At 69.0% G+C, this 57671-nt stretch carries 49 protein-coding genes and 3 tRNA genes (2 of these 52 running past the window's edge); 14 read left to right on the forward strand and 38 right to left on the reverse strand.

Annotated elements, in window-relative coordinates:
- The 4 genes from DOE79_RS09915 to DOE79_RS09930 form a co-directional block, all read right to left on the reverse strand.
- Positions 1-2059, reverse strand: partial view of a beta-xylosidase/alpha-l-arabinosidase gene (locus tag DOE79_RS09915; protein ID WP_120340265.1) — the 5' portion only. Its footprint begins 263 nt before the window's first position; 2059 of the gene's 2322 nt are visible here — the first part of the coding sequence; it begins with the start codon at positions 2057-2059; the stop codon falls past the left edge of the window.
- A gap of 68 nt (positions 2060-2127) precedes the next feature.
- A complete protein-coding gene (locus DOE79_RS09920) occupies positions 2128-3012 on the reverse strand; it encodes a carbohydrate ABC transporter permease (protein WP_120338359.1) in 885 nt (294 codons plus the stop codon).
- Positions 3009-4022, reverse strand: a complete 1014-nt coding sequence (locus tag DOE79_RS09925) for a carbohydrate ABC transporter permease (RefSeq protein WP_120338360.1) — start codon at positions 4020-4022, stop codon at positions 3009-3011. The genes DOE79_RS09920 and DOE79_RS09925 overlap by 4 nt, the downstream gene beginning before the upstream one ends.
- 7 nt (positions 4023-4029) lie before the next feature.
- Complete coding sequence (locus DOE79_RS09930) at positions 4030-5340, reverse strand: extracellular solute-binding protein (protein ID WP_120338361.1); 1311 nt, start codon at positions 5338-5340, stop codon at positions 4030-4032.
- A 211-nt stretch (positions 5341-5551) separates the two neighbouring features.
- Here DOE79_RS09930 and DOE79_RS09935 point away from each other — a divergent pair, with 211 nt between their 5' ends.
- On the forward strand, positions 5552-6553 hold the full coding sequence (locus DOE79_RS09935) for a LacI family DNA-binding transcriptional regulator (protein ID WP_120338362.1): 1002 nt from the start codon (positions 5552-5554) through the stop codon (positions 6551-6553).
- A gap of 13 nt (positions 6554-6566) precedes the next feature.
- Here the strand turns inward: DOE79_RS09935 and DOE79_RS20530 are convergent, their stop codons facing one another.
- The 9 genes from DOE79_RS20530 to DOE79_RS09975 form a co-directional block, all read right to left on the reverse strand.
- Positions 6567-6740 carry a hypothetical protein gene (locus DOE79_RS20530; RefSeq protein ID WP_162942699.1) on the reverse strand — a complete coding sequence of 58 codons (174 nt, stop codon included), beginning with the start codon at positions 6738-6740 and terminating at the stop codon, positions 6567-6569.
- Between the two features lie 303 nt (positions 6741-7043).
- Positions 7044-7439 carry a hypothetical protein gene (locus DOE79_RS09940; RefSeq protein ID WP_162942700.1) on the reverse strand — a complete coding sequence of 132 codons (396 nt, stop codon included), beginning with the start codon at positions 7437-7439 and terminating at the stop codon, positions 7044-7046.
- Between the two features lie 285 nt (positions 7440-7724).
- Complete coding sequence (locus DOE79_RS09945; RefSeq protein WP_220094323.1) at positions 7725-8144, reverse strand: DUF4232 domain-containing protein; 420 nt, start codon at positions 8142-8144, stop codon at positions 7725-7727.
- Positions 8145-8759: 615 nt separating this feature from the next.
- Positions 8760-8833: transfer RNA gene (locus tag DOE79_RS09950), tRNA-Met, on the reverse strand.
- A 31-nt stretch (positions 8834-8864) separates the two neighbouring features.
- Positions 8865-8936 (reverse strand) — tRNA-Thr (locus DOE79_RS09955).
- Positions 8937-8989: 53 nt separating this feature from the next.
- Positions 8990-10936, reverse strand: coding sequence for a glycoside hydrolase family 13 protein (locus DOE79_RS09960; RefSeq protein WP_120338365.1), 1947 nt, complete (start codon positions 10934-10936; stop codon positions 8990-8992).
- A 7-nt stretch (positions 10937-10943) separates the two neighbouring features.
- Complete coding sequence (locus DOE79_RS09965) at positions 10944-11861, reverse strand: sugar ABC transporter permease (RefSeq protein WP_120338366.1); 918 nt, start codon at positions 11859-11861, stop codon at positions 10944-10946.
- 1 nt (position 11862) lies between these two features.
- Positions 11863-13488, reverse strand: a complete 1626-nt coding sequence (locus DOE79_RS09970) for an ABC transporter permease subunit (protein WP_120338367.1) — start codon at positions 13486-13488, stop codon at positions 11863-11865.
- A 131-nt stretch (positions 13489-13619) separates the two neighbouring features.
- Positions 13620-14852 carry a sugar ABC transporter substrate-binding protein gene (locus tag DOE79_RS09975; protein WP_120338368.1) on the reverse strand — a complete coding sequence of 411 codons (1233 nt, stop codon included), beginning with the start codon at positions 14850-14852 and terminating at the stop codon, positions 13620-13622.
- A gap of 172 nt (positions 14853-15024) precedes the next feature.
- On the opposite strand from DOE79_RS09975, the gene DOE79_RS09980 reads away from it, so the two are divergent.
- Both DOE79_RS09980 and DOE79_RS09985 read left to right on the forward strand, forming a co-directional pair.
- Positions 15025-16692 carry a glycoside hydrolase family 13 protein gene (locus tag DOE79_RS09980; protein ID WP_245977260.1) on the forward strand — a complete coding sequence of 556 codons (1668 nt, stop codon included), beginning with the start codon at positions 15025-15027 and terminating at the stop codon, positions 16690-16692.
- Between the two features lie 200 nt (positions 16693-16892).
- Entirely contained in the window at positions 16893-17651 is a 759-nt protein-coding gene (locus tag DOE79_RS09985; protein ID WP_342767960.1) for a GTP pyrophosphokinase, read from the forward strand.
- A gap of 105 nt (positions 17652-17756) precedes the next feature.
- Here the strand turns inward: DOE79_RS09985 and DOE79_RS21040 are convergent, their stop codons facing one another.
- The 3 genes from DOE79_RS21040 to DOE79_RS10000 all read right to left on the reverse strand — a co-directional run bounded on the left by DOE79_RS21040 (position 17757) and on the right by DOE79_RS10000 (position 20350).
- A complete protein-coding gene (locus tag DOE79_RS21040; RefSeq protein ID WP_220094327.1) occupies positions 17757-19001 on the reverse strand; it encodes a M23 family metallopeptidase in 1245 nt (414 codons plus the stop codon).
- A 312-nt stretch (positions 19002-19313) separates the two neighbouring features.
- Entirely contained in the window at positions 19314-20147 is an 834-nt protein-coding gene (locus DOE79_RS09995) for an inositol monophosphatase family protein (RefSeq protein WP_120338372.1), read from the reverse strand.
- Positions 20148-20268: 121 nt separating this feature from the next.
- Positions 20269-20350 (reverse strand) — tRNA-Tyr (locus DOE79_RS10000).
- A gap of 155 nt (positions 20351-20505) precedes the next feature.
- Between DOE79_RS10000 and DOE79_RS10005 the strand changes: the two genes are divergently transcribed.
- Together DOE79_RS10005 and DOE79_RS10010 are read left to right on the forward strand one after the other, a co-directional pair.
- Positions 20506-21522 (forward strand): LacI family DNA-binding transcriptional regulator, encoded by a 1017-nt coding sequence (locus tag DOE79_RS10005; protein ID WP_120338373.1) that lies wholly within the window; start codon positions 20506-20508, stop codon positions 21520-21522.
- Between the two features lie 55 nt (positions 21523-21577).
- The gene (locus tag DOE79_RS10010; protein ID WP_066598753.1) at positions 21578-22066 is read left to right on the forward strand and encodes a YajQ family cyclic di-GMP-binding protein; all 489 of its coding nucleotides are present in this window, start codon (positions 21578-21580) and stop codon (positions 22064-22066) included.
- A 76-nt stretch (positions 22067-22142) separates the two neighbouring features.
- Here the strand turns inward: DOE79_RS10010 and DOE79_RS10015 are convergent, their stop codons facing one another.
- The 4 genes from DOE79_RS10015 to DOE79_RS10030 form a co-directional block, all read right to left on the reverse strand.
- Positions 22143-23138 (reverse strand): alpha/beta hydrolase, encoded by a 996-nt coding sequence (locus tag DOE79_RS10015; RefSeq protein WP_120338374.1) that lies wholly within the window; start codon positions 23136-23138, stop codon positions 22143-22145.
- A 96-nt stretch (positions 23139-23234) separates the two neighbouring features.
- Positions 23235-24632 (reverse strand): FAD-dependent oxidoreductase, encoded by a 1398-nt coding sequence (locus tag DOE79_RS10020; protein ID WP_120338375.1) that lies wholly within the window; start codon positions 24630-24632, stop codon positions 23235-23237.
- Positions 24633-24642: 10 nt separating this feature from the next.
- Positions 24643-25713 (reverse strand): polyprenyl synthetase family protein, encoded by a 1071-nt coding sequence (locus DOE79_RS10025; protein WP_120338376.1) that lies wholly within the window; start codon positions 25711-25713, stop codon positions 24643-24645.
- A 31-nt stretch (positions 25714-25744) separates the two neighbouring features.
- On the reverse strand, positions 25745-26470 hold the full coding sequence (locus tag DOE79_RS10030) for a class I SAM-dependent methyltransferase (protein ID WP_236900791.1): 726 nt from the start codon (positions 26468-26470) through the stop codon (positions 25745-25747).
- Between the two features lie 128 nt (positions 26471-26598).
- Here DOE79_RS10030 and DOE79_RS10035 point away from each other — a divergent pair, with 128 nt between their 5' ends.
- Positions 26599-27777: an isochorismate synthase gene (locus DOE79_RS10035; protein ID WP_245976880.1), complete on the forward strand. Its 1179-nt coding sequence runs from the start codon at positions 26599-26601 to the stop codon at positions 27775-27777.
- Positions 27778-27870: 93 nt separating this feature from the next.
- Here the strand turns inward: DOE79_RS10035 and DOE79_RS10040 are convergent, their stop codons facing one another.
- The 7 genes from DOE79_RS10040 to DOE79_RS10070 form a co-directional block, all read right to left on the reverse strand.
- Positions 27871-28857 carry a DDE-type integrase/transposase/recombinase gene (locus DOE79_RS10040; RefSeq protein ID WP_120337736.1) on the reverse strand — a complete coding sequence of 329 codons (987 nt, stop codon included), beginning with the start codon at positions 28855-28857 and terminating at the stop codon, positions 27871-27873.
- Positions 28858-28892: 35 nt separating this feature from the next.
- On the reverse strand, positions 28893-29342 hold the full coding sequence (locus DOE79_RS10045) for a hypothetical protein (RefSeq protein ID WP_120337737.1): 450 nt from the start codon (positions 29340-29342) through the stop codon (positions 28893-28895).
- A gap of 152 nt (positions 29343-29494) precedes the next feature.
- On the reverse strand, positions 29495-29809 hold the full coding sequence (locus DOE79_RS10050; protein ID WP_120338377.1) for a hypothetical protein: 315 nt from the start codon (positions 29807-29809) through the stop codon (positions 29495-29497).
- 150 nt (positions 29810-29959) lie between these two features.
- On the reverse strand, positions 29960-31768 hold the full coding sequence (atzF, locus tag DOE79_RS10055) for an allophanate hydrolase (RefSeq protein WP_120338378.1): 1809 nt from the start codon (positions 31766-31768) through the stop codon (positions 29960-29962).
- A complete protein-coding gene (gene uca, locus DOE79_RS10060) occupies positions 31765-35406 on the reverse strand; it encodes an urea carboxylase (RefSeq protein WP_245976881.1) in 3642 nt (1213 codons plus the stop codon). Before uca ends, atzF begins: the two co-directional genes overlap by 4 nt.
- Positions 35403-36059, reverse strand: coding sequence for an urea amidolyase associated protein UAAP2 (locus DOE79_RS10065; protein ID WP_120338379.1), 657 nt, complete (start codon positions 36057-36059; stop codon positions 35403-35405). The genes uca and DOE79_RS10065 overlap by 4 nt, the downstream gene beginning before the upstream one ends.
- Positions 36056-36940, reverse strand: a complete 885-nt coding sequence (locus DOE79_RS10070) for an urea amidolyase associated protein UAAP1 (RefSeq protein WP_120340268.1) — start codon at positions 36938-36940, stop codon at positions 36056-36058. Before DOE79_RS10070 ends, DOE79_RS10065 begins: the two co-directional genes overlap by 4 nt.
- 362 nt (positions 36941-37302) lie before the next feature.
- Between DOE79_RS10070 and DOE79_RS10075 the strand changes: the two genes are divergently transcribed.
- Positions 37303-38805, forward strand: a complete 1503-nt coding sequence (locus tag DOE79_RS10075) for a high affinity choline transporter 1 (protein ID WP_120338380.1) — start codon at positions 37303-37305, stop codon at positions 38803-38805.
- A gap of 80 nt (positions 38806-38885) precedes the next feature.
- Here DOE79_RS10075 and menD read toward each other — a convergent pair whose 3' ends face one another.
- Together menD and DOE79_RS10085 are read right to left on the reverse strand one after the other, a co-directional pair.
- Positions 38886-40760 carry a 2-succinyl-5-enolpyruvyl-6-hydroxy-3-cyclohexene-1-carboxylic-acid synthase gene (menD, locus tag DOE79_RS10080; RefSeq protein ID WP_120340269.1) on the reverse strand — a complete coding sequence of 625 codons (1875 nt, stop codon included), beginning with the start codon at positions 40758-40760 and terminating at the stop codon, positions 38886-38888.
- Positions 40753-41190: a PLD nuclease N-terminal domain-containing protein gene (locus DOE79_RS10085; protein ID WP_120338381.1), complete on the reverse strand. Its 438-nt coding sequence runs from the start codon at positions 41188-41190 to the stop codon at positions 40753-40755. Before DOE79_RS10085 ends, menD begins: the two co-directional genes overlap by 8 nt.
- A 70-nt stretch (positions 41191-41260) precedes the next feature.
- On the opposite strand from DOE79_RS10085, the gene DOE79_RS10090 reads away from it, so the two are divergent.
- Complete coding sequence (locus DOE79_RS10090) at positions 41261-41623, forward strand: DUF4229 domain-containing protein (RefSeq protein ID WP_245976883.1); 363 nt, start codon at positions 41261-41263, stop codon at positions 41621-41623.
- Here DOE79_RS10090 and DOE79_RS10095 read toward each other — a convergent pair.
- Entirely contained in the window at positions 41620-42540 is a 921-nt protein-coding gene (locus tag DOE79_RS10095) for a LysR substrate-binding domain-containing protein (RefSeq protein WP_120338382.1), read from the reverse strand. The genes DOE79_RS10090 and DOE79_RS10095 overlap by 4 nt on opposite strands.
- An 89-nt stretch (positions 42541-42629) precedes the next feature.
- Between DOE79_RS10095 and DOE79_RS10100 the strand changes: the two genes are divergently transcribed.
- A complete protein-coding gene (locus DOE79_RS10100; RefSeq protein ID WP_120338383.1) occupies positions 42630-46148 on the forward strand; it encodes a proline dehydrogenase family protein in 3519 nt (1172 codons plus the stop codon).
- Between the two features lie 161 nt (positions 46149-46309).
- On the opposite strand, the gene DOE79_RS10105 is transcribed toward DOE79_RS10100, so the two are convergent.
- Genes DOE79_RS10105 through DOE79_RS10115 form a run of 3 tightly spaced genes read right to left on the reverse strand, consistent with a single transcriptional unit; the run spans position 46310 to position 49492 of the window.
- A complete protein-coding gene (locus DOE79_RS10105) occupies positions 46310-47335 on the reverse strand; it encodes a 1,4-dihydroxy-2-naphthoate polyprenyltransferase (RefSeq protein ID WP_120338384.1) in 1026 nt (341 codons plus the stop codon).
- A 33-nt stretch (positions 47336-47368) separates the two neighbouring features.
- Positions 47369-48562, reverse strand: coding sequence for an AMP-binding protein (locus tag DOE79_RS10110; protein ID WP_425455721.1), 1194 nt, complete (start codon positions 48560-48562; stop codon positions 47369-47371).
- Between the two features lie 18 nt (positions 48563-48580).
- Entirely contained in the window at positions 48581-49492 is a 912-nt protein-coding gene (locus DOE79_RS10115; protein WP_120338385.1) for a 1,4-dihydroxy-2-naphthoyl-CoA synthase, read from the reverse strand.
- A 153-nt stretch (positions 49493-49645) separates the two neighbouring features.
- Between DOE79_RS10115 and DOE79_RS10120 the strand changes: the two genes are divergently transcribed.
- The 5 genes from DOE79_RS10120 to DOE79_RS10140 are packed head-to-tail and all read left to right on the forward strand — an operon-like array spanning position 49646 to position 52781.
- Positions 49646-50014: a hypothetical protein gene (locus DOE79_RS10120; protein ID WP_162942702.1), complete on the forward strand. Its 369-nt coding sequence runs from the start codon at positions 49646-49648 to the stop codon at positions 50012-50014.
- Positions 50011-51114 (forward strand): sigma-70 family RNA polymerase sigma factor, encoded by a 1104-nt coding sequence (locus DOE79_RS10125; RefSeq protein WP_120338387.1) that lies wholly within the window; start codon positions 50011-50013, stop codon positions 51112-51114. The genes DOE79_RS10120 and DOE79_RS10125 overlap by 4 nt, the downstream gene beginning before the upstream one ends.
- Positions 51115-51165: 51 nt before the next feature.
- Entirely contained in the window at positions 51166-51498 is a 333-nt protein-coding gene (locus DOE79_RS10130; RefSeq protein WP_120338388.1) for a DUF7882 family protein, read from the forward strand.
- Entirely contained in the window at positions 51495-51758 is a 264-nt protein-coding gene (locus DOE79_RS10135; RefSeq protein ID WP_120338389.1) for a hypothetical protein, read from the forward strand. The genes DOE79_RS10130 and DOE79_RS10135 overlap by 4 nt, the downstream gene beginning before the upstream one ends.
- Positions 51759-51800: 42 nt before the next feature.
- On the forward strand, positions 51801-52781 hold the full coding sequence (locus tag DOE79_RS10140) for an o-succinylbenzoate synthase (protein ID WP_120338390.1): 981 nt from the start codon (positions 51801-51803) through the stop codon (positions 52779-52781).
- Between the two features lie 219 nt (positions 52782-53000).
- On the opposite strand, the gene ccsB is transcribed toward DOE79_RS10140, so the two are convergent.
- The 5 genes in view from ccsB to DOE79_RS10165 are tightly spaced (at most 51 nt apart) and all read right to left on the reverse strand, a layout consistent with a single transcriptional unit that may run on beyond the window.
- Positions 53001-53951 carry a c-type cytochrome biogenesis protein CcsB gene (gene ccsB / locus DOE79_RS10145; RefSeq protein WP_120340272.1) on the reverse strand — a complete coding sequence of 317 codons (951 nt, stop codon included), beginning with the start codon at positions 53949-53951 and terminating at the stop codon, positions 53001-53003.
- 51 nt (positions 53952-54002) lie between these two features.
- Positions 54003-55676, reverse strand: coding sequence for a cytochrome c biogenesis protein ResB (gene resB / locus DOE79_RS10150; protein WP_120338391.1), 1674 nt, complete (start codon positions 55674-55676; stop codon positions 54003-54005).
- On the reverse strand, positions 55660-56421 hold the full coding sequence (locus DOE79_RS10155) for a cytochrome c biogenesis CcdA family protein (RefSeq protein ID WP_120338392.1): 762 nt from the start codon (positions 56419-56421) through the stop codon (positions 55660-55662). Before DOE79_RS10155 ends, resB begins: the two co-directional genes overlap by 17 nt.
- Before the next feature lie 2 nt (positions 56422-56423).
- Positions 56424-57032, reverse strand: a complete 609-nt coding sequence (locus tag DOE79_RS10160; protein WP_120338393.1) for a TlpA family protein disulfide reductase — start codon at positions 57030-57032, stop codon at positions 56424-56426.
- A protein-coding gene (locus DOE79_RS10165; RefSeq protein WP_120338394.1) for a histidine phosphatase family protein crosses the window boundary here: on the reverse strand, positions 57029-57671 show its 3' portion. The gene runs 2 nt beyond the window's last position; 643 of the gene's 645 nt are visible here — the last part of the coding sequence; only part of the start codon is in view: it crosses the right edge, with 1 base visible at position 57671; it ends in the stop codon at positions 57029-57031. Before DOE79_RS10165 ends, DOE79_RS10160 begins: the two co-directional genes overlap by 4 nt.

Raw genomic sequence — 57671 nt, forward strand, 5'->3', positions numbered from 1 at the left:
GGGTCACCCGCTGGTAGCCCAGCAGCTGGGCGACCGGCCGGGTCACGCTGGCGTGCACGTCCCTGGCGTAGAACTGCACCAGGTCGGTGCCCGCATTCACCCCGGTGTTGCGGATGCGCACGCTCGCCGAGAAGGTTCCGCCGGCGTCGACGGTGGCGTCGGCCTCGAGCGCCGTGCGTTCGAAGGTCGTGTAGGTCAGCCCGTGCCCGAAGGGCAACACCGGGGTGCTGTCCACGCTGGTCACATCGCTCGGCCCGCCGAGGATCGGGTGCAGGTACGAGTACGGCTGCGCGCCCGCCGCCCGCGGCAACGACACGGGCAGGTGCCCGGTCGGCGCGACGGTGCCGGCCAGCACCGCCGCGATGGCGCCGCCGCCGGCCTCGCCGGGGAAGAACGCCTGCAGAACCGCAGCGGGCGCATCCGGCCCGTCGATGGCCCACGCCACGGCGTAGGGGCGGCCGGTCATCAACACCATGACCACGGGGGTGCCGGTGGCCGTGACGGCCTCCACCAGCCGGCGCTGCAGACCGGGGAGCTCCAGGCTCTCCACGTCGTTGCCCTCGCCCACGGTGCCGCGGCCGAACAGCCCGGCCCGGTCGCCGACGACGACCACGGCCACGTCGGACTGCCGGGCCGCCTCCACTGCGGCGGCGAGGAGCGTGTCGTCGTCTCCCTCAACGGCACAGCCGGCGGCGTAGTGGACCTCGGCGCCGGGGAATTCGGCCCGCAGCGACTCGAGCACGGTGGGCATCGACAGCTCAGCGGGCACGTCGGGGTGGTGGGCAAGAACGTGGTTCACGAACGAATAGCAGCCCATCAGCGCCTCGGTGGAGTCCGCGTTCGGCCCCAGCACGGCGATGCTGCGGGGCCCCTGGCCGGCGGTTCCGCCCAGCGGCAGCACGCCCTGGTTGGTCAGCAGCACCAGGGACTCCTCGGCCAGCACCCGCGCCACGCGGCGGTGCTCGGGTGAGTCGAGGTCGATCTCGGTGGGCGCCATGGTGAAGGTCTCGTCCAGCAGGCCCAGGTCCTCCTTCTGCGTGAGCACGCGGAGCACCGCACGATCGATCAGCGTCTCGTCGGTCAGACCGGCCCGCACCCGGTCCATCAGCGGCGCGAGGAAGGCGTCACCGGTGGGCAGTTCCACGTCGATCCCGGCGGCCAGCGCCAGCTCGGCGGCCTCACCGCGGTCGGCGGCGACGGCGTGCATCAGCTGCAGGAATGCCACCGAGAAGTAGTCGGACACGACCACACCGTCGAAGCCCCAGTGGTCCCGGAGGATCTCGGTGAGGTACTCCGGGGTGGCGCCCACGGGCGCTCCGTCGATCTCGGCGTAGGAGTTCATCACACTCCGCACCCCGCCGTCCAGTACCGCCATCTCGAACGGCGGCAGGAACACGTCGTTGATCTCGCGCCGGCCGGCGTGCACCGGGGCGTGGTTGCGACCGGCCTGCGACGCCGAATATCCCACGAAGTGCTTGAGGGTCGCGTGCACACCCTCGGCCTGCAGCCCCCGCACATACGCGGTTCCGATGGTGCCGACGACGTAGGGGTCCTCGGCGATGCACTCGTCCACCCGGCCCCAGCGCGGGTCGCGGATGACGTCCAGCACGGGCGCGAGGCCCTGATGGATGCCGAGCTGCCGCATCGAGCCGCCGATCAGCCGGCCCATCTCCTCGACGAGCTCGGCGTCGAACGCGGCCCCCCAGGCCAGCGGGGTGGGGAAGGTCGCGGCCTTCCACGCGGCGAGCCCGGTCAGGCACTCCTCGTGCACGATGGCGGGGATACCCAGCCGGGTCTGTTCCTTGAGCCGGCGCTGCTCGGCCCACAGCCACTCGGCACGCTCCACCGGGTCGACCGGGCGGGTGCCGTAGACGCGGGTGAGGTGGCCGAGCCCGTGGGTCGTCGCCTCGTCGTACCGGGTCGAGGTGGCCATCTCCCCCGCGAGCGGGGCGACGACTTCACCGCCCTGGTCGACCCAGTATCCAACGAGCTGCGCGAGCTTCTCCTCCAGGGTCATCTGCGCGTGCAGGGCGCGCACGCGTTCGGACACCGGCGGCATTTCGGGGTTGGTCACAACGTTCTCTTTCTACTTCGACAAAAACACTGACGCCACACGCGGGCGGCAGATCAGCCCTTGACCGCGCCGGTGAGCCCGCCGACGATGCGACGCTCGAACAGGGCGAAGAACACCAGGGCGGGAATCATGGACAGGGAGGTGAACGCGAGAACCTTCGCGGTGTCCACGGAGTACTGCGAGGCGAACGATTGCACGCCCAACGGCAGGGTGAACACGGCATCGTTGTTCAGGATGAACAGCGGCAGCAGGTAACTGTTCCAGCTGGCGATGAAGGCCAGGATGCCCACGGTGATGACGCCGGGCATGGCCAGCGGCACGATCATCCGCCAGAAGAAGCCCAGCCGGCTGCAGCCGTCGATGAAGGCAGCCTCCTGGATCTCGTCGGGGATGGCCCGCAGGAACGGCACCAGGATGATGATCGTCGTGGGCAAGGCGAACGCGATCTGCGGCAGGATGACGCCGCCGAGCGAGTTCATCAGGCCCAGGTTCTTCACCACCAGGTACAGCGGGGTGATGGCCACGGTCATCGGGAACATCAGTCCGGCGGCGAACATGGCGTAGAGGATGCCGCGGCCGCGGAACGAGTACCGGGCCAGCACATAGCTGGCCATCAGGCCCAGCAGCACGACGCCGAAGGTGGTGGCGAGCCCGGCGATGAGCGAATTGCCCACCAGTCGCCAGAAGGTACCGCCGGTGAGTACATCGAGGTAGTTGCCGATGTTCCACACGCTCGGCCAGCCGGAGGGGTCCGTGGTGATCTGCGCGTTGGTGCGGAACCCGCCGATGATGATGAACAGCACCGGGGCGAGCATCAGGCCGATCACCAGCACGGCGACGACGTAGGCGACGGGGGTTCCCCAGCGCCTGGCAGCCTTGATCTCGGCCGGCGGGTTGGCCGGCGGCAAGGCCACGGCGGGCGTAGTGAGCACGGTCATTTGCCCGTCCCCTTTCCAGTGATGGCGCCTTCGGTGTCGCGCCGCAGCACGTAGCGCTGGTAGATCAGCGCCACGATCAGGGAGATCAGGAAGAGCACGACGGCCACGGCGTTTCCGTAGCCGTAGTTGCCGGCGTTCCGCCCGTTGGTGACGAGGTACGTCGCCATGGTGGAGGTGCCCGCGGTGGAGGCGATGTACTGGCCCCAGATGATGTAGACGAGGTCGAACAATTGCAGCGCCCCGATGATGGACAGGAACGCCCAGATGCGCAGCGTGGGCGCCAGCAGCGGAAGCGTGATGTGGCGTTGGATCTGCCAGAATGACGCTCCGTCGATGGCCGCTGCCTCCGGCAGTTCCTCGGGGATGCCCTGGAGCCCGGCGAGAAAGAGGATGACGGCGAAGCCAACGTACTTCCAGGTGATGATCACCATGAGGGTCCAGATGGCGATGTCGGGGTTCGACAGCCAGTCCTGGGTGAACGCGCCCAGGCCGACCTTCTCCAGCAGGCCGTTCACGGCGCCGTTGGACTGCAGCATCAGGCTCCAGCCGGTGCCGACGACGACCTCGGAGATGACGTACGGAACGAAGATGAGCACCCGGATGAGCGACTGGCCGCGCAGTTTCCGGTTCAGCAGCAGGGCGAGGAGGATTGCCACCGGCCCCTGCAGAACCAGGGAGAGCACGACGATGACGCCGTTGTGCGTCAGGGCCTCCTGAAAGGTGGGGTCCTGGAGGATGGTGACGTAGTTGCGGAACCCGACGAACTGCGTCGGCGGGCCGTAGCCCTGCCAGCTGAAGAAGCCGTAGTACGCCGCCATGATGACGGGGAAGATCACGAAGCCGAGGAAGACGATCAGCGCGGGCCCGACGAGGACCGCGATCTCTACTCGGGCGCCCCAGTTGACGCGGCGGGGGCGCCGCACGGGCGGGAACCCGGGCGTGGTGCCCGAGTTCCCGCCGCTCGCGAGATCCACCTCTAATCGCGTCGAAGTATTCTCGCGAACTGACATGAGCTGCCTAGGCCTTCTTGGCCGCGTCGTTGACTGCCTGGATCAAGAGTTCCGGGCTGCCCTTGCCGGCGAGGAGGTCGACGACGCCCACGTTGAGGGCGTTTCCGACGTTCTGGCCGTAAACGGTGTCAAGCCACTGCGACACGTACGGTGCAGCGTTGTACGCCTCGATGATCTGCTTGAGGTAGGGCTCGGTGACGGCTTCCTGGGCGACCGTGTTCACGGGCGGGGCGTTGAAGGCCGCGTAGTACTCCTTCTGCACATCGGAGCTGCCGATGTAGTTGAGGAAGTCGAGGCATTCCGGCGGCGCAGAGACCGAGCAGGAGTAGCCGTCCACGCCACCGAGGATGGAGCCGGGCTTGCCTTCGCCGCCGGAGACCTCGGGGAACGGGAACCAGGACAGGTCGGCCAGCGGCTTCTCGTCAGGGGTGAGGGAGGCGATGACGCCCGGGTTCCAGGCACCCATCAGTTCCATGCCAGCCTGGTGGTTGGCCACGAGACCCGCGGAGCTGCCGGCGCCCTGCTGGGCGGCGGTGGTGAGGAAGCCATCGTTGAAGGGCTTGGTGTCGGCGAAGCTCTGGAGGTCCTCGCCGGCCTTGATCCAGCATCCGTCGCTGAAGTCCTTGGTGTCAGCGGCCTGGGCCAGGACGGCCGGGCTGCATTCGCGCAGAGCGAAGAAGTAGAACCAGTGCGCAGCGGGCCACGCGTCCTTGGCGCCGAGCGCGATCGGTGCGACGCCGGTGGCCTTGAGCTTTGCCGCGTCGGCTTCGAGCTCGTCGATCGTGGTGGGGGTCTCGGTGATCCCGGCCGCGTCGAAGAGGTCCTGGCTGTAGAAGATGCCGCCGGGCAGAACCGCGACGGGCATGGCGTAGATCTTGTCCTCGAGGCTGTTCGCGATGAACGACCCCTCGGGGATCTCGTCTTTCACCTGGTCGGAGATGCCGCCGGTGATGTCCATCAGCTGGCCAGCCGCGACCATGGCCGCCATCTTGCCGCCACCGCGCTGCAGGAAGATGTCGGGTGCGTCGCCGGAGTTGAGCGCCGTCTGCAGCTTGCCGTCCAGGTCTTCGTTCTGGATGGCCTGGATCTTGATGGTCACATTGGGGTTGGCCGTCTCGAAGTCCGCAACGGTCTTCTTCCAGAATTCCTGGCCGGGGCCGGTGGTGGAGTTCTGCCAGAGGCTCATGGTGACGTCGCCGCCGGATGACGACCCGTCGCCCGTGGAGTCGCCGCTACAGGCCGTCAGGCCCAGGGCACCGAGGCCCAGGACCAGGGTTCCCGCGAAGATTCTCTTCGCTGTGGTGTGGTTCACCTTCATTGGTTCAACCTTTTCTCTTCATTGAGGGACGCCATCGGTCATCGATGGTCTTGGTGTGGAGCCGCGCCCTGTCGGGCAGTGCTGTATTTTCGGCCTTCGGCACGCCCACTGCGATGGCCCGTCCGACATCCGAATTGCCTCAGTGTCACAGTCAGAAAAAATAGTGTCAAACGTTTTCGAAAACAGTTTCCAAACGTCCTATGCTGATCCCATGTCTCCCCGTGCCACGATCCATGACGTCGCCGCCGCCGCAGGCGTGTCCGTCGCCACGGTCTCCAAGGCGGTCAACGGCCGGTACGGCATCTCGGCCGCGACCACAGCGCGGGTGCTCGACGTGGTGCAGCAGCTCGGCTACGAGTCAAGCCTGGTCGCCAGCAGCATGCGCTCCCGCCGCACCAGCGTCATCGGCATCCTGGTGGCGGATTTTGAGCCCTTCAGCGCCGAGATCCTCAAGGGCGTCGGTGTCGCCCTGCAGGATTCCGGCTATGACCTACTCGCCTACAGCGGGTCGCGGCAGCGGGAGACCAACGGCTGGGAGCGGCGGTCGCTGAGCCGGCTCAGCGGCACGTTGATCGACGGCGCCATCATGGTCACCCCCACGGTGGATACCACCTCCACCGAGATTCCCGTCGTGGCCATCGACCCGCACACCGGCCGGGCCGACCTCCCCACGGTCGAGTCGGACAGCTTCGGCGGCGCCCTGCAGGCCACCCGCTACCTCATCGAACTCGGCCACCGGCGGATCGGTTTCCTCGGCGGCCGTCCGGACCTGCGCAGCGCCACCCTCCGAGAGGCCGGTTATCGCCAGGCGCTGGCGGATGCGGGCATCCCGTTCAACCCGGCGCTGGTGCGAGTCGGCCTGTACAAACGCGACACGGCCAAGGCGCCGGCAGCGTCGCTGCTGTCGATGACCGACCGCCCCACTGCGGTGTTCGCCGCGAACGACCTGTCCGCGATCGCGATCATCCAGGTCGCCGCGGAGCTCGGGATCGAGGTGCCGGGCGACCTCTCGGTGATCGGCTTCGACGACATCCCCGAAGCATCGCAGATGAACCCCGCGCTGACCACCATCCGGCAGCCCATGAAGCGGCTCGGCGCCACCGCCGCCGGGATGCTCGTCTCCCTGCTGAACGGCGACTCCCTGCCGCAAAACCACATCCGGCTCCCCACCGGGCTCGTGCGCCGGGCGACGACGGCGCCCCCGCGCGTGTAGTTGCCGTGCGTGATTACGAGCTCAGGTGCTCAGACAGTTCGTCGAGCGTCTCGCGTGCAAGCGCCTGGACCACTGCGTCGTGGTTGGCCCAGGGTGCCGTCTGCTCGGTCAGTACTTTGACGAGCGCGCGCAGCCGTCCCCGGCTCTGCTGACCCAGGCCGAACAGCGCGTCGCTGGCATCGTCCATGCACGCCAGGAGCACGACTGCGTCCTCAGCGTGGTGGCCCCGCGCTCGGGTGTCCGCCAGAGCCGGCGCCCTGCAGGAGCGCGGCGGCCTGGAAGAAAGTGATCGCCTCAGTTTCAAGGTGGAGCGCAGAGTTCACATCTACGGTCGTGCGCGGGGCTGGAAGCTCCGCCAACTCCGCGTGGAGCTTCACCATGAGGCCACCGACCCAGAGTCCAGGAGCTGTGCGGCAGCAGCCGCGCGAGCTCGAAGGCTCCCATGTAGGACCATATGTGTCAATGATGCGGGCAGGCGCCTCGGGAAGGCTCAGGCAGACTGCACGAGCGCGAAAACGATACCAGCGGCGACGATGAGGGCTCCGGCGATGGGCCAGCTCAGTCGAGGTCGTCGCGCACCAATGATCATGGACAGGGCGGCCAGAAGACCCAGCACCATCGCCCAGATCGGAGCGAGGACGTAGGGGCGCCACGCTTCCGTGCACGCATCCGCGACATCGGGTCGGGGCTCGAGCCCGTAGTTCGGCACCCAGCAGGTGAGGACCAGACGTCCGCCCTGATACAGGGCGAGCGTTCCGAGAACGACGAGGGAGACGGCGACGGCGGTGATGCCTACCCACATCGAGATGAGCATGGACGTCTTTCGGCGAATGTCGGATTCGGCTGCGCTGCTAAGCAGTTCGCGGGACTCAGAGAACTCAAGCACGGGTGAATCCACAACATCCATGTCACGCCTCCATCTTCAGGAGCATATGCCAGGCTGTCGTGTGCGCTGTGCCGGTCCGCAGGGAACCGCACGTCGCCCGGGAACACGCTTCCGAGGCTGAGTCCGCAGAGCTTCTCGTCGGGCACGCTGTCGACGATGGCCAAGGGGGCCTGGCAGAACATCTTGTACGTCTCGAAGTCGTACTGCCCCGCTCCGAGCACGACGATGACGACAACGTCGCCTGAAGTAGACAACGTCGCCTGAAGTATTTGTCGCGGTGATGGCTCAGTAACCCTTGCTCGGGCTGCGCCGTTCTGAGTCGAAGGGTCCGATCTGGATGCCGCTCATGTATTCGGGGTCGATGCAGACCGTCGCCGGAAGAGCCACGGCGTGCGCCTTGATGGAGCCGGTGATCGTGACATTCAAACCGTCAACAGGTGTCGGATCGGACGCACAGTCACCGTTGGACTGTGAGGCGTCGACCACATGGATCCAGGCGTACGCTTGCCCACCGGGCGCTACAGAAACCGTGGTGCCCGCCCGCGAGTAGACGTCAGAGTGCTCTTGCGTACCGATCGCTGCCCCATCGGGAGCGGCCCAGGTCACGTCCGGAAACCCGACCGTGTCGCAGGCATCGTTACCGGTGTTCGTGAAGCTGAGGTAGTAGATGCCCGGGGTGCCGCTAGGGTCTGCTCCCAACTCCACGGTCAAGTCGTCGGGGCATGCCGCCGCCGGCGCGGCAGCCGGCGCCACAGTAGCTGGCGCAGGAGCGCCCGTAGCGGTGGGGAGGGCAGTCGCTGTGGGGGAAGCCGGCACGGGAGAAGAGCTAGAAGCGTCACCGCCTCCAGCCGACGTGCAACCGGCGAGGACCAGGGCCACTCCAACGGCGGCGGACAGTGACATGAACCCGTGCATCTTCCCCATGCGATGAATCTAACGGTCAGTCGGCCAGAACATGTACAACGTGCCCGCCCCAGAACGGGAAGGACAATCTTGTCATTTGACGTCCCCTTGTCACGAAAGACCTGATGGGGATCGGCGTGACGATGTGTGTGGGGATCGCGATTCACCATACAGATTCAAGGTCGGGGTGCAACCAGAATCAGAAGTGGTGAAAGCCACTCTCATCTGGCGCACCGGACGTGAACCGGTTGTCGCTCGCAAGACCCGCACAGTTGGGCAGGCGCCCACCGACGCCGGGCCGTCGTTCGCACACATCGCTTTCGTCCAGACCGGAGTCGAGAGCGGAGTTTATTGGCACTGAGTAAAAAGAAAAGGCCCCATGATCGGCGAAATTCCTGATCAAAGGGCCTTTGTGTGTAGCGGGAGCGGGAATTGAACCCGCGACACCACGATTATGAGCCGTGTGCTCTAACCAACTGAGCTACCCCGCCTTAGGCCTTCAGAGCTTAGCTCCCAAGCCTGAGCCCCCTGTGGGAATCGGACCCACTACCTCTTCCTTACCAAGGAAGTGCTCTACCAATGAGCTAAGGGGGCAAAACTTCATAGTTCTGAAGCTGAACCGTGCTTTTGGCAACCGGTAAACATTATCACCTCGCGAGACCTCTCTGCGACACGGGGTGCTCATCCGCCGCGATTGTGACGCCGGGCAGCACCCAGGCGGTGAACGATGCGCCGGTGGCGGCCAGGTGCAGACCCTCGGGGTCGGCAGTGAAGACGGCCGGTCCCAGCTTTGCCAGCAGGGTGCCGACGGCGCCTCCCAGCGGCACCGCCCAGACGGGCAGGGTCACGTCCGCCGCAGCCCGGGTGGCGAGCAGCAGTACACTCTCCCCCGCGCTCTCGCGCACGTACACGAGCGCGTCGTCGCCCACGTGCAGCCAGCGGAGCCCGCCGGTGCTGAGCACCTCGTGCGCCCGGCGCAGGCCGATCAGCGCCGCGTAGAGATCGATGGTGCCGGCCACCTCCGGGTCGGTCACGCTGGACCAGGGCATCGGGGTGCGGGAATGCTCGCCGTCGATGCCGGCCAGGCCGAACTCGTCGCCGGCGAACACCACCGGGATGCCCGGCAGGGTCACCGAGAGCCCCACCGCCACCGGCACCGCTTCGGCGTCGGCATGGGTGCGGAAGCGGGCGGTGTCGTGGGTGTCGAGGGCGTTCATGGTGGCCAGCCGGGTGCGCCAGGGGAAACCGGCGGCGAAGCGAGTGTGCGCCCGGTGGAACTGGACGCCGGTATGCGCCGGGATGCTGCCCAGCGGCACCCCGAAGAACGACGGCACCGAGTCGGGCCGGCAGAGCCACGACCAGAGCGGCTTGGTGAAGTTGGCGTAGGTCATCGCGCCGTGCCAGGCATCGCCCTGGAAGTCGGCCGCGGCGTCGTTGGTGAATTCGCCGAGCAGGATGGTGTCGGGGTTCACCTCGATCATGGTCTGCCGGATGGCTTGGCGGACCTCGGCGTTGAGGTCCTCGTCGCCGAGGCGGCCGGTCATGTTCGCCACGTCGATGCGCCAACCGTCCAGGTTGAACGGCGGCTCCAGCCATTTGGCAACCACCGAGTCCGCGCCCTCGATGAACCGGCGGCGGAGCTCAGGGGAGGTCCAGTTGAACTTGGGCAGCTCTGGCACGCCGAGCCAGGACATGTAGTCGCGCTGCTCGGCGTCGAGCCAGTAGTAGAAGGCACTCTCGGGCGCCGCCGGGGTGCCGTGGGCCGCCCGGAACCATTCGTGGCCCTCGCCGGAGTGGTTGGCCGTCAGGTCGCCGATCACCCGGAACCCTCGCGCATGGGCGGCCTCGACGAGCCGGATGAGCGCCGCATCGCCGCCGAGCAGCGGATCGACCTCGGTGAAGGCGGCGGCGTCGTAGCGGTGGTTGGAGCGGCCGGGGAAGACCGGGGTGAGGTAGAGCAGGGTCACGCCGAGCCGGTCAAGGTGATCGAGGTGTTCGGTGATGCCGTCGAGGTCGCCGCCGTAGAACTGGTGCGACCGGCCGGGCGGCAGCTGGTCGACGGCGTCGCCCCACTGGGCCGGCATGGCCCAGTCGGGTGCCTCGCGGGTGTCGGCGGCGGCCGAGCGGCCGAACCGGTCGGGGAAGACCTGATACATCACGCTGGTCGCGGCCCAGTCCGGCGGGGCCGGGTGCGCGACGAGCTTGAAGTCCTCGGAGTCGAGGGTCTCGATGTCATGCAGCCCGCTGGCGTTCAGCCACCAGTGACCGCCGTCGGCCATGCCGATCAGGAACCGGTAGCCGTGCACCGGGTTCTCCACGACGAGGTCCGCGGCCCACCAGGCGTATCCGTCATCGCCGGTGGAGTCGAGCGGACGGGCATCGTCGAAACGCGGCTCCTGGTCGGGGTTGGACCGGGTGCGCACCGTGGCCACGGCACCGAAAGCGAGCGGGACGCGCAGCCGTACAGTGACGACGTCCCCCAGCGCGGGGGCAGGAGTCGACACGTAGAGCGGGGAGCCATCATGGTGCGGAAGGGCGACGAGCGGCAGCGGGCTGTGCGGGAGCAGGTACGGCGGGAGCGCGTGGAGCGACATCCGGCGCTTACTTGACGGAGCCGGCCGTGAGGCCGCCCACGATGTATTTCTGCAGCCACAGGAACAGGGCCATCACCGGTAGGGCCGCGAGCACCGCTCCGGCCGCGAAGACCGAGTAGTTGCTCGAGAACTCCTGCGACACGAACTGGTAGAGGCCCACGGCCAGGGTCTGCTTCTCCGGGGTGATCAGCACGATGCTCGCGATGACGAACTCGTTGGTGGTGCCCACGAAGGAGAGCAGACCGACCACCGCGAGGATGGGCGCGACCAGGCGCAGGATGATGGTGAAGAAGATGCGCGCGTGGCCGGCGCCGTCGAGCTTGGCGGCCTCGTCGATGGAGGCCGGGATCGTGTTGAAGAATCCGTACATCAGGTAGGTGTTCACGCCGAGCGCTCCGCCGAGGTAGACCATGATCAGGCCGATCTGGGTGTCGAGGCCGATGGCAGGGAAGATGTCGGAGATGCCGTTGAGCAACAGGAAGATGGCCACGACAGCCAGCAGCTGCGGGAACATCTGCACGAGCACGAGCATCAGCAGACCGGCCCGGCGGCCGGTGAAGCGCATCCGGGAGAAGGAGTACGCGGCGAGGGCGCCCAGGAACACAGTGCCGGCCGAGGTGATGCCGCCGATCAGCAGGGTGTTGGCGTACCAATCGGCGTAGGGCTGTTGCGGCAGGTTGAACAGGGTGACGTAACTGCCCAGGTCGATCTGGCTGAACAGGCCGTTGGCGGTGATCAGGGTGCCGCCGGGGTGCAGCGACGCCGACAGCACGTAGAGCAGCGGGAAAGCGGAGAAGACCACCATGACGGCGCCGATGAGGTGGCGCCAGCCGGTGGCACGGAACCAGCGGCCGAAGCTGAAGGGGCGCTTCACCGGGATGTAGTCGGTGTCGCTCGGGGCTGCGATGCTCGGTGCGATGGCCATCTCAGTTCAACTCCTCTAGTGCCTTGGTCTGTCTGAAGCTGATGATCGACACGAGGGCCACGAGCACGAAGATCAGGATGGAGAAGGCGCTCGCCAGCCCGTAGTCCCGGCTGGCGCCGACGAAGGCGACCTTGTAGACCATCGAGATGAGGATGTCGGTGGCGCCGACGTTCACCCCGGCCGTGACGTCGCGAGGCCCGCCGTTGGTGAGCATGTAGATGAGGTTGAAGTTGTTGAAGTTGAACGCGAACGAGGCGATCAACAGCGGCGACACCGACACCAGCAGGAGCGGCAGTTTGATCAGCCGGAACACCTGCCAGGGCTTCGCGCCGTCGACCGTGGCGGCCTCCTGCAGCTCGCCGGGGATCGACTGCAGCGCGCCCGTGCAGACGAGGAACATATAGGGGAATCCCAGCCAGAGGTTCACGAAGATGATGCTGAACTTGGCCAGCCATTCGTTGGTGAGCCACGGGATCTCCGCGCCGCCGAAGAGCACCTGGTTGATGAAGCCGAACTGCGGATTGAGCATGCCGGCCCAGACCAGGGCGGAGAGGAACGCGGGGAAGGCATAGGGCAGGATCATCACGACGCGGTAGACGTTGCGGCCGCGCATCCGGAGATCGTTGAAGACGATGGCCAGGAACAGGCCCAGCGCGAACGTCGTGGCCACCGAGAGGAAGGCGAAGGCGAACGTCCACAGCGTGACGCTGATCAGCGGGCCGCGGATGGAGTCGGTGCCGAAGGCCTTGGCGAAGTTGGCCAGGCCCACTTCCACCTTCCAGCCGGGCTGGAGTTCGCTGCCGTCGGCGGCGACGAAGGAACCCTGCGACGGGTCCTCGGTGTAGACCACCCCGGTGCCGGTGTTCGTCATCGTGCCGGCTGCCTCGTCGTAGACGAGGTCGGAGAGGTAGAGGTAGGCGGCGGAGCCGTCCGGGGTGCGCAGGCTTCCGTCGTTCGGGTCGTCGGAGAGGGGCACGGCCACGGCCGCGATGGCCTCCTGGTTGGCCACGATGTCGGCGAAGTTGAGGGTGCTGTAGCCGGGCAGGCCCACGGCCTGGCCGGAGCCGTCCGTTTCGGCATCCGTCACGGTCTTCAGCGGGGAGTCGGCGTTGCCGACGCTGATGTCGCCGTCGGGATCGGTGACCAGGAAGCTGTAGACGCCGGCCTGTTCGAGCACAGTGAGGGCGTAGGTGGGCGAATCGGGCACGCGCTCCTGCGCCGACAGGATGAGCGAGGAGACCGCATCGTCCTTGGTGCTGTTGTGTCCGGTGCCGTAGTTGGTGAAGGCGATGTAGCCGGAGTACCCCACCACGAAGATCTGGAAGATGAGCAGGAAGATCAGGCCGGGGGTGAGGTACTTGGCCGGCAGGCCTTTGACCCGGAAGTAGATCCAGTTGACCGCCACGGTAACGACGAGAACCAGGCCGAAGACCAACCAGTCCTGCTTGGCGAACAGCACGAAGAGGGCGTAGACGCTGATCGCGTCGACGATGCCCAGCACCAGCACCTTGACCAGCAGCACCTTGATGCCGGCGGATGCGGCCTCCGCGATGCGGCTCGCCTGCCGCTGCCTCTTGGCGGCGACGATCTGGGCCCGGTCGTGCCCGGTTCCGGGGGTAGTCATCATTGTCTGCTCTCGATGTGAGGTGCGGGTGCTGCGAGTGCTGCGCTTCTGCGGGTGGTGCGGCGTAGCGGTGATGCGGTGATCGGGTGCGCCCGGCCCCGAAGAGGCCGGGCGCACCCGGGAGGAGCCGGTTGTTACTGGATGGCGGCCGCGATGTCCGCGGTCATCTTCTGCCACAGCTGCACGGGGTCACCCTGGTTGCTGATGATCGCGGCCTCGGTGACGCCCCAGAACTGCCAGACCTTGCCCATTTGCGGGATGTTGGGCATCGGCACGGCCGTGGCGCCGACGGCGCCGAAGCCGGCGGTGATCGGGTCGGAGCTGGCAGCTTCGAACGCGGCAGTGAGCGCCGGCGGGCGCCCGCCGACCTCGTAGAGCGCGGTCTGCACGTCTTCGCTGCCGATGTAGTTCACCAGGAACTCGTTGGCGGCGATGGCGTTCTTGGTCTTGGCGCTGACCATGAAGCCCTGCACACCCACGAAGGGCTGAGCGGGCTGGCCGCCGGCCGAGGGAACGGCGTCGACGGACACGTCGATGCCGGCGGCCTGGGCGTCCGGCACGTTCCACGGTCCGGTGAGCAGGAACGGGGAGGCGCCGGCGTAGAACTTCTCCTTGGCGATGTCGCCGGTGAGGTTGACGCTCATCCGCCCGGCCGCACCCTCGGCGGCGAGCCAGGTGGCGAAGGCCTCGCCACCGGCGTTGCCCACGGTGAGGTCATCGGGGTTGTAGCTGCCGTCGGCGTTGGTGCCGAAGACCGGGGCGCCGAAGGAGGTCTGGAACGGGTAGAGGTGGTACGGGTCGGCCTCGGGGCCGATTTGCACGAGGTAGGGGAACTCGGTGCCCGCTGCGGTGCCGGCGGCGACCATGTCGTCGAAGGTGGCCGGGGCCGTGGGCGCGAGGGCCGTGTTGCGCAGCAGCGCGATGTTCTCGATCGAGTACGGCACGCCGTAGGTCTTGCCCTCGTAGCTCATGGCGGTGACGGCGACCTGCTGGTAGTCGGCCGCGGTGTCGCCGAGCTCCACGGGCTGCACGACGCCGTTGCTCACGAAGTTGCCCAGCCAGTCGTGGGCGGCGATCGTGATGTCGGGGCCCTTGCCGGTGGGAACCTGCGCGATGAACTCTTCCTGGATCTTGGCGAAGTCCTTCTGCACGAGCTTGACCTTGACGCCGGATTCCTTGGTGAAGGCCGCGGCGGCGTCCTTCAGCACGGCGGCGCGGTCGGCGTCGACCCACACTGTCAAGGTGCTGGAATCGGCGTCCGAGGCAGCGCCGCTCGAGTCGGATCCAGCCGAGCATCCGGCCAGGGCCAGGGACGCCGCGACGGCTATCGCGCCGGCGGCGAGCAGGCCATTCTTCTTCACCATCATTGGTGTGCCTTTCGTAATCAACATTGACATTTGTGCAAGCGGTTACATGTATACCTGTCATTTTCTCGTTTAGCAACCCAGTGTGTGGTTATCTACAGCGCTCAGGTCGATTTGCGACCTTGGATTAATGGAAGCGCTTGCACGTTCTCTGGAATGCCGTAGTCTGTCCGTCATGACAGGCACAGAGTGGTGGCGTACCGCCGTTATCTATCAGATCTACCCACGGTCGTTCGCTGACGCGAACGGCGACGGCATGGGCGACCTCGCGGGCATCCGTTCCCGCCTGCCCCAGCTGGCCGAGCTCGGGGTGGATGCCATCTGGCTCTCGCCGTTCTACCGGTCGCCGCAGCGCGACGCGGGCTACGACGTCTCGGACTACTGCGACGTCGATCCGCTCTTCGGCACCCTCGCCGATTACGACGCCATGCAGGATGCCGCGCACGCGCTGGGCATCCGGGTGATCGTGGACATCGTGCCCAACCACTCCTCCAGCGACCACCCCTGGTTCCAGGCCGCCCTGGCCGCCGGGCCGGGCAGCGAGGAGCGCGGGCACTACATCTTCCGCGACGGCCGCGGCGAGAACGGCGAACTCCCGCCGAACAACTGGGAGTCTGTCTTCGGCGGCAACGCCTGGACCCGCACCGTGAACCCCGACGGCACGCCCGGCCAGTGGTACCTGCACCTCTTCGACACCACCCAGCCCGACTTCGACTGGGACAACGAGTGGGTGCGCACCCAGTTCCGGGACGTGCTGCGCTTCTGGCTCGACCGCGGCGTCGACGGCTTCCGGGTGGACGTGGCCCACGGCATGATCAAGGCCAAGGGTCTGCCCGACTACACCCCGCCGGTCGACGGCGGCAGCATGGGCGGGGCCACCTCGCTCGAGCCCGGCGTCGTGGCCGAGGAAGTGGCCGGCGCGCCCTACTGGGCGCAGGACGGCGTGCACGACATCTACCGCGACTGGCGCCTGGTACTCGACGAGTACGAGGGCGACCGGATCCTCGCCGCCGAGGCCTGGGTCGACCCGCTCGACCGGGTGGCCCAGTGGGTGCGCTCCGACGAGATGCACCAGGCCTTCAACTTCGCCTACCTCGAGACCCCGTGGGAGGCCGCTCCGCTGAAGCGCGTGATCGACGACTCCCTGGCCGCGTTCAGCGCCGTGGGCGCCCCGAGCACCTGGGTGCTCTCCAACCACGACGTCGTGCGCCACGCGTCCCGGCTGGCCCTGACCGCGGACAACCTGCAGGGTCACGGCATCGGACCGAACACCGTCGGGCTGCCCGACACCCAGGTGGGCCTGCGCCGGGCCCGCGCCGCATCCGCCTTGATGCTGTCGCTGCCCGGGTCGAGCTACATCTATCAGGGCGAGGAACTCGGTCTGCCCGAGGTCATCCACCTGCCCGACTCCTCCCGCGAGGACCCCACCTGGTTCCGCACCAACGGGGAGCGCTACGGCCGCGACGGCTGTCGCGTGCCGATCCCGTGGGAGGCCGCCTCTCCGTCGTACGGCTTCGGCCCCAGCCCGGCCAGCTGGCTCCCCCAGCCGGCCGAATGGGCCACCCTGGCCCGGGATGCACAGGAGGGCGTCGAGGGATCGACGCTGGAGCTCTACACGCTCGCGCTCAAGCTGCGCCGGGAGCACGGTCTCGGGCTCGGTTCGGTGGAGTGGCTGCCGTCACCCAGCGACAGTGTGCTCGTATTCCGCAACGGGAATGTCATTGTGGTGGCCAACACCGGCGACCAGCCCGTGGAGCTGCCCGACGGCACCCTACTGCTCAGCAGCGAGCTCCTCGAAGGACGCACCCTCCCCGGCGACACCACCGCCTGGCTGCAGGCCTGATCCCGGCCGCACAGCGGCGGCCACCCCGCATCCTGCACAACGTCTTCTCATCGGGCGCTCACACCCTGCTCCCAGCGAGTGCCGATGTGCGGGATGCCAGACTGGGGTGGTCGCCGCTCTGTGCGCGCGGCATCGTTGGAGAGCCGCACTGTGTGATCGCAACACGGTGGATGACGGCGTTGGTGGATGAGGGAGAACTCGTGACGGACCTGGACGCCGAATGGCCGACCGACCTCCGAGCGCTCCGGACCGAGCTGACGCGCTTCATGATGTCGTACAAGTTCGCGACCGACGAGATGATGACCAAGGTCAACATCCTCAAGGAAGAGTTCAGTGCGATCCATGACTACAGCCCGATCGAGCACGTCAGCCACCGGCTGAAGTCCCCGGAAGGCATCCTCAAGAAGGCCACCCGCAAGGGCTACCCGCTGCACCTCGAGGGCATCCGGGAAAACATCCAGGACATCGCGGGCATCCGCATCACCTGCAGTTTCATCTCGGACACCTATCGGGTGCTGGAGATGCTGACCAGCCAGCAGGACATCACGGTTCTGCAGGTCAAGGACTACATCAAGAACCCGAAGCCGAACGGCTACAAGAGCCTGCACCTGATCGTGGCGATCCCGGTCTTCATGTCCGACCGGGTGCAGCCCGTGACCGTCGAGGTGCAGATCCGCACCGTGGCGATGGACTTCTGGGCCAGCCTCGAGCACAAGATCTTCTACAAGTACGACGGTGCCGTGCCGACAGCCCTCGTGAGCGAGCTCAAACAGGCCGCGGATGTGGCGCACCGGCTGGACGTGGACATGGAGCGCCTGCACGACCAGGTGGTGTCGCTGGGCACCGTCACCGAGCCGGTGGCGCAGCGCGAACTGCAGTCCGCACCGAACGGAGCCGAGAGCATGCCGTTCCCGTTGCCTCGCTCACTGCTCGAGGCGTTCCTGGCCAAGGCCGTCTGAGCCGGCCCACTCGCCGGTCGAGACCCCGCGGGCCGAACTCCGAAGCCGGCAAACTCGGTGGTCGAGCCTGTCGAGACCCCGCGGGCCGACCTGGCTGCCGGTGGCCTAGTTGGTGTTGGCGCGGAGCCAAACCAGCGGGTCCACCTTGGTGCCGCTGATGCCGCCGAGGCGGATCTCGAAGTGCAGGTGCGGGCCGGTCGACATTCCCGTGGAGCCGACCTTGCCGATGACCTGGCCGACCTTCACGACATCGCCGGTCTTCAGCAGCATCGAGCCGTGGATCATGTGCGCGTAGACGCTGGAGACCAGTTCGCCGTTGATCATGTGGTCGATGACCATGTGCACGCCGAGGCTGCCTTCGCCGTCTTCGGTGTAGCTGACGACGCCGTCCGCGATCGACTGGATGGGAGCACCGAGGCCGGGGTTGAAGTCCTGGCCGCCGTGGTTGACCGAGCAGCCGGCGCAATTGCGGTAGCCGAACTGGTCGCCGACGTGCACACCCACCGCGAACGGCCACTGAATGGTGCCGTTCGGGTTGTTGGTGAACGCATCCTCGAGGCGGATGCCGCTGGCCGCGGCGACTTCGGCGATGGACTTCGATTCGAAGCTGTCCTGCTCCACCGTGATGGTGTCCGAGCCGCTGGCGAGGTTGAGGACCTGGGCAGGGCCGCCGTCGGCGGGCTTCAGCGCCTGGTGTGCCGCGGCCTGCACGTCGCTGGAGGACAGCAGGGCATCGGCGGGAATCGAGGTGGCCACGGCCATCAGAGCCACGAACGTCATCGCGACGATCGATCCGCTGCGGGCGGCGAGCATGCGCATGCGGTGGTGGCCGGAGCGCGTGGACACCGGAATGCGCTTGGCCGGGGCCGGCAGCGCACGGGTGCGCGGTACGAACTCAGGCAGCACACGCTCGGCCTCGGGCGACTCCAGGGGCGCCTGTGCGGCCGGAGCGGCGGTCACGGCGGGCGTGGCCTCATCCATCGCCTGCGCGGCGCGCAGCTGGGCGCGCAGGGCCGCCCGGGAGGGCAGTGGGATCGAGGTCGTCGTGGTGTTCGGCGACACGTCGGTGGGAAGCTGCTCGTAGGCCGGCTCAGCGGGCAGGGCGAGATCCGCTTCGCGCACGACGACGGACTCGACATGCGGCTCATTCAGCTCGGCTTCCACTACGAGAAGCACCTCGGGCGTGAGCTCTGCGGCGGGGGCGGCAACAAAGTCGGTGGAATGGTGGCCTGCGGCCGGCGCGTCCGCTACGGGGGCGGCGTCTTCGGCGAGCCGGCGCTCGAGTTCACGCTGTTCACGGCGGGTCAACGCCCGCTGTGGGGCGTTCGACGGGGCCGGGAACGGCGACAATTCGTCGTCTTGTGAGGGGTCACTCGAGTCGGGTGCGGAGGCATCCGAAAACGGGGAGTGACGTGACAAGGGCGGGAACTTTCAGCGCGACGGACAAGGAAAAAGCGGGTGATTTGGCTCTAGCCAAAGTAACGAATAGATAAAGGCTAGCTTGCGAGCCGCCAAAATTCCATTTCGCGCCGACGAATCACACCCGAAAAAGGGGTCGCGCGCACCCCGCCCGGGCACTCCAGGCCACCTCGATCACGGCACGGGAACCGGCGTCTGACCCGGCATCGCAAGGGACGCGCCGGTGGCACCGCCGGGGATTTCTCATATGTCGTCGTCGGCCATAAATTCTTCGAAAAGTTTCGTCAGCAGCGGCTCGGCCGCGCGGTAGAGATCGGGGGCGGCCGCGATGAGAAGGCTCTGGCCTTCACGGTCGTCGCCGAATGCTCCGACCCGGGCGCCGGACTCTGCGGCGACGAGGGCGCCGGCGGCGTGGTCCCACGGCTTCAGTCCGCGCTCGTAGTAGAGGTCGAGCCGGCCGGCCGCCACCGCGCACAGATCGAGGGAGGCGGCGCCCATCCGGCGCACGTCGCGTACCTCGTGGATGAGGCCCTGCAGCACCTGCGCCTGGCGGGTGCGCCGGGCGGAGTCGTAGGAGAAGCCCGTTCCGAACAGGGCCAGCGATAACGGCGCTCCGCTGCCCACCTGGAGGCGACGGCCGTTGAGATGAGCGCCGTGGCCGGCGCGTGCCGAGAACAGTTCGTCGATGGCGGGGTTGCGCACCGCGCCGGCCAGGGCTGTCCAGGTGGCCGGGTCGGCGTCGCCCTCGACCACGGCGATGCTCACGCCGTAGAAGGGGATGCCGTAGAGGTAGTTGACGGTACCGTCGATAGGGTCCACAACCCAGGTGAGGCCCGAGGTACCGGTGGTGGCGGTGGACTCCTCGCCGTAGAAACCGTCGTCGGGTCGCGCGTCCGCCAGCAACCCGCGGATCAAGGCCTCGGTCTCACGGTCGGCCAGGGTCACCACGTCCTCAGGGGAGGACTTCGACGCGGCGATCTCCACGCCCTCGTCGCGACGCCGACGGGCCAGCTCTCCGGCGACCGTGGCGGTCTCCTGGGCGAGGGCGAGCAGTTCGGCTGTGGCTGCAGTGGTCATCCGCCCACGGTACGCCACGGCCGCCCGGCGGCGACAGGAGTCGGGGCATCCGACGGCTTAACGCACGAACGCGCCGGAGGTCCGGCGCGTTCGTTGTGCTGTGTTCGTGCAGTTCTTGCTGTGGCGAGTGCGAGATTCGAACTCACGAAGGCTACGCCGTCTGATTTACAGTCAGATCCCTTTGGCCGCTTGGGTAACTCGCCAGTGCATACCCGACCATATGTGACCACGTGACCGGAGACGCTCAGACAGAATACAAGCCAGAGGGCCCAAGTGCGAAATCAGGGTGGGCGACCCGCCGCTCGGACGGTGGATATGATCGGCTAATACCCCATCTTGCACGCCGTAAGGAACCCGAATGGTCGGCATCGACGAGGTCGCCCGCCGCGCGGGCGTCTCCACAGCCACGGTTTCGCGCGCCCTGAGCGGCAACGGTCACGTCTCCCCGGCCACCCGGTTGAAGGTCAAGGCCGCCGCGCTCGAGCTGGGGTACGTGGTGTCCTCCAATGCGTCGAGCCTGGCGTCTGGCCGCATGAAGAACATCGGCGTCGTCGTCCCGTTCCTCAACCGCTGGTTCTTCTCCAGCGTGGTCGAGGGAGCCCAGAAGGCCCTGCTGCACAACGGCTACGACCTCACCCTCTACAACCTCACCGGCGGTGGCGACGAACGCCGCAGCGTGTTCGAGCACTTCCTGCTGCGCCAGCGAGTGGATGCCGTCATCGCGATCTCCCTCGAACTCACCGAGAGCGAGGTGGCCCGTCTGCACGCCCTGGGCAAGCCGCTGGTGGGCGTGGGCGGTCCGATCTCCGGGGTGCGCACCCTCACGATCGACGACGTGGCCGTGGCCAGGCTCGCGACCGAGCACCTGCTGGCGCTGGGCCACACCCGCATCGCCCACATCGGTGGGAACAAAGACTTCGACCTCGACTTCCACCTGCCCACGAACCGGCGCTTCGGCTACGAGGCCGCCCTGAACGGCGCGGGGATCGGGCTGTCCGCCGAGCTGTTCCAGCCGGCCGACTTCACCATCCGCGGCGGCTATCAGGCCGCCAAGCAGCTGCTCGGCAGCCCGCACGACCGGCCCACGGCGATCTTCGCGGCCTCCGACGAGATGGCCATCGGCAGCATCCTGGCCGCCCGCGACCTGGGCCTGGTGGTGCCGCGGGACGTCTCGGTGATCGGCATCGACGACCACGAGTTGGCGGACTTCTTCGGCCTGAGCACGATCGCCCAGTTCCCGCAGGGCCAGGGCGCCAAGGCCGTGGAGATCCTGATGGATCAGCTGCACCCTGGCCAGCACGACCAGGCGGCGTTGAACACCCCCATGCCGTTCGAGCTCATCGTGCGTTCGAGCACGGCCCGACCCGGCGGCTGAGTGGGAGCGCCGCCGGAGCGGGCAGCATCGGGCCCTTCTCGGTAACATGGCTCCCATGGCAGATTCAACGTTCGACATCGTCAGCAAGGTCGACCCCATGGAGGTCGACAACGCGCTCAACCAGGCTCACAAAGAGGTGGCTCAGCGCTACGACTTCAAGAACGTGGGCGCATCCATCGAGATGAGCGGCGAGAAGGTGCTCATGAAGGCCAACACCGAGGAGCGCGTCAAGGCGATCCTCGAGGTGTTCGAGTCGAAGTTGATCAAGCGCGGCATCTCACTGCGCAGCCTCGACGCCGGCGAGCCGTACGCGTCGGGCAAGGAGTACCGCATCGAGGCCAGCATGAAGGCCGGCATCGACCAGGAGAACGCGAAGAAGATCAACAAGATCATCCGCGACGAGGGGCCCAAGGGCGTCAAGAGCCAGATCCAGGGCGACGAGCTGCGGGTCTCCTCGAAGAGCCGCGACGACCTGCAGTCCACGATGGCCCTGCTCAAGGGCAAGGACCTCGACGTGGCCCTCCAGTTCGTCAACTTCCGCTAGCCCCTCCCCTCGCTAACCGTGAGATTAGCCCCAGAATCTCGCGTTTTCTGGGGCGCGGCTCACAGTTAGCGGATGGTTAGGGCGCGTAGGCGCGCAGCCACCGGGTGAGCGCCGAGTACGCCGCCGCCCGGGGTGCCTCAGCCGAGAGAACGACGTCGTGCAGGGCGCCCTCGATGCGCGCCACAGTGACCGAGGACCCCAGCCGCACCGCTGCCCTGGCGATGTCGTCGACCACCAGCACGCTGTCGGTCAGCCTCATCTGATCGCTCCACCTCGGCAGGATCGTCGACCGCGCCGAGAGCAGCGTGAGAATCGGCACGTCGATGCCCAACCCGCCCGCCACGGCTGCCTGGCCCTCGAGCACCGCGTTCAGCCAGGCGCGATGCGCCGGGAAGCCGCGCATCGGCCGCCAGAGCTTGTTATAGCTCCACTCGCCGCCGGTGTCGGCCGATACCGACCGAGTGTAGAAGCCCAGGTCCACCTGCGGCAGGGTGCCCAGCGGCTGCACCCGGGCGCCCAGCTGCACGAGAGGCGCGATGAAAGCGCGACCTGCACCGCCGGTCTGCAACTCGAGCCACGGACTGTTCAAGACCAGGGCATGCGCCCGGCCGGGGTGCCGGGCCGCCCACAGGCTCAACGTGAGGCCGCCGGTGGAATGGCCCATCAGCACGAGGCGGCGGCGGGACGGCCGCTCGGCATTCTCCCCGTGGCCCATCGCGGTGAGGGCTGCATCGATGTCGGCGTCATAGGTGGCCAGATTGGCCACGAAGCCGGGGGTCTGGTGGTCGCGCAGGCTGCGCCCGTACTTGCGCAGGTCAAGGGCATAGAAACGGGCGCCCACCCGGTGCCAATGTTCGGCGAGGCCGGTCTGGAAGAAGTAGTCCGACCATCCGTGCACGTACAGCACATCGACGCCGTGCGCCGGGGCGAACGGCGAGACGAGGTCCGTCGGCGGCGGGCGGTGCCGTACCAGCGTGGCGACCACATCGCCCTCGCCGTCGCTGCCGAGCGGCAGCGTGGCCTGCTGGAAGCGCTCCCCCAGCAGATCCTCCTGCCACACGAGCTCCCCCATACCCCCACCCTAGAACGCGAACTGTGAGCCAAGCCCCGAAAACTCGCGTTTGGGGCTCAACGCACAGTTCGCTGAGGTGCGGAGCGAGAGATGGGGCTAGAGCTCGGCGGGCACCTGGGCCCGGGAGATCTCGACCATCTCGTGACGGGGAACCACCTTGACGCGCACACGGCCCTGCTCGGCGCCGAGCGCGAGCTCGTGCTGGTCGAGGCGGTGCCAGCCGTCGAGGTCGGTGTACGCCACGCCACGCTCGTCGAGCAGCTCGAGGATGCTCTCCTCGGAGGGCGACTCGGGCCGCCACCAGTTGCCGACATCGTTGATCAGGTGCCGCACGGTCTCCATGGCGTCCGACTTGGTGTGCCCGATCAGGCCCACCGGTCCACGCTTGATCCAGCCGGTGGCGTAGACGCCGTACATCTGCTGGCTGGCGGTGCTGGACTCGAAGCCCGGCTCGCCCTTCCAGAGCACCTGGCCCTCGCGGTTGGGGATCACGCCGCGCTTCTTGTCGAACGGGATGCCCGGCAGCGAGGAGCCGTAGTAGCCGACGGCCCGGTAGATGGCCTGGATCGGCAGCTCGCGGATCTCTCCGGTGCCCACGACGCCGCCCTGGCCATCCGGGGCGGTGCGCTCGTACTTGAAGCCACCGACGTGGCCGTTGCCGTCGTCGGTGACCTCCACCGGGCGGGCGAAGAAGTGCAGGTGCAGCCGACGTGAGGCGCTCCCCGTCTCGCGCTTGCGCCACTGGTTGAGCACCTTGTCGATCACGAAGACCTGCTTGTTGCTGGCCACGGCCGCGCGGGCCGCATCGTCGTAGTCGAAGTCCTCGTCGTGCACGATGATGTCCACGTCGTTCAGCTCGCCGAGTTCGCGCAGTTCCAGCGGGGTGAACTTCACCGAGGTGGGGCCGCGGCGGCCGAACACGTGCACGTCGGTGACCGGTGAGGCCTTGAGACCCTCGTAGACGTTCGCCGGGATCTCGGTGGGCAGCAGGTCGTCGGCGTGCTTGGCGAGGATGCGGGAGACGTCGAGGGCGACGTTGCCGTTGCCGATCACGGCGACCGAGGTGGCCTCGAGCGGCCAGGTGCGGGGCACGTCGGGGTGGCCGTCGAACCAGCTCACGAACCGGGCGGCGCCGTAGGATCCTTCGAGCTCGATACCCGGAATGGCCAGGTCGGCGTCGTGCACGGCGCCGGTGGCGAAGATGACCGCGTTGTAGTGCTTCTTGAGGTCGTCCAGGGTGATGTCGGTGCCGTAGCGCACGTTGCCGAACAGGCGGATGTCGCCGCGGTCGAGCACGTCGCGGAGCGCCGTGATGATGCCCTTGATGCGGGGGTGGTCGGGCGCGACGCCGTAGCGCACGAGCCCGTACGGGGCCGGCAGGTGGTCGAACAGGTCGATGGAGACATCGAAATTCCGCTCGGCCTTCAGGAGGATGTCTGCGGCGTAGATGCCGGCGGGGCCCGCACCGACTATGGCCAATCGCAACTTGGTCATGGGAGCCTTTCTAGCTGGATCGCTCGACGATGGTCTCGGCGAAACGGGTGAGCGCCTTCTTGACCGAGCCGTGCGGCAGGGGCTTGAGGGCGTCGACGGCATCACGGGCCCAACCGTGGGCCTCCGCGAGGGTCTGGGTGGTCACATCGTGTTCCCGCAGGGCGGTGATGGCGGAGTCGGCGGCCTCGGTGGCGGCGCCCTTGCTGTTCATCACATCGGCTTCGAGGCGGGCGACGAGGTCGGCGGCACGGGCATCCGTTGCCGCGCGTTCGCGCAAGCGCAGCAGCGGCAGCGTGGCGACGCCGGCGCGCAGGTCGGTGCCGGGCACCTTGCCGGTCTCCTGCGGCTGCGGCGACAGGTCGAGGACGTCGTCGATGAGCTGGAAGGCCACACCGATCCGCTCGCCGAACAGCACAACGGGCTCTTCGAACTCGGATGGTGCGTTGGAGAAGATGATGCCGGACTGGGCGGCGGCGGCGATGAGCGACCCGGTCTTGTCGGCGAGCACCTGGATGTAGTGGTCGATCGGGTCCTGGTCGTCTGCGGGGCCCACGGTCTCGTGCAGCTGGCCGAGCACCAGACGTTCGAAGGTGTCGCCCTGCAGGCGCACGGCGCGGTCGCCGAGCCGGCCCATCAGCTGGTTGGCGCGGGAGAAGAGCAGGTCACCGGCCAGGATGGCGATGGAGTTTCCCCAGACCACCTGCGCGCTGGGCACGCCGCGGCGCTTGTCGGCGTCGTCCATGACGTCGTCGTGGTACAGCGAGGCCAGGTGGGTGATCTCGATCGCGGTGGCGGCGCGGATGACGTCGGGCACTGTGCCCTCGCCCAGGTGCGCGGTGAGCAGGGCGAGCATCGGGCGCACACGCTTGCCGCCGGCGTTCAGCAGGTAGCGGCTGGTGACGTTGGCGATCTCGTCGGCGAACACGAGTTCGCCGAGCAGGCTCGTCGTCACGTCGTCGAGTCCGGTCTCGATGCTGGCGGCGAGGCCACGGTCGGCGGCCGTGGAGAAGATCCGATCGCTCAGGCCCAGCTGCGACGTTACCGACGGGCTCCGGCGGGCCACGGGGGCGGTCAATTTCACTCTGTCAGCCTAACGATCGGATCTGGGAGTTTCAGGAGGTTGGGGACGCTGCAGCGGCCGTCTTGATTCCGCGGTGCAGAGCCACGATACCGAGACTGAGGTTGCGGTACGCGACGGCATCGTATCCAGCATCGCGCAGCCAGGCGCTGAGGGTGGGCTGGTCGGGCCAGGCGGCGATCGATTCACCCAGGTAGTCGTACGCCTCGGCGTTGGAAGAGGCCAGCTTGACGATGCGGGGCATCACGTGGTTGAGGTAGGCGAAGTAGCCCACCCGGATCGGCGTGAACGGCGGGGTGGAGAACTCGCAGATGACCACGCGGCCGCCGGGCTTGGTGACGCGGTAGAACTCGGCGATGGCCTTCTTAGGCTCCACGACGTTGCGCAGGCCGAAGGAGATGGTGACGGCGTCGAACTCGCCGTCCGCGAACGGCAGGGCCGTCGCATCCGCCTGCACGAACTCGACGTTGGGGTTGCCGGCGTGACGCTCACGGCCCACCTTGATCATGCCCTCGGAGAAATCGGCGGCCACGACGTGCGCGCCCGTGTGCGACAGGGCAACGCTCGAGGTGCCGGTTCCGGCGGCGATGTCGAGGATGCGCTCGCCACGCTTCGGGTTCACGGCCCGGGTGGTCGCGACACGCCACAGCGAGGCGTTGCCCACGGAGAGCAGCGCGTTCGTGCGGTCATAGTGTGTCGAGACCAGATCGAACATGGCGGCGACCTGCGCTGGCTGCTTATTAAGATCTGCTCTACTCACCGGTCCAGTCTAGATTGCGGCGCCTGGGATACGGCGCGGCCGGGTGCCCGCGGGCGCAGGCGTAGGGTAGACGAGTGAATGCGCCTGCTCTAACGGTTGAAACGTCCCCGATTGCCGACATTCGCCAATTGATCCTCCTGCTCGATCAGCGCACCCCGCTGCTGTGGATGCGCCGCAACCAGGGTCTCGCCGGCCTCGGCACGGCTCTGCGGCTTGAGTTCTCCGGTCCCACCCGCATGCAGGATGCCGCGGCGGCCTGGCGCGATGTCGTCGCGGCGGCCACCGTGACCGACCCGTTGGCGCGCACCGGCACGGGCCTGCTCGCGTTCGGCACCTTCGCGTTCGATGACTCCTCCAGCCAGACCAGCGTGCTGATCGTGCCCGAGGTGGTCGTGGGCCGTGAGGACGGCCAGTGCTGGGTCACCCGCATCTGGCCCACCGGGCAGGCCGCCCCCGAGATCCCGCTGGCCCTGCAGCCGTTGGGCGATGAGTACCGCATCTCCCTGCTGCCCGGCGCGCTGACCCCGGCCGGCTACCGCGAGGCCGTGGCCGCCGCCGTCACCCACATCGGCGACCGGGACCTGAGCAAGGTGGTGCTGGCCCGCGACCTCGTCGGCCACCTGCCGGCCGAGTCTGACCTGCGCCGCCTACTGACCGAGCTCGCCCTGGGCTACCCGGACTGCTGGACCTACGCCGTCGACGGCCTCGTCGGCTCGAGCCCGGAGACCCTGATCCGCGCCGACCACAACGAGGTGAACGCCCGGGTGCTCGCCGGCACGATCTCCCGCGGGGCGGATGCCGCGGCGGACCTCGAGGCCGCCCTCACCCTGGCCACCTCCAGCAAGGACGGCGACGAACACGAGTTCGCCGTGCAGAGTGTGCTGGCCGCGCTCCGCCCACACACCTCGGTACTCACCACGAGCGAGATCCCGTTCACGGTGAAGCTGCCCAACCTCTGGCATCTGGCCACCGACGTCGAGGGCACCCTGAGCGACGGGTCCACCTCGCTCGACCTCATTGCGGCGATGCACCCGACCGCCGCGGTGGCCGGCACCCCGACGCAGGACGCGCTCGCGCTCATCCGCGAGTTGGAACCCTTCGACCGCGGCCGCTACGCGGGCCCGGTGGGCTGGGTGGGCGCCGACGGCGACGGCGAGTGGGCCATCGCGCTGCGCTGCGCGCAGGTCACCCCGACCGGGGACGTCACCGCGTACGCCGGCTGCGGCATCGTGTTGGACTCCGACCCCGACCGCGAGCTGGCGGAGACCAAGATGAAGTTCCGCCCCGTGGTGGAGGCGTTCGGCTAGAGCCGGTTCGCACCGCGCGGTCTCGTGCAACGCGACCTCGCACGCCGGTAAGTGTTCCCGCTCCGGACAAATGGGCCCGGTGCGCGGTATTTGTCAACCTGTTTGAGACAGGTTGGGTTTGGGTTTTTGGCGGGGGTCGTTGATGCATACCCGGCCCGGTAGGGCCGGGGGCTTGGGGTGTTGGGCGTAGCGTTCCGGATGCGTTCTGAATGCGGTGTTGAGGACCTGGCTTCGGCGACGGGTCACTCGGTCGGTGCGGCCGTAGTGAACGTCGTTGGGGGTGTTCCAGGCGATGCCGGAGTGGCGGTGGTTCTGGTTGTATTCGTGGAAGAACCAGCCGAAGTAGGCGCGGGCGTCATCGGTCGTGGCGAAGATCTCGGGGAATGCGAGATCGTATTTCGCGGTCTTAAATAACGCTTCGCTGTAGGGGTTATCGTTGGAGACTTTGGGCCGTGAGAAGGACTTATCGACGCCGAGTTTCTCCAGCAGCAAGGACACCGGTGTGCTCACCATCGCCGCACCGTTATCCGAGTGCAGATAGTTCGGCGCGACGCCGTGGTTCGCGGTGACCGCTTCTTGGATCAGTTCTTCGGCGAGGTCACCATCCTCGTAGGCCTCCAGCCGCCAGCCCACGACGCGGCGGGAGTAGATGTCCATGATCACGTAGAGGTGGAAGTAGCGGCCCCGGATCGTGGTCTTGAGCTTGGTGATGTCCCAGGACCACACCTGTGACGGGGCGGTCGCGACCAGCTCGGGGATCTTCTTCGGCGACCCCTCAGCCTGCCGGCGGCGCTCGTGGACCTGCCCGGCCGCGCGGGCGACGCGGTACCAGGAAGACTTCGACGCCAGGTAAACACCCGCATCCCAGGCCCGGTAAAACGCTTGGCAGATCGAGAAGCCCTCATACTCAGGGGTGTTGATCAGCGCCAGGATCTGCGCGCTCTCCGCAGTGGAGAGCGTGGCTGGCTGGTGCCGGTCCTTCTGCGGGATCGGCGCGGCCAGGCGGGCGCGGGGGCTGCGGTGCCGATAGAACGATGCCCGCGAGTAGCCGACCAACGCGCAGGCCCGCACCACCGGCATCCCCACAGCAGTCAGGTCGACGACTGTTTCGAACGCTACTCGGTGGGTTTCGGCTTCCGAAACGCGGCCGGGATCGCTGGCTCGTCCGGCAGCGGCGGGGTGCGGATTTGTGAGCTCTTGGCCAGCGCGGACAAGAGCTCTGAGGCTTTTCCCAACACCTCCACCGCGCTCTCGGACTGCTCCAACTGGGCTTTGAGGATCGCGTTTTCCTTCTGCAGCCGCAGAAATTCGATCCGCTCCTGTTTCGTCAACACGTACTTAGTCTGCCGCTGTTCCGTCTCGACCAGCAGGCCCTGCCGCTTCTCCTGACTCCACCGCGACAGCGACCTAACGTCGATCCCGACTCGGCGACAGAACGCGGACTTCGCGCCGACCTCCGCGCCCGTCGACGCGTACTGCTCCCACTGCGCAAGAATCGCGAGGCGCTCAGCAGACGTGAAATGATGCTTCCGAGTAAGCCGGGTTTGGACTTCTGACATTTCCATTTGGATGTCCTCTTCCCCGCCCTCTGCCGGCCCGTGATGAAACGATGATTTGTCTCACCACAGGCTGACACTCAGGGTGCGCCGGGTGCATTTGTCCGCTTGGGCACCAGTTAGCGGCGGACGACGCATCCCGGCTGGGTGCGCCGTGTCGGTTAGCCCGGCAGGTTGTTGATCTGGTCCACGAACGAGATCACGATGATCACGTCGATCACGATGTTGGTGACAACCGCGAGGATCGACAGGATGAGGGCGGTGAGGCCGAGTTCCGGCCGGTTCGAGCGCCGCTTGGCCAGGAGCCCCAGAACGACGCCGATGACACCGAGGATCAGGCCCAGCACCGGCAGCCATCCGCCGAGGAACGCCACGATACCGGCGACCATGGCCCAGCGGGAGAGCTGATCGGCCCGCGGATGCACCGGAAAGGCCGGCGAGGCGAGAGTGGCCCTGGTGGGAGACTTGCCGGTCATGCTGCACTCCTCGATGCCTGTCCGCCACGACGTGGCGCAACGAAGCAACGGTACCAAACCCGCTGCGGCTGCGGGCGGTGCCGGTTCGCCCTCTGACCTGCTGACCCGCTGACCACAACTGTGTCCGTTCCGGGCAACAGGTGCGAGCGGTCAGCCGGCCAGGTGCGCTCGCCAACCTCCGGTAGCCGTGATGTCGGCGGCGCCAGCGGTGGCGATCGGCTCGCAGAGGAACCCCTCCACCTGGTTGCCGTCGGCCAGGTCCACTCGCCCGATGACCATGGGCTGCGGCAGCGCCGCAACAAACCGTCCGAAGGATGCCGCGTCCAGCGCCCAGAGTTCCACCTCGATCGGCGCCCCCTCGCCCTCGGCCACGCGCACCAGGCCGGGCTTGGGCGGCACGGTGTCGAGGGCGAAGAGGCGGTAGTCGGCGGAGGTCGTCGTGGTGACGAGCAGCCGGCCGTCTACCGAGGTGAGCTGGTGGTTGAGCGGCTGGCCGGAGAGGTGCGCACCGGCAACGGCCAGCACGATCTCGTGCGGCAAGGCTCCGGCCGCCGCAACGGGCTGCTCGGTACCGGTCGGCGCCGCGGCAGCCTGCCCGGTCGCACCTGCAGCCACGATGCGGCGCGCAAGCTGCACCAGTCGGGCATCAGTGAAGGCCGGGCCCACCAGCTGCACGCCGAAGTGAGTCTGGCCGACCATGCCGCCGGGCACCGCGATCGCGGCCAGGTCGAGCAGGTTGGCGAAGTTGGTGAACCGGCCCAGCCGGCTGTTCACGGTGATGGGCTCCGCGGCCACCTCGGCCAGGGTCGGGTGTTCCACCGTGGTCGGCAGGAGCAGCGCGTCGATGGTCGAGAAGGCCTGCCGGCTCAGCACCCGGTCAACGTCGAGGGCCTCCAGGTCGCTGAAGAGCCGGTGCGCGGGCACGTCGCGGGCACCGGACACGATCGCGCCCACGACGGGATCGACCTCGTCGGGGTGCGCGTCGACGAAGGCGCCGACGGCCGCGTATCGCTCGGCCACGAAAGCGCCCTCGTAGAGCATCCGGGCCGTGCGGAGGAACGGCTCGATGTCGACCTCGACGAGCTCAGCACCGCCGGCGCGCAGCCCGGCGACGACGACGTCGAACGCCTCGCCCCAGCCGGGGGCGAGCTGGCCGAGCTGGCCGGGCCTTGGTACGCCGATGCGCACTCCCGGACCCGCGCCGGCAGCGCCCCGGGCGACCTCAGCGTTGGGTCGCCCTGCCGATCCCCCGGCATTGCCGCCGACAGGGGCCACCCGCGACAGCGGGTCGCGCTCGTCGTATCCGGCCATCACGCCGGCCACAGTCTCGGCCAGGTCGATGTCGGCGGCGAGCACCGTGACGCAGTCCAGCGACCGGCAGGCCGGCACGACGCCGGCCGTCGAGACCAGTCCGCGGGTCGGTTTGATGCCCACGAGGCCGTGGAACGCCGCCGGCACCCGGCCGGAACCGGCCGTATCGGTGCCCAGGGCGAAGTCGACCAGGCCAAGCGCCACGGCCACGGCGGAGCCACTGCTGGAGCCACCCGAGATGTACTCGGGCCTGAACGCGTGCCGCACGGCTCCGTAGGGGCTGCGGGTGCCGACCAGGCCGGTGGCGAACTGGTCGAGGTTGGTGGCGCCCAGGCACACGGCCCCGGCGGCGCGGAGCCGGGCGACCGCCGTCGCATCCGTCTGGGCGAGTTCGCCGAAGGCCGGGCAGGCCGCGGTGGTGACGAGGCCCTGGATGTCGATATTGCCCTTGGCCGCGAAGAGCAGCCCGGCCAGCGGCAGGTCGGCGCCGCCCAGCAGCCGGCGCTCCACCTCGGCGGCCTCGGCGTGAACCTCGGCCTCCGGCCGCAGCTCGATCCACACCTCGGGCCGGTCGACGTCCGCGATACGGGCATAGGCGCGGGAGACGGCATCCGTCACGCTCAAGCCCACATTCTCCGCCGCACTCATGCCGCCTCCTCCCGCTCCACGATCACCAGGACCGAGCCGGGCGCGACGCTGTCGCCGGCGGCCGCGAGCATGCGCACCACCCGACCGTCGAAGGGCGCCACCACGTGCGCCTCCATCTTCATGGCCTCGAGCGAGACGAGGGTTTGCCCGGCGGCGACACTGTCGCCCACGGCCACGTCGAGGCGGAACACGCTCGCGGTGAAGGGCGCCTCGACGCCCTCACAGCCGGGTGGCACCACGACGGCGGCGGCCGAAACCACCGGGGCAAGGGCCGCTGCGTCGTCTCGGTCGAACTCGCCCGACTCCTCCCAGGCATGCCGCTCGGCAGCGAACGCCTCGCCCTGCTGCGCACGGAACTCGGCGATCGACTCGGCGTTCTCGGCGAGGAAGGCCTCGTACTCCTTCATCGAGAACTCGCCCTCCTCGATGCGGATGGGCAGCCGGCCGGCCTTCATCTCAGCGCGCATCTCGAGCAGGTCCTCCGGCAGCACCGGGTACCAGCTGATGCGGTCGAAGAACTTGAGCAGCCACGGCACCCCCTCGGCGAACGGGCCGCGCTGCGCGTGGGTCGACCAGATCGGCACGGTGCGCCCCACGAACTGATAGCCGCCAGGGCCCTCCATGCCGTAGATGCAGAGGTAGGCGCCTCCGATGCCCACCGCGTTCTGCGGCGTCCAGGTGCGAGCAGGGTTGTACTTCGTGGTCACCAGGCGGTGCCGCGGGTCCAGCGGCGTGGCCACGGGCGCGCCCAGGTACACGTCGCCGAGGCCCAGCACCAGGTATTCGGCCTCGTAGACCGTGCGCATCACGTCGTCCACCGAGGCGACGCCGTTGATGCGGCGGATGAACTCGATGTTCCACGGGCACCACGGGGCGTCGTCGCGCACCCCGGAGATGTAGCGTTCGATGGCCTCCCGCGTGGCGGGGTCGTCCCACGACAGCGGCAGCGACACGGTCCGGCTGGGCACGGTGAGCTCGCTCGTGGCGGGCAGGCCCGCTTCGACGGCGGCCACGATGTCGAGCAGCTCGGGCAGCGGCAGCAGGTCGGGGTCCACGTGCACCTGCAGCGAACGGATGCCGGGGGTCAGGTCGATGATGCCGGGCAGCTCACCGTCGTCCCAGCGCTGCTGCAGCACGGCGGCGAGCGCGTGCACCCGCATCCGCGAGGCCAGGTCGAGCACCATCTCGCCGTATTCCACGAGCAGGTTGGCGTCGCCACTGCGGCGGAAGGTCATGGCCGGGCTGGTCGTGGTGGCCGGCCGGCTGCGCAGGATGCCGCCGTCCACGGTGGGCGCGCGGCCGGCGGTGACCGCCAGGGTGGGGTCCAGCCGCAGGGCGTGCGCCTGCCGGTCGTCCACGGGCACGAACTCCACGGTGTCGCCCGGGCGCAGCTGGCCGAGCTTCCAGAGCTGACCGCTGGGCACGGTGGCCGGGCAGGTGAACCCGCCCAGGCTCGGACCGTCCGGGCCGAGCAGGATCGGCAGGTCGCCGGTGTAGTCCACGGCGCCCACGGCGTACGGGGTGTCGTGGATGTTCGACGGGTGCAGTCCGGCCTCGCCGCCGTCGTTCCTCGCCCATTCCGGTTTCGGGCCGACCAGCCGCACACCGGTGCGGGCGGAGTTGAAGTGCACGGCCCAGCGGGTGCCGTGGAACACCGCGATGTCGGCCTCGGTGAAGAACTCCGGGGCGGCGTGGGGGCCTTCGAGGGCCGCGATGCGCCACTCGGAGGTGAACACGGGGCGTTCACGCGCGGGTACCTCCCGGGGCGCGGCCACGGGCATCCGCGCGGCGAGCGCGATGATGTCGCCGGTGCGGAGGGCCCGGCCGGCCGCGCCGCCCATCTCACCGAGGTCGAAGGTGGCGGCGCTGCCGAGCACCAGCGGCACGTCGAGGCCGCCGGCCACGAGCAGGTAGCTGCGCATGCCGGTGCGGGGCGTGCCCACGGCCAGCGTCGCCCCGGCCGGCACGGCCACGGGGGTCCACTGCGGCTGGTCGACACCGTCGACGGTGAGCGGGGTGGGTGCTCCGGTGAGCATCACGGTCGCGGCGGTGTGGAAGCGCAGGGTCGGCCCCTGCATCGTGATCTCCAGGCCCGCCTCCCCCTCGGCGTTGCCGAGTGCGGTATTGCCGAGCCGGAAGGACAGGTCGTCCATGGGCCCCGACGGCGGGATGCCGACGGCCCAGTAACCGGTGCGGCCGGGCCAGTCCTGGATGGTGCAGAGCAGGCCGGACTTCACGACCTCGAACCGGGGGCTGGTGTTCCGGATGCCCGCGAGGGTGTCGGTGGAGTGGGTGGCGGCGCGCACCGTGGGGTCGGCGGCGATCGACCGGAGCAGCCCCAGGTTGGTGGCGACGCCGTCCACGCGCACGTCGGCGAGGGTGTCGGCGAGGGCCTGCCAGGCGGCCTCGCGGGTGGAGCCGTGGGTGATCACCTTGCTCAGCAGCGGGTCGTAGTGGGTGCTCACCTCGGCGCCGGCTTCGAGCCAGCTGTCGATGCGGGCGTCGTTCTCGCTGCCGACCGGATGCACCACCCGGGTGACGGTGCCGGCGCTGGGCAGGTTGCCGAGATCGGTGTTTTCGGCGTAGACCCTGGCCTCCACCGCGAAGCCGCTCGCGACCAACGGTGTCTGCACCACGGCTGTGTCGCCGAGGGCCAGGCGCAGCATCCACTCGACCAGGTCGATGCCGTAGACGGCCTCGGTGACCGGGTGTTCCACCTGCAGGCGGGTGTTCACTTCGAGGAACGCGGCCTCCTGCCGCACCGGGTCGTAGATGTACTCCACGGTTCCGGCCGACCGGTAGTCCACGGAGGCGCAGAGCCGGCGGGCGGCGTCGGCGATGCTCTCGCGTACGTGGTCGGGCAGGTCGGGCGCCGGGGCCTCCTCGGCCACCTTCTGGTTGCGCCGCTGCAGGCTGCAGTCGCGGTCGCCGATGCTCACGACGCTGCCGAGCCCGTCGCCGAAGACCTGCACCTCCACGTGCCGGGCGCCCACGACGAGCCGTTCGAGGAAGACGCCCGAGGAGGAGAAGCTGGCCCCGGCGATGCGGGTGACGTTCTCCCATGAGCCGGCGAGTTCGGTGGCATCGTGGCAGGCCTGCATGCCGATGCCGCCGCCGCCGGCAGTGGCCTTGAGCATCACCGGGTAGCCGATGGTCTCGGCCTGCTCGAGCGCGTGCTCGAGGCTGTCGAGCAGGCCGGTGCCGGCCAGCAGCGGCACCCCGGCGGCCGTGGCGGCGTCGCGGGCGGTGTGCTTGGTGCCGAACAGGTCAAGCTGCTCCGGGGTGGGGCCCACGAAGACGATGCCGGCGGCCTGGCAGGCGCGGGCGAAGTCGGCGTTCTCGGAGAGGAACCCGTAGCCGGGGTGGATGGCGCCGGCGCCGTGTTCGAGGGCGGCGGCGATGATCAGGTCGCCGCGCAGGTAGCTCTCCGCGGCGGGCGACGGGCCGAGCAGCACGGCCACGTCGGCCTGGTGCACGTGCAGGGCGCCCCGGTCGGCCTCGGAGTAGACGGCCACGGTCTTCAGCCCCATGGCGCGGGCGGTGCGGATGATGCGCACCGCGATCTCGCCGCGGTTGGCGATCAGGACGGTGTCGAACGCAGCAGTACCGGCCGTCATGTCTCCCGAGACGGCGCTCATGCGGGTACCCCCGCGCTGATGATCATCTCGGCCCGGCTCGGGTTGAAGCCGTTGCACGGGTTGTTGATCTGCGGGCAGTTGGAGACCAGCACCAGGGTGTCCACCTCGGCGCGCAGCGACACCGACAGGCCGGGTGCGGAGATGCCGTCGACGATGCCGAGCGCGCCGTCCGGGTCGACGGGCACGTTCATGAACCAGTTGATGTTGGAGACCAGGTCTCGTTTGCCCAGCCCCCGGCGGGAGCCCTCGGCGAGGAAGTTCTCCACGCAGGCATGCTGGGCGAAGGTGTGCAGGCCGTAGCGGAGGGTGTTCGACTCTTTCGAGCAGGCGCCGCCGAGGGTGTCGTGCCGGCCGCAGTCATCCGCGATGATCGTGAGCAGCGCGGTCGATTCGTTGTCGCGCAGCACGCTGCCCACGGTCAGGTACACGCTGTCCTGCTCCTGCAGGGTGGCCTGGGCACTGTAGGCCCGGTCGGTGTCGTCGGCGGCGTAGGCGAGGAAGTCCACGGCCTGGTTGCCGTCGAGGTCGACGATGGTGAGCACCTGACCGGCCGTGATCACGGCCGACCAGGGCGCGCGGGCTGCGACGATTTCGCGGGAGATCTCGGCGCCGAAATCGACGGCGGATGCGACGGATGCGGTGGCGATGGTCATTTCAGTCCCCTTGCGGCGAGGTAGTCGGCGGTGTTCACGAAGGCACGGCGGCCCTCGGGGCTGGCGGTCCACAGCGGGTCGTCCGGCGTCGTGGGCGCATCCGCCCAGGCGAGCACCTCGAGCGGCGTCGAGACGAACTCGGTGCGGTCGTCGAGCGGATGCGCCGTGTTGGCGATGAGCACGATCACGGGCATCTCGGTGCGGAGTGTCACACTGGCTCCGGCCCCGGCGCTGCCGGTGAAGCCGGGGTGGCCGTCGGCGTCGACCGTGACGCCCTGGAAGTACGAGACGCTCGGCGGCAGGTCCCGGCGGGTGAGGCCGTTCTTCGCCGCCGCCAGGGCGAACAGTTCGCGGCCGGCCGGCGTGGGCCCCTGGGCGGAGCCGTCGCCGTACCTGGCGGTGTTACGCGCCGCTGTGCTGGTGCCGAAGAGCGTGTCGTGCCTGCCGGAGGCATCGGCCACCGCGCTGTCAGCCACAACACTGTCGGCCACCAACGTGGCGAGCACCCGCCCCTGGTCGGAGAGCAGCAGCTGGCCCGGCGCCGTGTAGACCTGCCACTGCACCTTGACGGTGTCGGCCACGTTGAGGCGTTCGAAGGGCTGGTCGGCGTTGTAGAGCAGCACGTGTGCGCAGGCGTCGCCGGCGAGGTCGGTCAGCCGCAGTGTGGTGCCGCGGGCGAGCACCTTCTGGGCGTACCCGCCGCCGGCGACGGTCTCGGCCCAGACCAGACGGTGCGCGTCCAGCCCTGCAGGCGGCGCCGGCCAGGCCGTGGCCGGGCGCACCGGAGAAGCCTGAACGACGGTGCCCTCCTGCGCCCTGGCGTGTGCCCGGGCCCCCGAGGTCGTGGAGGTGGTGGACGATGACGCTGCTACTGCAGGCACGGTATCTGCTGGCACGGTGGCTACTCCCTGTCCGTCGACCACGGTTTTCGATCAACTGATAGAAACTAAACCGCGGCGCGGTGTCGCCGCCGTGTCTCCCGTATTAAGAGCGTGTTACGGGCCTATCCGACCGGCGCACCCTCTTACCCGCGCGATGGACTCCGGCCCCGGGCATGCGCCGACTGAGTTAACACGATCGTTGCAATCCAGAAAGACCGCCGTGACAGTCAGCGGGCTGAATTGCATTATCGATCGGTTGACCGAAAGTCTCCCGGCGTTACCTGCTCGCCCCACAGGTTGACCGACTGGGCGGCCAGCACCAGCCATTCGCACCCAGCCGCAGCGCCTAGTCAGGAGAAACCATGATCGTCATCGGGGTGGGCATCAGTGTCCTCATCGTTCTCATCGTCGGAATCGTCGTCGCCCGGAAGGTCGACGGCGACAGCGCCAACTATCTCGTCGCCGGGCGCAGCCTCGGCGTCCCCCTCGTGGCGGTGTCGCTGATGGCCGCGGCCGTCGACAGCAACGCCACCGTCGGCAACACCGACCTCACCTCCGGCTACGGTTTCTGGGCCGGCGCCTCGTTGGCCATCGGTCTGGCGGTCTGCCTGCTCATCTCCGGCCTCTTCCTGGCCAAGCCGATGAACAAGCTCAAGCTCTACACGCTCGCCGACTTCTTCCGCCGCCGCTACGGCCGGGTTGTCGAGGCGGGCTCGTCGGTCATCATGATCTTCTCGTTCACCATCCTGCTGGCCGGCAACCTCGTGGCCGTCGGCTTCCTGCTCGAACGCTTCGCCGGCATCGACTACGTCTGGGGCATCATCCTGTCGGTGTCGCTGGTGCTCGCCTACACGCTCGCCGGCGGGCTGTTCTCGGATGCCTACACCGCGGCCATCCAGACCGTCATCACCGTCGTGGCCTCCATCGCCCTGCTCGGCTGGGTCGTCATCAACTTCGGCATCATCGTTCCGGCCGGCATGGGTCCGTTCGACCTCGGCCAGCTCACCGACCCCGCCCAGGGCGCCCCGATCAACTGGGCCACCCTCATCTCGCTGGGCATCGGCGACCTTGTCGCCATCGACTTCATGCAGCGCATCTTCGCCGCGAAGTCGCCCGAGGTTGCCCAGAAGTCCTGCTTCTACGCCGCAGGCGGCACCTTCGTGATCGGCATCATCTACGCCCTCGTCGCCCTCACCACCACCGCGGCGCTCGGACTGTCCACCGCCGACGGGCCCATCCTCTACACGCTGCTCGGTGACTACGCGCCGCCGCTGCTGGCCGTGCTGGTGCTCTCGGGCATCGTCGCCGCCTCGTTCTCCACCGCAGCCGGCGCCATCCTGGCCACGTCCGCCATCGCGGTGCGCAACACCTTCGGTGTGCGCCGCATCGTCTCCGGCGGTGGCGACCCTCTGCTGCGCTGGACCCGCGTGGCGATGGTGCCCATCGTCGTGATCGGCGTGCTGCTGGCGATCCGGGTCAGCCAGACCGGCATCCTGCTCACCTTCGCGTTCGACCTGATGCTGGCCTGCCTGGCCGCACCGCTCGTGCTGGGCCTGTTCTGGAAGCGCCCCGGCGCCAGCGCCGTGATCGTCGGCGCGCTGCTCGGCTTCACCGTGCGCATCACCCTGCTGGCGCTCACGCCCACCATGTACGGCGTGCCGAACGACCTGTTCTACATCCCGAACACCGTCATCACGGCCGACCTCGACGGCTGGACCACCATGATCTCCGCCGCGGTGGGCATCGGCTCGTTCGTGCTCGTGGCGCTGCTGCACCCGCGCACGCTGCGCGAGCAGGAGCAGGAGCTGCAGGTCGAAGAGGAGCTCTCCCAGGAGCAGGCTGCCCTCCTCGAGCCCGTCGCCTGACCCCATCCGCTTCCCCCTCCACGAACTGTGGGTAAAGCCCCGGAATTCTGGGGCTTTACTCACGGCTCGCGGTGGGGGCGCTAGCGCTGGAGGGGAACCTCGACGAGGGTGGGGCCGGTGACCGGCGCCGTGAGGGCGGTCTCCAGGGCGCTGCGGGTGCCGGCGCGCAGGTAGGCCCACCCGTAGGCGGCCGCCAAGGACTCCAGGTCCACCTGTTGCGGGGTGAAGAGCACCCGGTCCACGGCCGTGGGGCTGGCCGTTGCGGCCACCTCGAGGCCGTCGAAGATGGTGCCGCCGCCGTCGTTGCCCACGACCACCTGCACCCGCGGCCGCGTCTCCCCTGGCGCGATGAGCAGCGACCCGACGTCGTGCAGCAGGGTCACATCACCCAGCAAGAGCCGGGTCGTGCCGCTCGAAAGCGGATGCTCGCCAGCCTGGCTGGCCAGCGCGATACCCACGGCCGTGGCGACGGTGCCGTCGATGCCGGCCAGGCCGCGATTGGCGTGCACGGGGATCTTCTTGCCGGTGACCCGGGTGTCCAGCTCGCGGATCAGCCGGGACGCGCCCAGCACCAGCCGGTCGTGCGGCCAGGACGCCCGCCACACCGCGTCCGCGAGCATGGCCCGGGTCACCGGGGCCTTCATCGCCGCGAACTCGGCCTTGGTCATGCCGTGGGTGCCGAAGGCGGGCGTATCCAGCTGCCTGTCGGCGGCCAGGATGGCCCGGCTCGTCATCACCCAGCGGCCCGTCCAGGCGCGCGCCTCGCGGGTTCCCGCGGCGGTGATGGCAGCGGCCGAGGCGGTGGCGGTGCGGGCGAAGCTGGACACCCGGCGGCCCGGGTTGTACCACTCGGCTCCGGCCGGAGCCACGACAACGGTCTCCACCCCGTCTCGCTGCACGAGCGCCGGCACCTCGCGGCTCAGGGTGGGGTGGCCGAAGACGATCACGCGCTGCACCTGGCCGCCGAAATCGGCGTCGCGGATCAGCTCCCGGTAGGCCACGACGAGGTTGGGCCCGAACCGCGAGCCGCTGGACACCTCGGCCAGCAACGGCCACCCGGCCGTGCGGGCGAGCTCCTCCGCCGCCGGACCGGCGCCGGCGCCGGCGACCACAATCGTGCGCGGCCCGGCTTCGAGCAGCACGGATGCGGCGATGCCTGTGCCGTTGTCCGCTGGGGCGTCAGCGTGGGCGACGAGGTCTGCCTCATCGGAGAGGCCGTCGGCGCTGCCGGCACCGGTATCGGCGGAGCTGGCGACACCGAGGGCGTCGGTGAAACCGGCATCCGGCCCGGCCAGCTCGAGCTCGACCGCGGCCGACAGCGGTTCCCGGAACGCCAGGTTCAGCTGCACCGGACCGGGGTTGAGCGTGCCGGTGCCGAGGGAGGCCCGGTACGCGCGGCCGGCCAATTGCACAGCGAGGTCGCCCTCGCCGGCGCTGCCGTCGGGGGCGTTTACGTCGTCGCTGAGCCGCACGGCGCCGGCGAAGATGCCGGGCTGCACGGTGGTCTGGTTCGACCGGATGCCGCGCAACTCCGCGGGCCGGTCCGCCGTGAGCAGGATCATCGGCACCATGGAGTGGTGCGCCTCGAGAACGGCGGGGTGCAGATTGGCCACGGCGGTGCCGGAGGTGCAGACCACGAGGGCCGGGCGGCCGCTCTCGATCGCGAGCCCGAGCGCCAGGAAGCCGGCGCCGCGTTCGTCGATGCGCACGTGCAGACGCAGCAGGCCGAGCCGCTCGAACTCGGCGGCGGCCAGGGCCAGGGCCTGTGAGCGCGATCCGGGGCTGAGCACGAGGTCGCTCACGCCCAGGCGCACGAACTCGGCCAGCAGGGCCACGCTGAAGTCTGTCGCCGGGCTGCCGCTGGGCGCGACGGGCGCCAGACGGGGTGCGGCGTCAGCCGGCAGGGCTGCGGGCGCCTCGGGTGTCGATCCGGTCTGAGCTGCCGCTTCAGGCATCCCGTCGGCCCGGCTGGTCACCGTCACCGGGGTCGGTGTTCTTCGGGTCGACCCCAGCGGTGCCGGGGTGCGAGCTCGGCCCGGCGCCGGGCGGGTCCATCTTGTCGAAGTCGGCGAGTTCCTGCTCGAGGTCGCGGATGCGCTGTTCCTGGTCCTTCGCGCGGTCCAGCCCGCGGAGGAAGTCGGGGTCGTCGTCCGGAGCCATCGAGCGCGTCACCCGGGTGCCGGGGCCCGCCGCGTTGCTGCGGCGTCCGCGGCCGATCAGCAGCCACAGCACGGCACCGATCACGGGGATGAGGACTATGACGAAGACCCACACCCAGCGTGGAAGACCGCGTATGCGATTGCGGTCGAACACCGCGCAATCCACCAACGCATAGATGGTGAGAATGACGACGACGACTCCGAGGCCGAACAACAGGCGGAACATGCCCCAATTGTAGGCCGGTCGCCCGAGAGATCGGTGAGTACCGGTCAGGAGCACGTTCTAAGCTGGATTCATGAAAGCTGTTCCAGCGTGGTTGCTGTTCACCGTGCTCCGCGTCCTGATGTTCGTGGTGCCGTTCGTGATCCTGCTCGTGCTGGGAATCGAGGGCTGGCTGGCCGCCGTCCTGGCCGCCATCATCGGCCTGTGCCTGTCCTACATCTTCCTGCGCAACCCGCGCAACAGCGTCTCCCGCGATCTGTACGAGGTGCGGCACCGCGCGAAGGAACCCGTGCACCCCGACGCCGAGTCCGAGGACGCCGCGGTCGACCGGGCCGAGTCCGAGCAGGAACGCGTGCAGGAGAGCGAGCAGCAGGCGCGAGCCGAGCAGGAGCTCACGGACCAGCCGCCCACCGACCAGCGCTCCAACCTGGCCTAACCGCCGGTCGGTCCGCCGCGGGCCTGTAGCTCGGCCGCGCCCGCCAGCATCTCCCGGAACGCCCGCAGCGCCGGCGCCTCCAGTCCGGCCTCGCGTTGGGCGGTGAAGATCGTACGGCGCGGGTCGCCGGGCAGCCGTTCGAGCCGACAGGTGGTGCTGCGCCCGGTCCAGACCAGGTCGGGCATCAGGCCCACGGCGTTGCCCGACTCGATCAACCGGATCTGCGCCTGCAGGTCGGCGGTCTCGTACCGCACGTCGGGCTCGAATCCGGCGCTGCGGCAGAGCTGCTCGGCGAAGTGCCGGGAGGCCGTGCCGCGCGGTTCCATCACCCACGGCAGCCGACCCGCCTCGGCGAGCGTGCCGACGGGCCAGAGGGCGGCATCCGTGGCCGGTAGCGCCAGGTGGATGGCGTCGGTCGTCAGCTCGCGCCGGTGCAGGCCCGGCAGCCACGGCGTCGAGTGCGCGGGGTACTGCTCGGCGATGACCAGGTCGAAGTCGCGGGCCCAGGTCTCGTGCAGGGCCTGCTCGGGTTCCCGCTGCACCATCTCCACCCGCACGTCGGGGTGCTGCCGGGTCATCATCGTCAAGGCCGTGGGCATGAGCGCCAGCGCCGCGGACTGGAAGACAGCCACCCGCACGGTTCCGCGCACTGTCGTGTGCGAGGTGCGCAGCGCCGCCTCGGCCCGCTCCAGGGTGTCGAGCACCTCCCCGGCCGATGCCACCAGCAGCTCGCCCTGGGGGGTGAGCCGCAGGCGGCGACCGGCCTTGCGGGTCAGCTCGGCGCCGGCTTCTTTCTCCAGCTGGCTGAGCTGCTGCGACACGGCCGACGGGCTGAGCAGCATGGCCTCCGCGACGGCGGCGATGGTGCCGCGGATGGACAGCTCGCGGAGCAGGATCAGGCGGCGCACGTCGAGCATCCCGGTCCTCCAAAGCATCAGCTGAGCTGAAGCTTATCAATCAGTATTCGCTACTTCTTCTAAAGCGTTCGGCTGCAGATACTGAGTGGATGCCGCGCACTCCCCCGCCGCGGCCGACCCTCTGGAGCACCATGACCGACCTCGCACCCCGGCCGCACGGCGAGCAGACAACCGGCACCCCGTCCGGCCTGTTCGCCACCGAGACGATCGCGCTCGTGCGCCGCTGGCTGACCGAGGCGTCCGGGTTCCCGGTGGACGGATCGGCCGCCCAGCTCGCCGGGGTGCTGCGGGATCCGAAGGGTCTAGCCTTCACTGTCGGCTTCGTCGACGGCGTCGTGCGTCCCGAGGATCTCGGCGTGGCCGCCCGCACCCTGGCCCGCATCGCGCCCGACGTGCCGGCCTTCCTGCCCGCGCCCATGCGCGCCGCCGTGCGGCTCGGCGGCCTGATGGCACCACTGCTGCCCGGGGTCGTCGTGCCGATCGCGCGGCGGGTGCTGCGCCACATGGTGGGCCACCTCATCATCGATGCCACGGATGCCAAGCTCGGCCCGGCCATCGCCAAGATCCGTGGTGAGGGCATCCGGCTCAACGTCAACCTGCTCGGCGAGGCCGTGCTCGGTGAGGGCGAGGCCGCCCGCCGCCTGGCCGGCACGCACCGGCTGCTGGCCCGCGACGACGTGGACTACGTGTCGATCAAGGTTTCCTCCACCGTCGCGCCGCACAGCCACTGGGCGTTCGACGCCGCCGTGGCCGGCATCGTGGAGCACCTGACGCCGCTCTTCGCCCGCGCGGCGGCGGCCCCGCGGCCCAAGTTCATCAACCTCGACATGGAGGAGTACAAGGACCTCGACCTCACCATCGCGGTCTTCACCGAACTGCTCGACCGGCCCGAATTCGTCTCGCTGGAGGCCGGCATCGTGCTGCAGGCCTACCTGCCCGACGCCCTCGGGGCCATGATCCGGCTGCAGGAGTGGGCGGCGGCCCGCCGGGCCCGGGGCGGCGCCGGCATCAAGGTGCGCCTGGTCAAGGGGGCCAACCTGCCGATGGAGCAGGTGGAGGCGGAGGTGCACGGCTGGCCCCTGGCCACCTGGCACACCAAGCAGGAGTCGGACACCAACTACAAGCGGGTCGTGGACTACGCGCTCACCCCCGAGCGCATCCGCAATGTGCGCCTGGGCGTGGCCGGGCACAACCTGTTCGACATCGCCTGGTCGTGGCTGCTGGCCGGGCAGCGCGGGGTGCAGGGCGGCATCGAGTACGAGATGCTGCTCGGCATGGCGCAGGGGCAGGCCGAGGCCGTGCGCCGCGACGTCGGCAGCCTGCTGCTCTACACGCCGGTGGTCTCGCCCGCCGAGTTCGACGTGGCCATCGCCTACCTGATCCGCCGGCTCGAAGAGGGCGCGTCAAGCGACAACTTCATGTCGGCCGTGTTCGAACTGCACGACAACGAGGCGCTCTTCGCCCGCGAACAGGCGCGTTTCCTGGCCTCCCTGGACGCGCTCGACGCAGCCGTGCCCGCGCCGCACCGGGTCGCCGACCGCTATGCGGCCGTACCGGCGCCGGGTCCGGGCGCCTTCGAGAACACGGCAGACACCGATCCTTCCGTGGCCGCCAACCGCGACTGGGCGTTGCAGATCCTCGGCCGCGTGCCCGGCTCCAGCCTGGGCGTCGACACCATTGAGGCGGCCCGGGTGACGGATGCGGCGGCGCTGGACGCCGTGCTCGCCGAGACGACCGCAGCGGCGGCCGGTTGGGCCGCGCTCGGTGCCTCCGGCCGGGCTGCCGTGCTGCACCGCGCCGGGGACGCCCTCGAGGCCCGCCGGGGCGACCTGCTCGAGGTGATGGCGGCTGAGGCCGGCAAGACCATCGACCAGGCCGACCCCGAGGTGTCGGAGGCCGTCGACTTCGCGCACTACTACGCCGGCCTCGCCCGGGAGCTCGAGGAGGTCGACGGTGCCCGGTTCACTCCGGCGTCGATCACCCTGGTCACCCCGCCGTGGAACTTCCCCGTCGCGATCCCGGCCGGGTCGGTGCTCGCCGCGCTGGCGTCAGGCTCCGCCGTGGTACTCAAGCCCGCCGGGCCGGCCGAACGGTGCGGCGCCGTGATCGCCGACATCCTCTGGCAGGCCGGCGTACCCCGCGACGTGCTGCGCCTGGTGCAGGTGCCCGAAGACAGCCTGGGCGCCCACCTGATCGCGCACCCCGCGGTGGACCGGGTGATCCTCACCGGCGCCTACGAGACCGCCGAGCTGTTCCGCAGCTTCCGGCCCGACCTGCCGCTGCTGGCCGAGACCAGCGGCAAGAACGCGATCATCGTCACGCCCAGCGCCGACCTCGACCTGGCCGTCAAGGACGTCGTCTCCTCGGCATTCGGCCACGCCGGCCAAAAGTGCTCGGCCGCGTCCCTCGTCATCCTGGTGGGCTCCGTCGCCACGTCGCGCCGGTTCCGCACCCAGCTGCAGGACGCCGTCGCCTCCCTCACGGTGGGCTACCCGGAGAACCCGGCCACCCAGATGGGCCCGGTGATCGAACCCGCAGCGGGCAAACTGCTCGACGGGCTCACCGTGCTGGGCGCCGGCGAGAGCTGGCTGCTCGAGCCGCGCCGCTTGGACGAGTCCGGCCGGCTGTGGAGCCCGGGCCTCCGCGACGGCGTGCGGGCCGGGTCGGCCTTCCATCTCACCGAGTACTTCGGCCCGATCCTGGGCATCATGACCGCGGCCACCCTCGCCGAGGCGATCGAGCTGGCCAATGTGGTCGACTACGGCCTCACCACCGGCCTGCACGCCCTCGACCCGGCCGAGATCGGCACCTGGCTGAACAGCATCCAGGCCGGCAACCTCTACGTGAACCGCGGCATCACCGGGGCCATCGTGCGCCGGCAGCCGTTCGGCGGCTGGAAGAAGTCGGCCGTGGGCCCCGGCACCAAGGCGGGAGGCCCGAACTACCTGGTCGGCCTCGGCTCGTGGTCCCCCGCCCCGGCCACGACGGGCGCGGCCGTCACGCATCCGGTCGTCGAGTCGATCCTCGCCGCGGCCACGCCCGAGCTGAGCGCCGCCGACGCCGAGCTGCTGAACCGTGCGCTGCGGAGCGACGCCCTGGCCTGGGCCGAGCGCTTCGGCGCTGCAACCGACGTGTCGGGACTCGCCGCCGAGCGCAATGTGTTCCGGTACCGGGCGCCGGCGGCCCCCGTGGCCATCCGCCTGGCCGCCGGCGAACCGCTGGTGTCGCTGGTGCGGGTCGTGGCCGCCGCCGGGCTCGCGGGTGCGCCCGTGACGGTGTCGACGGCTCTGGCGCTGCCGGCCGCGCTGGTGGATGCGCTCGCGCCGGCCCTCAGCGCTGCGATCACTGTGGAAGATGACGACACCTGGCTCGCCGGAGCGGCCCAGCGCGGCGGCGGGCGGCTCCGGCTGCTCGGCGCCCCGGCGGGCTCGGCGGTGCACAGCGCGCTGGTGGAGGTCACCGGCGGCCGGCCCGACCTGGCGGTCTGGGCCCAGCCGGTCACCGAGGCGGGCCGGGTGGAGCTGCTCCCGTTCCTGCGCGAGCAGGCCGTGAGCATCACGGCGCACCGGTTCGGCACTCCGAACCACCTCACCGACGCCCTGCTCTGACCCCGCGCCCCGGCGTCCCCGCAGCATCCGCTAACTGGTCCCGAAGCGGACAATTGCGCCCGGCACACCGGGCGCAATTGTCCGCACGGGGCACAGTTGGCCCCGGCTGGAGGCCCGCAGCGTGCGGGTGGTCCGGGTGCGCGACGGTGAGCGCGGGCTGGTTAGAGGGCGAAGGCCAGCCCGAGCAGGATGCCGTAGAGCAGCGCGGCCAGGCTGGTGAGCTTGAGGGCCAGGATCAGTTCCTTCGCCGTGGTGGCCGTGGCCACGATGAGAGCGGCCGGGAGGGCCAGCAGCAGCACGAAGAAGGTGAACCAGGCCAGAGGGTAGAACAGGGCGAAGAATCCGGCGATCGCGAACGGCAGTAGCAGGAAGACGCAGAACACCACGCGGGACGCCTTCGCGCCGATCCACACGGCCAGGGTACGCTTGCCGGCCACCTTGTCGGGCTTGATGTCGCGCAGGTTGTTCACCATCAGCACGGCGCAGGCGATCAGCCCGATCGCGATGGCGCTCAGCCAGCTCTCCAGGTTGACCGTGCCCACCTGTACGTAGGTGGTGCCCGTGGTGGCCACGAGGCCGAAGAACACGAACACGAACAGTTCGCCAAGACCCAAGTATCCATAGGGCTTCTTGCCGCCGGTGTAGAACCACGCCGCCACGATCGCGGCCGCGCCCACGGCCAGCAGCCACCAGTACTGGCTCACGATAACGAGCACGAGGCCGGCCACTGCGGCCAGGCCGAAGAACACCAGGGCCACGGTGAGCACGGTACGCGGCTTGGCCGCACCCCCGCCGGTGAGGCGGGCCGGGCCGACCCGGTGGTTGTCGGTGCCACGGATGCCGTCGGAGTAATCGTTCGCGTAGTTCACGCCGATCTGCAGGCAGACCGCCACCACCAGGGCGAGCAGGGCGCGCACCCAGTGGAACTCGCCGGCACCGCCGGCCACGACAGCCGCGCCGGTGCCCAGCGCCACGGGGGCGATGGCCAGCGGCAGGGTGCGCAGGCGTGCACCGGAGATCCAGTCGCCGGCCGTGGCCGGGCCGGTGCGCACGATGCCGGTTGCGACGCCGCTCTTGCGAGCCGGGTTGCCCGACTTGGCCGGGTTCTTCGGCCGGGTCGCGGCCGGACGCGACGTCTGGGATGATTTCTGCTGGTTGGGCCGCGAGGGCCGAGCTCCGTTTGCCACGCACTCATGTTAGTGGCCGCGGCTGCGAGCGGCTCAGTCCAGCGCGGGAGCCTGCCCTGAGCCCGGTCGGGCGGCGCGCACGAGTGCCTGCAGCGCCCGGCGGTCGGGCTTTCCGGACGCGAGCAGGGGAAGGGCCGGCACCGTCACGATCCGTGCCGGCCGGGCCGCCGGGCCGAGCCCTGCCGCCACGGCGCTCCGCACGGCTTCCAGCCCCGGAACGGCGGCGCCCGGCGGCGCGACCGCCACGACGACGACCGGAACCTCGCCCCACACCGCATCCGCGGCGCGCACCACGCAGGCCTCACCGAGGCCGGGCAGGGCGCGTACCCGGAGTTCAACGGCGTCGAGAGACACCTTCTCGCCGCCGGAGATGATCACGTTGTCGGCCCGCCCGGTCACGCTCACGGTGCCGTCCGCGGCGACCGCGCCGAGGTCGCCGGTGCGGTACCAGCGCACCCCGTCGTGTTCCACGAACCGCTCCCCGGTGAGATCCTCATCGGCCAGGTAGCCTTCCGCGAGCATCGAACCGCTGATCTCCAGCTGCCCGTCGACGGTGCGCACCACGGCGTTGCCGATCGGCACCCCGTCGTACACGCAGCCCCCGGCGGTCTCCGATGAGCCATAGGTGCGCACCACGCGCACCCCGAGGGCGTCGGCCCGGCCGATCAGCTCGGCCGACACCGCCTGTCCGCCCACGAGGATGCCGGTGAACCGGCGCAGCACGGCCAACAGCGCCGGGTCGGTCGGCGCGGCATCCAGCAACCGGGCCAGCTGCACGGGCACCAGCGAGGTGAACCGCAGCGGTTCGGTGAGCCGCCCCGCGTGTTCGGCGAAGACGGCGGGGTCGAAGTGCCCCGGAGGCAACAGCACGGGTTCGGTCCCGGCGGCGATGGACCGCACGAGCACCTGCACGCCGGCAATGTAGTGGGCGGGCAGCGCCAACAACCACTGGCCGTCGCCGCCCAGATGCACCCCCGACGCCGCCGCGGATGCCAGAAGCGCATCAGTACTGATCATGACCCGTTTGGGCCGCCCTGTCGACCCCGAGGTCTCGATCACCACGGCCACGTTCCGCGGCACCGGGCCCATGTCGCCGCGGCTCGAGATCGCGCCGGGCTCATCGGGCACGGGCAGCAGGGCCGCGCCGTCGTTCGCGAGCGCCAGGCGCAACTCCGCCAGGAAGCGGAGCGGGTCGCCGACGGGTACGACGCGGAGGTCTCTCACGATGCGATCACCGCGGTAGCGCTAGAACTGCCAGGGGTACGGCGACCAGTCCGGTTCGCGCTTCTCAAGGAACGAGTCCCGCCCCTCGACGGCTTCGTCCGTGCCGTACGCCAGCCGGGTGGCCTCCCCGGCGAAGACCTGCTGGCCGACCATGCCGTCGTCGACGGCGTTGAAGGCGAACTTGAGCATGCGGATGGCAGTGGGCGACTTGGTCAGAATCGTGCGCGCCCAGTCCAGCGCCTCGTTCTCCAGCTCGGCGTGCGGCACCACGGCGTTGATCGCCCCCATCTCGAGGGCGCGCTGGGCGGAGTACTCGCGGGCGAGGAAGAACACCTCCCGCGCGGCCTTCTGCCCCACCTGCCGGGCGAAGTAGGCGCTGCCGTAACCGCCGTCGAAGGAGCCGACATCGGCATCCGTCTGCTTGAACTTGCCGTGCTCGGCGCTGGCGATGCTGAGGTCGCAGACGACGTGCAGCGAGTGCCCTCCGCCGGCCGCCCATCCCGGGATGACCGCGATGACGACCTTGGGCATGAAGCGGATCAGGCGCTGCACCTCGAGGATGTGCAGGCGTCCGCCCCTGGCCTTGTCGATGCCTGTCGCGGTCTCGCCCTCCGCATACTTGTAGCCGTCCCGCCCACGGATGCGCTGGTCGCCGCCGGAGCAGAACGCCCAGCCGCCGTCGCGGGGGCTCGGTCCGTTTCCGGTGAGCAGCACCACGCCGATCTGCGGGTTGGTACGCGCGTCCTCCAGGGCAGCGTAAAGCTCGTCGACGGTCTGCGGCCTGAAGGCGTTCCGCACCTCTGGCCGGTTGAAGGCCACCCGGGCGATGCGCCCGGTGATGTCGTGGTGGTAGGTGATGTCGGTGAGGGCGGCGAAGCCGTCGACCGAACGCCACTGGGAAGGATCGAAGATCTCAGAAACGAGTTCGGGCATGGGATCAGCCTACGCGGCGGGGTCGCTGACGAGTGGGCTGAGAGAGTTGAGGGCGTTTCAGGTGTACCTCCTCCGAGGGCACCGCGTCAACCCCTTGAACGGGTTGAATCCCCGGCTGTGTACTTATCTCACCCGAACGACCCGGAGGTGGTCATGTTTTATAACAGCCCCTCGGCACCCGACACCGCGTTACCCGAACACGCACCCGTCACCAGCGCCGAAACCACGCCCCCTGTCCTGCCCCACACGACACCACGCGAGACGCCCCAGTTGAAGCCGAGCGCCCGTACCGCGCCCGAACCCGACTACACCGATGTGGAGATCATTCCGCTGTCGCCCACCGAGTGGCGCGTCGCCGACCACACCATCACGCAGGACGACCCGTCGGCCCTCCTCGGCTTCATCCAGATCGTGGGCAGCGCCTTCGAGGTCACCAACCTCGGCCGGCCCCGCGAGCGTGCCTATTTCTCCTCCTTCGACCGCGCAACCGCAAGTCTTCTGCACCGGGAGGTACTCGCATGACCACCATCATCCACACACCCACCACGCCCAAGACCGCCCGGACCGCAGCCACGACGGCCGCGCCCACCCGCCAGCCGGCGCCCACCCGTCAGCCCGCCACCACGCGTCCGGACGGCGATCCCACCGAGCCCACCACCGACTACGTCCCCTCCGCCGCCGCCAGCGCCTCCGCGACCTCTCGCTACAGCCGGGCGTCGACGGATGCGTTCGGCGACTACCTGCGCCGCATCGGCAAGGGCCCCCTGCTGTCGGCAGAGGACGAGGTGGACCTGGCCCGCAAGATCGAGGTCGGCCTGTTCGCCGAGGAGAAGATGTCCAGGGCCGCGGCCGACGGGGTCACCCTGTCATCCGAGTTCAAGCGGGAACTCACCTGCCTCGTCTTCGAGGGCAGGCGCGCCAAGAACCACTTCATCGAGGCCAACCTGCGCCTGGTGGTGAGCATCGCCAAGCACTACTCCGGCCGCGGCGTTCCGATCATGGACCTCGTGCAGGACGGCAACATCGGCTTGGTCCGCGCCGTCGAGAAGTACGATTTCATGACCGGTTTCAAGTTCTCCACGTACGCCACCTGGTGGATCCGCCAGGCCATCCACCGCGGCATGGCCGACAAGTCGCGAATGATCCGTATCCCCGTGCACACCGCAGAGAAGCTGAACAAGATCAAGCGCATCCGGCGGGACCTCACCAGCACCCTCGACCGGGAACCCACGCTCAGGGAGATCGCCGAGCTCTCCCAGATCGCGGTGCGCGATGTCTCCCGCCTGTTGCAGTACGACAACGAGCCCATCTCCTTGCACGCTCCCGTCGGTGACGGTATCGGGGACATCGCCGAGCTGATCATCGACGATGACCTGCCGCAACCCGACGAATGCGCCACGATCACCCTGCGCGCGGCCGACATCACCTTCTACCTCGACGCCCTGCCCGACCGGGAACGCTCGATCCTCACGGCCCGGTTCGGACTCACCGGAGAGGAACCGCGCACCCTCGACCAAATAGCGGTCATCCAGGGGGTGACCCGGGAGCGCGTGCGTCAGATCGAGAAGCGCGCCTTGGCCCTCCTAAAGGTGCCACGACTCGAACGGTATCTGAGGGACTAGAAGCGGAAACCGGCGTACCGTGTCAGCAAACCCAAATAACGGAGTGGTGCAATGGGCAAGCTGACGTACGATTCGAGCCTCACGGCGGACTTCGATGACCGGGTCCTCGCCCACATTCAGGTTGTGATCGGCGCGAAACTGCGCCGGGGCGAGGCCTTCTACTTCACCTGGCGCGACGACCCCCAGGGTGGCGACGGGCGCAGCACCATTTGGATGCATCCGAGCATTCCACTGGCCTACAAGTATTTCGGGGGGCGTTCGCCCAGCCTGAACCGTGACTGGATCGAAGCACTGATGCTGACCGCGAACTCGTCCGGCGGCTTGCAGATCGTGCCCGAACCACACCGGCTCGGTTCCACCTCGGTCGTGAAGGATGACTCGTGAGCCGCATCGACATCGTCTACGGCGGCAAGCCGTACACTCTCGGCGACCGCACCGTCGAGTCGTTGCGAGCCGAGATCGCCGCGGCTGTGACGAGCGGGACGCCCACCTGGCTCCGAGTCAACAGCGGGGCCGGCCGCTATCAGGACGCCTATCTGCTCATCTCACCCGGCACCGCCATCGCCATCGTGGACGTGCAGCCCAATGGGCCGGATGTGCCCCTGAGCGACGAACAGACCTTCATCGCCGATTCCACCGAATGAGCCTGAACGGGCCGCTCCAGCGGATGCTGGCACACTAGAGCCATGCTCCCCTCACTGCACGACGTGCTCGCCACCGCCCGCGTGGTCGACCTTCCCCTCGTCACCCGTTTTCGCGGGCTCACCAGCCGGGAAGCCGTGCTGATCGAGGGCCCGGCCGGCTGGTGCGAGTTCTCTCCGTTCGTCGAGTACGACGATGAGGAAGCCGCCGCCTGGCTCAGCGCCGCACTGGAGTTCGGCTGGCAGGACACCCCGGCGCTGCTGCGCGACCGGGTGCCTGTGAACGCCACGGTTCCCGCCGTGGACGCCGCCGAGGTACCCGCCCTGCTGGCGCGGTTCCCCGGCTGCCGCACCGCCAAGGTGAAGGTCGCCGATCCCGGCCAGACCCTCGCCGAAGACGTGGAGCGGGTGCGCGCCGTGCGCAGCGCGCTCGGCCCGGAGGGACGCATCCGCGTGGACGCGAACGGGCTGTGGAACCTCGACGAAGCCGAACACGCCATTCACGCGCTGGCCGAGTTCGACCTCGAGTACGTCGAACAGCCCTGCGCGTCGATCGAGGAACTCGCCGAGATCCGCCGTCGCACCGACTACCTCGACCTGCCGATCGCGGCCGACGAGAGCGTGCGCAAGCAGGCCGACCCGCTCCTGGTGTCGCGCTCGGGAGCCGCCGACCTACTCGTGGTCAAGGTGCAGCCGCTCGGCGGCATCCGTGCGGTACTGGCGATCCAGGCCGAGACCGGCCTGCCCCTCATCGTGTCCAGCGCCCTCGACACCTCGGTGGGCATCTCCATGGGCGCGTTCCTGGCCGGGGCGTTGCCCGAGCTGGACTACGATTGCGGCCTGGCGACGGCGTCACTGCTGGCCGCCGATGTGACCCGTGAGCCGCTGCTGCCGGTGGACGGTCACATCCCGGTGCGCCGGGTGGTGCCGGATGCCGACCTGCTGGACACCTACGCCGCGAGCCCCGAACGCCGCGACTGGTGGCTCGCCCGCATCACCCGCGTGCACGCGCTCCTCAACGACTGACCCGCCGGGCACCATCTACGAGCACGTCGCGAGCATCCTGCGAAACAGCACCATCCCGTCGGTCGGGCCTGTCGCCACCGTGCTGAGCCTGTCGAAGTAGACCCCGCAAGCCGACCTCGCCAGCGCAACAACACACACGCACGTCACCAGGTCTCGACAGGCTCGACCAACGACCGGTCGCGACACACACGAGGGTCGCGACCCGGGCGCCGCGCCGGGCTAGAGGCCCGAGTAGGCGTGCAGGCCCTTGAAGAACACGTTTACGACGCCGAAGTTGAACATGACGGCGGCGAAGCCGATGATGGCCAGCCAGGCCGAACGCGATCCACGCCAGCCGCGGGTGGCCCGTGCGTGGATGTACCCGGCGTAGATCACCCAGATGATGAAGGTCCACACCTCTTTGGTGTCCCAGCCCCAGTACCGGCCCCAGGCGCGTTCGGCCCAGATCGACCCCGCCATGAGGGTGAAGGTCCACAGGATGAAGCCGATGATGTTCACCCGGTAGGCCAGGTTCTCCAGCGTGAACGCCGTGGGCAGCGTCTTCAGGAACTTGAGCCGACCAGGCTTGTCCGTGCCGACCTGCTCTTCGCGCCGGGACTGCAGCAGCTGCACGAAGGAGAGCGCGAAGCCGAGGGCGAAGAAGCCCGTGCCGAGCGACGCCACGAACACGTGGATGACGAGCCACACCGACTGCAGCGCCGGCGGCAGCGGGGCGACCTCGACGTAGAACTGCAGGGCAGCGATGCCGAGCAGGATCAGGATCAGGCCCGTGACGAAGGTGCCGAGGAAGCGCAGGTCGGTGCGGGTGAGCACGATGAGGAAGACCGTGACGATGAGCAGCGTGCCCGTCATCGCGAACTCGTACATGTTGGCCCACGGCACCCGCTCGGCAGCGATGCCGCGGAGCACCGCGGCCACGACGTGCAGCCCCCAGGCCAGCACGGTGAGCGAGACGCCCACCCGGAGGCTCGCGGAGCGACCGTACGGCGTTACGGCGTCGTTGGCGATGCGCGCGCTGATGCGGGTGAGCGTCGTGGTGCCCCCCGCCACCGCACCGGCCACCGAGGATTCACCGGCAGCACCGGAGGCAGCGGCCGCCGAGTCGACGGCGGAGCTGCGCTTGGCCAGGTCGATCGCGAAGGCGATGAACGCCAGCGCATACACGGCCATAGCCGAATACAGGCTGAGGATCGAGAGCTCGTTCAGATTCACTTGTACAGCCTAAGCGCGTTCGGGGGTGTCGACCACCGGTTGTGAGCGTTCCATCAGGGCGGCATGCCGGTCGGCGAAAGACGCCACCGCCGATTCCAGTCCCGGGTCCTCCCCGCGGGCCAGACCCGCGTATTCCAGCCGCACCGAACCATCCGCCTGTTCGATCGCCTTCACCCAGATGCGTCGGCGGGGTACGAACAGCGAGGTGAGCAGGCCGCCGAGCACGAGCACGGCGAAGAGCAGCACCCAGCCCTGAGTCGGGTCGTGGTGGATGTCGAACGACGCGAACCGCGGAACCGAACCGGCGTAGTCGCCGGCGGCGGCATCCGGGGTGGCGTTCTCGAAGGTCACCGAGCCCAGCCCGTTGGGCAGCTCCCGGGTCTCGCCGGGCTTGAGCTCGAGCGGCTTGACGTCGCTGGTGCGGGTGGCCAGCGGCTCCATGGTGTCGGTGTCGAGCGCGTACACCGAGGTGGGCACGCCGTCGTTGAGGCCGAGGTCGCCCGCGTACACGTTGAGCGTCAGCACCGGATAGGTGAGGTCGGGGAAGCTGGAGAAGTAGGAGCCCGTGGTGGTCTCGGCCTGGGTGGGGTAGAAGAACCCGACCAGGCCCACCTGCTGGGCCAGACCGTCGGGGACCTTGACGATGCCCAGCGATGTGAGGTTGGCGTCCTGCGGGAGGAACGGCACGGAGTCGGTGAACACCACGGTGCCGTTCGGGTCCTTCACCGTGATGGTGGGCGCGTAGCCGTTACCGAGCAGGTAGATGCTGGTGCCGCTGGTGCGCAACGGGTCGTTGACCCGCACTTCGCCCGGCTGCGGCTCGCCGCCGCGCGGAGTCACCGTGACGCCGGCGGTGAAGTCGAGCGGCTGGCCGAACGCGTCGAGGTTCTTGGTCTCGTAGCTCACCTCGAAGTCGTCCAGGGTGAGGGTGTACGGGTCGAGACGGGTGTCGTTGAAGAACCGGCCCGGGTTGAACGAGTCGTAGGCCAGCAGCGTGTTCACGAAGGTCTGCCCCTCCACGAGCACCCTCTGGCCGCTGAAGCCGAAACCGCTGCCGAAACCGACCACCACGAGCAGGCCCACCAGGGCGGAGTGGAAGACCAGGTTGCCGGTCTCGCGCATGTAGCCGCGCTCCGCCGACGCCGAGAATTCCTTCGGGCCGTCGAACAGGGCCACCCGGTACCGCCCCTGCTTGAGCAGGGTGCGGGCGGATGCGACGGCGGTGGCCGCATCCGTGCCCGCCGGGGCGGTACGGCTGGTGAAGCCCGCCAGCCGGGCGAGCCGCGCCGGGGTCTTGGGCGGCTTGGCGCGCAGCGCCTGCAGGTGGTGCTTGGTGCGCGGGATCACGCAGCCGATCAGCGAGATGAACAGCAGCAGGTAGATGGAGGAGAACCAGGCCGAGGAGTACACGTCGAACGCCTGGATCTTGTCGAGCACCGGCGCGAGGTCGGGGTTGTCGGTGAAGTACTGGGTGACGCCGTTCGGGTCGGAGCTGCGCTGGGGCACCAGTGAACCGGGCACGGCCGCGATCGCGAGCAGGAGCAGCAGGAACAGCGCGGTACGCATGCTGGTGAGCTGACGCCAGAACCAGCGCAGGGTTCCCACGAAGCCGAGCTTCGGTTGGGTGATTCCGTCGCCGGACGGAGCCGGTGCCGAATCGATGTGGTCAGATGGCCGGGACATAGCTGCCAATCACCCCTTGCAGGTTCAGGAGCCAGACGTTCCACACGCCGCTCACCATGAGCACCCCGATAACGATCAGGAGCACGCCGCCGAACAGGTTGATCGCTCGGATGTGGCGCTTGAGAAAGGCTACGGCCCCGGTGGCCCAGTTCAGACCCAGGGCGATCAGCAGGAACGGGATGCCCAGGCCGAGCGCGTAGAACAGCGCCAGCAGGCCGCCCTGCCAGGGTGATCCGGTGCTCAGGCTCAGCGAGTTGATGGCCGTGAGCGTGGGGCCGGTGCACGGGGTCCAGCCGACGGCGAAGACCGCGCCGAGCACCGGGGCGCCGGCCAGGCCCATCCTGGGGCGCCACGAGGTTTTGATGGTGCGCTGCATCGCACCGAACTGGCCCACGAAGACCAGGCCGAGCAGGATCACGATGGCACCGGCGATGCGGGTGATCAGGTCGCGGTACTGGTTGAGCCAGAAGCCGGCGAAGCCGAAGACCACGCCCGTGAGCACGAAGACCAGGGTGAACCCGAGGATGAACAGGGCCACGCCGAGCAGGAGCCGGTTGCGGCCTCGGCGAGCGGTCAGCTTCGACCCGGCACTCCCGTCAGCGAACCCGCCGATGTAGGCGAGGTAACCGGGCACGAGCGGCAGGATGCAAGGCGACGCGAATGAGACCAGGCCGGCCAGCACTGCGATCGGGATCGCCAGGAACAGTTGCCCGCTGAAGACGATCTCGCCGAAGGGATTGCCCACGCCTAGCCGTCCTCGGCAATCGTGTCGGTGATCAGGGTCTTGAGGATGCCCGGCGAGTTCACCTGGCCCAGGATGCGCGCGGCAACCCGGCCGGAGGAGTCCAGCACCAGCGTGGTGGGCACGGCGTTCGGGGGGATGTTGCCGCTGAAGGCCAGCTGCATTCCGCCGTCGTCGACGTCCATCACCGACGGGTAGCTGATCTCGTAGGCCTCGTTGAAGGCGATGGCGCTGGCGGCCTGGTCGCGCACGTTCACGCCGAGGAAGCTGGCGCCGTTGTCGGCGAACTGCTCGCTGATGGCCTTGAGGTCTGGGGCCTCGGCACGGCAGGGGGCGCAGCTGGCGTACCAGAAGTTGACCACCAGGACCTCGCCGGCGTAGTCGGCGGAGCTGACGGTGGAGCCGTCCTCGAGGGTGCCGTCGAAGACCACGGCGTCGCCACGCTCGTCCGCGGGGATCTCCGTGACGCTGCCGTCCCCGGCGATGTAGCCCTTGCTGCTGCCTTCGCGGTACTGGTTGGCGAGCGAGTCGTCGCTGCTGCAGCCGCTGAGGGCGAGGGCCAACGCCGCGAAACCGGCCAGAATCGCCGGGATCCGGCGCGGTCGGCGGTTCACACTGCACCCACGTCGTTGGCGGGCACCAGGAGGGCGGCGGCCGGGCTCGAGTAGGCGACCTCGGCGGGCACGGCGCCGCGCAGGGTCAGGGTGGTGATGCTGGAGAGGTCGCAGCGCCGCTTGCGCGGGTCGTGCGCGAGCCGCTCCCCGGCCAGACTGCGGTGCACCATCCAGATCGGCAGCTGGTGGCTGACCAGCACCACGTCACCGTCGTCGACTGAGTGGAAGGCATCGTCGATCGCGGCGAGCATGCGGGTGGAAATGGAGCGGAACGGTTCGCCCCAACTGGGCCGGGCCGGGTTCACCAGGCTGGGCCAGTTGCGCGGGTCGCGCAGGGCGCCGCCGGGGCCGCGCATCCGTTTGCCCTCGAAGCGGTTGGCGGGTTCGATGAGGCGTTCGTCCAGGCTGAGGGGCAGGCCGAAAGCCGCCATGATCGGGGCGGCGGACTCCTGGGTGCGCTGCAACGGCGACGCGACCACTCGCACCACGGGGCGCGCGCGCTCGACGAGGTCTGCGGCAGCCGCCTCGGCCATCTGCCGGCCCAAATCGGACAGCTTGAAGCCGGGAAGTCTGCCGTAAAGCACGCGTTCGGGGTTGAAAACCTCACCGTGACGCACGAGATGTACCTGGCTAGCTACC

Origin of the sequence: Cryobacterium soli, assembly GCF_003611035.1 — a bacterium.
GTDB lineage: Bacteria > Actinomycetota > Actinomycetes > Actinomycetales > Microbacteriaceae > Cryobacterium > Cryobacterium soli.

Bases quoted from the DNA above. Each gene is read 5' to 3' on its own strand.
- DOE79_RS10075 (WP_120338380.1), top strand. From the start codon at position 37,303: ATGATCGTCATCGGGGTGGGCATCAGTGTCCTCATCGTTCTCATCGTC.
- DOE79_RS10010 (WP_066598753.1), top strand. From the start codon at position 21,578: ATGGCAGATTCAACGTTCGACATCGTCAGCAAGGTCGACCCCATGGAG.
- DOE79_RS09975 (WP_120338368.1), bottom strand. From the start codon at position 14,852: ATGATGGTGAAGAAGAATGGCCTGCTCGCCGCCGGCGCGATAGCCGTC.
- ccsB (WP_120340272.1), bottom strand. From the start codon at position 53,951: ATGGCCGTGTATGCGCTGGCGTTCATCGCCTTCGCGATCGACCTGGCC.
- DOE79_RS20530 (WP_162942699.1), bottom strand. From the start codon at position 6,740: ATGGACGATGCCAGCGACGCGCTGTTCGGCCTGGGTCAGCAGAGCCGG.
- DOE79_RS10100 (WP_120338383.1), top strand. From the start codon at position 42,630: ATGCCGCGCACTCCCCCGCCGCGGCCGACCCTCTGGAGCACCATGACC.
- DOE79_RS10005 (WP_120338373.1), top strand. From the start codon at position 20,506: ATGGTCGGCATCGACGAGGTCGCCCGCCGCGCGGGCGTCTCCACAGCC.
- DOE79_RS10115 (WP_120338385.1), bottom strand. From the start codon at position 49,492: ATGCCCGAACTCGTTTCTGAGATCTTCGATCCTTCCCAGTGGCGTTCG.
- DOE79_RS09935 (WP_120338362.1), top strand. From the start codon at position 5,552: ATGTCTCCCCGTGCCACGATCCATGACGTCGCCGCCGCCGCAGGCGTG.
- DOE79_RS09925 (WP_120338360.1), bottom strand. From the start codon at position 4,022: ATGTCAGTTCGCGAGAATACTTCGACGCGATTAGAGGTGGATCTCGCG.
- DOE79_RS10095 (WP_120338382.1), bottom strand. From the start codon at position 42,540: ATGCTCGACGTGCGCCGCCTGATCCTGCTCCGCGAGCTGTCCATCCGC.
- DOE79_RS09980 (WP_245977260.1), top strand. From the start codon at position 15,025: ATGACAGGCACAGAGTGGTGGCGTACCGCCGTTATCTATCAGATCTAC.
- DOE79_RS09930 (WP_120338361.1), bottom strand. From the start codon at position 5,340: ATGAAGGTGAACCACACCACAGCGAAGAGAATCTTCGCGGGAACCCTG.
- DOE79_RS09965 (WP_120338366.1), bottom strand. From the start codon at position 11,861: ATGGCCATCGCACCGAGCATCGCAGCCCCGAGCGACACCGACTACATC.
- DOE79_RS10085 (WP_120338381.1), bottom strand. From the start codon at position 41,190: ATGTTCCGCCTGTTGTTCGGCCTCGGAGTCGTCGTCGTCATTCTCACC.
- DOE79_RS10045 (WP_120337737.1), bottom strand. From the start codon at position 29,342: ATGGAAATGTCAGAAGTCCAAACCCGGCTTACTCGGAAGCATCATTTC.
- DOE79_RS10140 (WP_120338390.1), top strand. From the start codon at position 51,801: ATGCTCCCCTCACTGCACGACGTGCTCGCCACCGCCCGCGTGGTCGAC.
- DOE79_RS10040 (WP_120337736.1), bottom strand. From the start codon at position 28,857: ATGCCGGTGGTGCGGGCCTGCGCGTTGGTCGGCTACTCGCGGGCATCG.
- atzF (WP_120338378.1), bottom strand. From the start codon at position 31,768: ATGAGTGCGGCGGAGAATGTGGGCTTGAGCGTGACGGATGCCGTCTCC.
- DOE79_RS09995 (WP_120338372.1), bottom strand. From the start codon at position 20,147: ATGACCACTGCAGCCACAGCCGAACTGCTCGCCCTCGCCCAGGAGACC.
- DOE79_RS09920 (WP_120338359.1), bottom strand. From the start codon at position 3,012: ATGACCGTGCTCACTACGCCCGCCGTGGCCTTGCCGCCGGCCAACCCG.
- DOE79_RS10130 (WP_120338388.1), top strand. From the start codon at position 51,166: ATGGGCAAGCTGACGTACGATTCGAGCCTCACGGCGGACTTCGATGAC.
- DOE79_RS10015 (WP_120338374.1), bottom strand. From the start codon at position 23,138: ATGGGGGAGCTCGTGTGGCAGGAGGATCTGCTGGGGGAGCGCTTCCAG.
- DOE79_RS09970 (WP_120338367.1), bottom strand. From the start codon at position 13,488: ATGATGACTACCCCCGGAACCGGGCACGACCGGGCCCAGATCGTCGCC.
- DOE79_RS10090 (WP_245976883.1), top strand. From the start codon at position 41,261: ATGAAAGCTGTTCCAGCGTGGTTGCTGTTCACCGTGCTCCGCGTCCTG.
- DOE79_RS10125 (WP_120338387.1), top strand. From the start codon at position 50,011: ATGACCACCATCATCCACACACCCACCACGCCCAAGACCGCCCGGACC.
- DOE79_RS10050 (WP_120338377.1), bottom strand. From the start codon at position 29,809: ATGACCGGCAAGTCTCCCACCAGGGCCACTCTCGCCTCGCCGGCCTTT.
- DOE79_RS10120 (WP_162942702.1), top strand. From the start codon at position 49,646: ATGTTTTATAACAGCCCCTCGGCACCCGACACCGCGTTACCCGAACAC.
- uca (WP_245976881.1), bottom strand. From the start codon at position 35,406: ATGAGCGCCGTCTCGGGAGACATGACGGCCGGTACTGCTGCGTTCGAC.
- DOE79_RS09960 (WP_120338365.1), bottom strand. From the start codon at position 10,936: ATGTCGCTCCACGCGCTCCCGCCGTACCTGCTCCCGCACAGCCCGCTG.
- DOE79_RS10065 (WP_120338379.1), bottom strand. From the start codon at position 36,059: ATGACCATCGCCACCGCATCCGTCGCATCCGCCGTCGATTTCGGCGCC.
- resB (WP_120338391.1), bottom strand. From the start codon at position 55,676: ATGTCCCGGCCATCTGACCACATCGATTCGGCACCGGCTCCGTCCGGC.
- DOE79_RS10020 (WP_120338375.1), bottom strand. From the start codon at position 24,632: ATGACCAAGTTGCGATTGGCCATAGTCGGTGCGGGCCCCGCCGGCATC.
- menD (WP_120340269.1), bottom strand. From the start codon at position 40,760: ATGCCTGAAGCGGCAGCTCAGACCGGATCGACACCCGAGGCGCCCGCA.